50 protein-coding genes, 1 tRNA gene and 1 other RNA gene (2 of these 52 cut by a window edge) are annotated in these 56,504 nt (G+C 67.3%); 19 read left to right on the plus strand and 33 right to left on the minus strand.

Going from position 1 to position 56,504, the window contains the following annotated elements:
- The 14 genes from murG to sppA form a co-directional block, all read right to left on the minus strand.
- Positions 1-517 carry the beginning of an undecaprenyldiphospho-muramoylpentapeptide beta-N-acetylglucosaminyltransferase gene (murG, locus tag PFY01_RS13590; protein ID WP_271041680.1) on the minus strand. The gene continues 575 nt to the left of window position 1, outside the view, so the window shows 517 of its 1,092 coding nt (coding positions 1-517); the start codon lies at positions 515-517; its stop codon lies off the left edge, out of view.
- Between the two features lie 285 nt (positions 518-802).
- A complete protein-coding gene (locus PFY01_RS13595; RefSeq protein ID WP_055805836.1) occupies positions 803-1,978 on the minus strand; it encodes a peptidoglycan glycosyltransferase FtsW in 1,176 nt (391 codons plus the stop codon).
- Positions 1,975-3,363 carry a UDP-N-acetylmuramoyl-L-alanine--D-glutamate ligase gene (gene murD / locus PFY01_RS13600; protein WP_271041681.1) on the minus strand — a complete coding sequence of 463 codons (1,389 nt, stop codon included), beginning with the start codon at positions 3,361-3,363 and terminating at the stop codon, positions 1,975-1,977. Before murD ends, PFY01_RS13595 begins: the two co-directional genes overlap by 4 nt.
- Positions 3,364-3,367: 4 nt before the next feature.
- On the minus strand, positions 3,368-4,477 hold the full coding sequence (mraY, locus tag PFY01_RS13605; protein ID WP_017504532.1) for a phospho-N-acetylmuramoyl-pentapeptide-transferase: 1,110 nt from the start codon (positions 4,475-4,477) through the stop codon (positions 3,368-3,370).
- A 9-nt stretch (positions 4,478-4,486) separates the two neighbouring features.
- Positions 4,487-5,905, minus strand: coding sequence for a UDP-N-acetylmuramoyl-tripeptide--D-alanyl-D-alanine ligase (locus PFY01_RS13610; RefSeq protein ID WP_271041682.1), 1,419 nt, complete (start codon positions 5,903-5,905; stop codon positions 4,487-4,489).
- Positions 5,898-7,358, minus strand: a complete 1,461-nt coding sequence (locus tag PFY01_RS13615) for a UDP-N-acetylmuramoyl-L-alanyl-D-glutamate--2,6-diaminopimelate ligase (RefSeq protein ID WP_271041683.1) — start codon at positions 7,356-7,358, stop codon at positions 5,898-5,900. Before PFY01_RS13615 ends, PFY01_RS13610 begins: the two co-directional genes overlap by 8 nt.
- The gene (locus PFY01_RS13620) at positions 7,355-9,139 is read right to left on the minus strand and encodes a peptidoglycan D,D-transpeptidase FtsI family protein (protein WP_271041684.1); all 1,785 of its coding nucleotides are present in this window, start codon (positions 9,137-9,139) and stop codon (positions 7,355-7,357) included. The genes PFY01_RS13615 and PFY01_RS13620 overlap by 4 nt, the downstream gene beginning before the upstream one ends.
- Complete coding sequence (ftsL, locus tag PFY01_RS13625) at positions 9,136-9,585, minus strand: cell division protein FtsL (protein WP_271041685.1); 450 nt, start codon at positions 9,583-9,585, stop codon at positions 9,136-9,138. Before ftsL ends, PFY01_RS13620 begins: the two co-directional genes overlap by 4 nt.
- On the minus strand, positions 9,582-10,550 hold the full coding sequence (gene rsmH / locus PFY01_RS13630; RefSeq protein ID WP_271043069.1) for a 16S rRNA (cytosine(1402)-N(4))-methyltransferase RsmH: 969 nt from the start codon (positions 10,548-10,550) through the stop codon (positions 9,582-9,584). Before rsmH ends, ftsL begins: the two co-directional genes overlap by 4 nt.
- An 8-nt stretch (positions 10,551-10,558) precedes the next feature.
- Complete coding sequence (locus PFY01_RS13635) at positions 10,559-11,035, minus strand: division/cell wall cluster transcriptional repressor MraZ (protein WP_017504538.1); 477 nt, start codon at positions 11,033-11,035, stop codon at positions 10,559-10,561.
- 485 nt (positions 11,036-11,520) lie between these two features.
- Positions 11,521-11,909, minus strand: an RNA gene (gene rnpB, locus PFY01_RS13640) — RNase P RNA component class A.
- 32 nt (positions 11,910-11,941) lie between these two features.
- Positions 11,942-12,703, minus strand: coding sequence for an N-acetylmuramoyl-L-alanine amidase (locus tag PFY01_RS13645; protein ID WP_271041686.1), 762 nt, complete (start codon positions 12,701-12,703; stop codon positions 11,942-11,944).
- 13 nt (positions 12,704-12,716) lie between these two features.
- Positions 12,717-13,040, minus strand: coding sequence for a hypothetical protein (locus PFY01_RS13650; RefSeq protein WP_161639610.1), 324 nt, complete (start codon positions 13,038-13,040; stop codon positions 12,717-12,719).
- Between the two features lie 105 nt (positions 13,041-13,145).
- Complete coding sequence (gene sppA / locus PFY01_RS13655; RefSeq protein WP_271041687.1) at positions 13,146-14,924, minus strand: signal peptide peptidase SppA; 1,779 nt, start codon at positions 14,922-14,924, stop codon at positions 13,146-13,148.
- A 227-nt stretch (positions 14,925-15,151) separates the two neighbouring features.
- On the opposite strand from sppA, the gene panD reads away from it, so the two are divergent.
- Complete coding sequence (panD, locus tag PFY01_RS13660) at positions 15,152-15,508, plus strand: aspartate 1-decarboxylase (protein ID WP_017504542.1); 357 nt, start codon at positions 15,152-15,154, stop codon at positions 15,506-15,508.
- Between the two features lie 72 nt (positions 15,509-15,580).
- Here the strand turns inward: panD and PFY01_RS13665 are convergent, their stop codons facing one another.
- Complete coding sequence (locus PFY01_RS13665; RefSeq protein ID WP_271041688.1) at positions 15,581-16,372, minus strand: SIMPL domain-containing protein; 792 nt, start codon at positions 16,370-16,372, stop codon at positions 15,581-15,583.
- Between the two features lie 212 nt (positions 16,373-16,584).
- Here PFY01_RS13665 and PFY01_RS13670 point away from each other — a divergent pair.
- Positions 16,585-16,660: transfer RNA gene (locus PFY01_RS13670), tRNA-Ile, on the plus strand.
- Positions 16,661-16,725: 65 nt separating this feature from the next.
- On the opposite strand, the gene PFY01_RS13675 is transcribed toward PFY01_RS13670, so the two are convergent.
- Positions 16,726-17,001 (minus strand): NrsF family protein, encoded by a 276-nt coding sequence (locus PFY01_RS13675; protein ID WP_420197025.1) that lies wholly within the window; start codon positions 16,999-17,001, stop codon positions 16,726-16,728.
- A 71-nt stretch (positions 17,002-17,072) separates the two neighbouring features.
- On the opposite strand from PFY01_RS13675, the gene PFY01_RS13680 reads away from it, so the two are divergent.
- Positions 17,073-18,848, plus strand: coding sequence for an SLC13 family permease (locus tag PFY01_RS13680; RefSeq protein WP_271041690.1), 1,776 nt, complete (start codon positions 17,073-17,075; stop codon positions 18,846-18,848).
- Between the two features lie 86 nt (positions 18,849-18,934).
- Here PFY01_RS13680 and PFY01_RS13685 read toward each other — a convergent pair whose 3' ends face one another.
- Entirely contained in the window at positions 18,935-19,447 is a 513-nt protein-coding gene (locus PFY01_RS13685; protein WP_271041691.1) for a MarR family winged helix-turn-helix transcriptional regulator, read from the minus strand.
- A 65-nt stretch (positions 19,448-19,512) separates the two neighbouring features.
- On the opposite strand from PFY01_RS13685, the gene PFY01_RS13690 reads away from it, so the two are divergent.
- Genes PFY01_RS13690 through PFY01_RS13700 form a run of 3 tightly spaced genes read left to right on the plus strand, consistent with a single transcriptional unit; the run spans position 19,513 to position 24,182 of the window.
- Positions 19,513-21,288: an N-acetylglutaminylglutamine amidotransferase gene (locus tag PFY01_RS13690; protein ID WP_271041692.1), complete on the plus strand. Its 1,776-nt coding sequence runs from the start codon at positions 19,513-19,515 to the stop codon at positions 21,286-21,288.
- Positions 21,278-23,047 carry an N-acetylglutaminylglutamine synthetase gene (gene ngg, locus PFY01_RS13695; RefSeq protein WP_271041693.1) on the plus strand — a complete coding sequence of 590 codons (1,770 nt, stop codon included), beginning with the start codon at positions 21,278-21,280 and terminating at the stop codon, positions 23,045-23,047. Before PFY01_RS13690 ends, ngg begins: the two co-directional genes overlap by 11 nt.
- Before the next feature lie 10 nt (positions 23,048-23,057).
- The gene (locus PFY01_RS13700; protein ID WP_271041694.1) at positions 23,058-24,182 is read left to right on the plus strand and encodes an osmoprotectant NAGGN system M42 family peptidase; all 1,125 of its coding nucleotides are present in this window, start codon (positions 23,058-23,060) and stop codon (positions 24,180-24,182) included.
- Between the two features lie 230 nt (positions 24,183-24,412).
- Here PFY01_RS13700 and PFY01_RS13705 read toward each other — a convergent pair whose 3' ends face one another.
- From PFY01_RS13705 to PFY01_RS13725, 5 genes are all read right to left on the minus strand, one after another.
- Positions 24,413-27,577: an efflux RND transporter permease subunit gene (locus PFY01_RS13705; protein ID WP_271041695.1), complete on the minus strand. Its 3,165-nt coding sequence runs from the start codon at positions 27,575-27,577 to the stop codon at positions 24,413-24,415.
- A gap of 2 nt (positions 27,578-27,579) precedes the next feature.
- Complete coding sequence (locus PFY01_RS13710) at positions 27,580-28,731, minus strand: efflux RND transporter periplasmic adaptor subunit (RefSeq protein WP_271041696.1); 1,152 nt, start codon at positions 28,729-28,731, stop codon at positions 27,580-27,582.
- Between the two features lie 105 nt (positions 28,732-28,836).
- On the minus strand, positions 28,837-29,178 hold the full coding sequence (locus tag PFY01_RS13715) for a hypothetical protein (protein ID WP_271041697.1): 342 nt from the start codon (positions 29,176-29,178) through the stop codon (positions 28,837-28,839).
- A gap of 473 nt (positions 29,179-29,651) precedes the next feature.
- Positions 29,652-30,293, minus strand: a complete 642-nt coding sequence (locus tag PFY01_RS13720) for a DUF1109 domain-containing protein (protein WP_271041698.1) — start codon at positions 30,291-30,293, stop codon at positions 29,652-29,654.
- Positions 30,283-30,810 carry a sigma-70 family RNA polymerase sigma factor gene (locus tag PFY01_RS13725; RefSeq protein ID WP_373427513.1) on the minus strand — a complete coding sequence of 176 codons (528 nt, stop codon included), beginning with the start codon at positions 30,808-30,810 and terminating at the stop codon, positions 30,283-30,285. Before PFY01_RS13725 ends, PFY01_RS13720 begins: the two co-directional genes overlap by 11 nt.
- A 197-nt stretch (positions 30,811-31,007) precedes the next feature.
- Between PFY01_RS13725 and PFY01_RS13730 the strand changes: the two genes are divergently transcribed.
- Genes PFY01_RS13730 through PFY01_RS13745 form a run of 4 tightly spaced genes read left to right on the plus strand, consistent with a single transcriptional unit; the run spans position 31,008 to position 33,400 of the window.
- Complete coding sequence (locus PFY01_RS13730; RefSeq protein WP_066623386.1) at positions 31,008-31,298, plus strand: DUF2282 domain-containing protein; 291 nt, start codon at positions 31,008-31,010, stop codon at positions 31,296-31,298.
- 14 nt (positions 31,299-31,312) lie between these two features.
- Positions 31,313-32,176, plus strand: coding sequence for a DUF692 domain-containing protein (locus PFY01_RS13735; RefSeq protein WP_271041700.1), 864 nt, complete (start codon positions 31,313-31,315; stop codon positions 32,174-32,176).
- Positions 32,157-32,942, plus strand: coding sequence for a DNA-binding domain-containing protein (locus PFY01_RS13740; RefSeq protein WP_271041701.1), 786 nt, complete (start codon positions 32,157-32,159; stop codon positions 32,940-32,942). Before PFY01_RS13735 ends, PFY01_RS13740 begins: the two co-directional genes overlap by 20 nt.
- Positions 32,939-33,400, plus strand: coding sequence for a DoxX family protein (locus tag PFY01_RS13745; RefSeq protein ID WP_271041702.1), 462 nt, complete (start codon positions 32,939-32,941; stop codon positions 33,398-33,400). The genes PFY01_RS13740 and PFY01_RS13745 overlap by 4 nt, the downstream gene beginning before the upstream one ends.
- Positions 33,401-33,428: 28 nt before the next feature.
- Here the strand turns inward: PFY01_RS13745 and PFY01_RS13750 are convergent, their stop codons facing one another.
- The gene (locus PFY01_RS13750; RefSeq protein ID WP_271041703.1) at positions 33,429-33,926 is read right to left on the minus strand and encodes a hypothetical protein; all 498 of its coding nucleotides are present in this window, start codon (positions 33,924-33,926) and stop codon (positions 33,429-33,431) included.
- A gap of 143 nt (positions 33,927-34,069) precedes the next feature.
- On the opposite strand from PFY01_RS13750, the gene PFY01_RS13755 reads away from it, so the two are divergent.
- The 5 genes from PFY01_RS13755 to PFY01_RS13775 all read left to right on the plus strand — a co-directional run bounded on the left by PFY01_RS13755 (position 34,070) and on the right by PFY01_RS13775 (position 39,516).
- Positions 34,070-34,567 (plus strand): GAF domain-containing protein, encoded by a 498-nt coding sequence (locus PFY01_RS13755; protein WP_055753342.1) that lies wholly within the window; start codon positions 34,070-34,072, stop codon positions 34,565-34,567.
- Positions 34,568-34,626: 59 nt separating this feature from the next.
- The gene (locus PFY01_RS13760; RefSeq protein WP_271041704.1) at positions 34,627-35,304 is read left to right on the plus strand and encodes an SDR family NAD(P)-dependent oxidoreductase; all 678 of its coding nucleotides are present in this window, start codon (positions 34,627-34,629) and stop codon (positions 35,302-35,304) included.
- Positions 35,304-36,140 (plus strand): HpcH/HpaI aldolase/citrate lyase family protein, encoded by an 837-nt coding sequence (locus tag PFY01_RS13765; RefSeq protein ID WP_271041705.1) that lies wholly within the window; start codon positions 35,304-35,306, stop codon positions 36,138-36,140. Before PFY01_RS13760 ends, PFY01_RS13765 begins: the two co-directional genes overlap by 1 nt.
- Positions 36,141-36,192: 52 nt before the next feature.
- On the plus strand, positions 36,193-38,247 hold the full coding sequence (locus PFY01_RS13770; protein WP_271041706.1) for a capsular polysaccharide biosynthesis protein: 2,055 nt from the start codon (positions 36,193-36,195) through the stop codon (positions 38,245-38,247).
- A gap of 114 nt (positions 38,248-38,361) precedes the next feature.
- A complete protein-coding gene (locus PFY01_RS13775; protein ID WP_271041707.1) occupies positions 38,362-39,516 on the plus strand; it encodes a beta-ketoacyl-ACP synthase III in 1,155 nt (384 codons plus the stop codon).
- A gap of 4 nt (positions 39,517-39,520) precedes the next feature.
- Here the strand turns inward: PFY01_RS13775 and PFY01_RS13780 are convergent, their stop codons facing one another.
- On the minus strand, positions 39,521-39,982 hold the full coding sequence (locus PFY01_RS13780; RefSeq protein WP_271041708.1) for a DoxX family protein: 462 nt from the start codon (positions 39,980-39,982) through the stop codon (positions 39,521-39,523).
- A 40-nt stretch (positions 39,983-40,022) separates the two neighbouring features.
- Complete coding sequence (locus PFY01_RS13785; protein ID WP_271041709.1) at positions 40,023-41,228, minus strand: M48 family metallopeptidase; 1,206 nt, start codon at positions 41,226-41,228, stop codon at positions 40,023-40,025.
- A gap of 136 nt (positions 41,229-41,364) precedes the next feature.
- On the opposite strand from PFY01_RS13785, the gene PFY01_RS13790 reads away from it, so the two are divergent.
- Entirely contained in the window at positions 41,365-41,634 is a 270-nt protein-coding gene (locus PFY01_RS13790) for a hypothetical protein (RefSeq protein ID WP_017504786.1), read from the plus strand.
- Between the two features lie 72 nt (positions 41,635-41,706).
- On the opposite strand, the gene PFY01_RS13795 is transcribed toward PFY01_RS13790, so the two are convergent.
- The gene (locus PFY01_RS13795; RefSeq protein WP_017504785.1) at positions 41,707-42,234 is read right to left on the minus strand and encodes a porin family protein; all 528 of its coding nucleotides are present in this window, start codon (positions 42,232-42,234) and stop codon (positions 41,707-41,709) included.
- Positions 42,235-42,466: 232 nt separating this feature from the next.
- A complete protein-coding gene (gene ppdK, locus PFY01_RS13800; protein WP_420197075.1) occupies positions 42,467-45,163 on the minus strand; it encodes a pyruvate, phosphate dikinase in 2,697 nt (898 codons plus the stop codon).
- A 193-nt stretch (positions 45,164-45,356) separates the two neighbouring features.
- Between ppdK and PFY01_RS13805 the strand changes: the two genes are divergently transcribed.
- Positions 45,357-45,710, plus strand: a complete 354-nt coding sequence (locus PFY01_RS13805) for an endonuclease domain-containing protein (protein WP_271041711.1) — start codon at positions 45,357-45,359, stop codon at positions 45,708-45,710.
- Between the two features lie 157 nt (positions 45,711-45,867).
- Here PFY01_RS13805 and glyS read toward each other — a convergent pair whose 3' ends face one another.
- The 6 genes from glyS to PFY01_RS13835 all read right to left on the minus strand — a co-directional run bounded on the left by glyS (position 45,868) and on the right by PFY01_RS13835 (position 54,485).
- Complete coding sequence (gene glyS, locus PFY01_RS13810) at positions 45,868-47,928, minus strand: glycine--tRNA ligase subunit beta (RefSeq protein ID WP_271041712.1); 2,061 nt, start codon at positions 47,926-47,928, stop codon at positions 45,868-45,870.
- Positions 47,928-48,821, minus strand: a complete 894-nt coding sequence (locus PFY01_RS13815) for a glycine--tRNA ligase subunit alpha (RefSeq protein ID WP_055805924.1) — start codon at positions 48,819-48,821, stop codon at positions 47,928-47,930. Before PFY01_RS13815 ends, glyS begins: the two co-directional genes overlap by 1 nt.
- Positions 48,822-48,921: 100 nt before the next feature.
- Positions 48,922-49,818: a fasciclin domain-containing protein gene (locus tag PFY01_RS13820; protein ID WP_271041713.1), complete on the minus strand. Its 897-nt coding sequence runs from the start codon at positions 49,816-49,818 to the stop codon at positions 48,922-48,924.
- Between the two features lie 203 nt (positions 49,819-50,021).
- Entirely contained in the window at positions 50,022-50,900 is an 879-nt protein-coding gene (locus tag PFY01_RS13825) for a 4-(cytidine 5'-diphospho)-2-C-methyl-D-erythritol kinase (RefSeq protein ID WP_271041714.1), read from the minus strand.
- 3 nt (positions 50,901-50,903) lie between these two features.
- On the minus strand, positions 50,904-52,766 hold the full coding sequence (locus PFY01_RS13830) for a tetratricopeptide repeat protein (protein ID WP_271041715.1): 1,863 nt from the start codon (positions 52,764-52,766) through the stop codon (positions 50,904-50,906).
- Between the two features lie 63 nt (positions 52,767-52,829).
- Positions 52,830-54,485, minus strand: a complete 1,656-nt coding sequence (locus PFY01_RS13835; RefSeq protein ID WP_271043070.1) for an electron transfer flavoprotein-ubiquinone oxidoreductase — start codon at positions 54,483-54,485, stop codon at positions 52,830-52,832.
- 195 nt (positions 54,486-54,680) lie between these two features.
- Here PFY01_RS13835 and PFY01_RS13840 point away from each other — a divergent pair, with 195 nt between their 5' ends.
- Both PFY01_RS13840 and PFY01_RS13845 read left to right on the plus strand, forming a co-directional pair.
- The gene (locus PFY01_RS13840; RefSeq protein ID WP_271041716.1) at positions 54,681-55,493 is read left to right on the plus strand and encodes a uracil-DNA glycosylase; all 813 of its coding nucleotides are present in this window, start codon (positions 54,681-54,683) and stop codon (positions 55,491-55,493) included.
- Between the two features lie 84 nt (positions 55,494-55,577).
- Positions 55,578-56,504, plus strand: the 5' portion of a protein-coding gene (locus PFY01_RS13845; RefSeq protein ID WP_271041717.1) for a lytic transglycosylase domain-containing protein. 759 nt of this gene lie beyond the right edge of the window; 927 of the gene's 1,686 nt are visible here — the first part of the coding sequence; it begins with the start codon at positions 55,578-55,580; the stop codon falls past the right edge of the window.

Consider the following 56,504-nt stretch of genomic DNA (forward strand, 5'->3'; position numbering starts at 1 on the left):
GGTCAAACAGGGCGCGGATCTCAGCCCGCACCGGCGAGCCGACGACGAGCGAGCGGCCCTGGACCTTGGCCGGCGCGCGTTCGAGTGTCGGGAAGGATGAAGCGACCCGACCGACATAGGGGGCCAGGATGCGGTTGGTGCGGCCAAGGACCGCGTTCTGTTCATGGATCACCGTCGGTCGCTGGGACGTGACCGCGGCGACCAGGGCCGGGGCGGACGGATAGCCGCCGAAGCCGACGACGATGTCGGCGCCCAGCCGGTCGAAAGCCGTGCGCGCCTGGACCACCCCCTTGAAGATGGCGACGCCCGCCTTGATCAGGCCCAGCGGGCCGGAGCCGGTGGCGGCGTCCAGCGCCAGCCGCTCCTCGGCGGGAAAGGCGTGGGCGTATTGTTCGCCCCGGTGATCGGTCGCCAGGACGACGCGCCAGCCGCGCGCCGCCATCTCGCGCGCCAGCGCCTCGGCCGGGAACATATGGCCGCCGGTGCCGCCGGCGGCGACGACGCAGAGCTTGGTCATGGGCGAGGCTCCGAAAAAGAGGGTCTGAATAGTCTGAAGTTCAGACGGTGGGCAGGCAAAAACACCGTCTAATTCGTCTAATCTGTCTAATGTCGGCCAGGAACGGTGCGGTGAGGAATGGGGCGGCGACAGGATCGCACGGTTTTGCAGCGTGGGCAGGAGACGGTCGATCGCGAGCCGTAAGCGACGGGAATCGTCCGGATGTTTTCGTCAAAGAAGGCTGGCTAGCCGCTCTTTCGTCCTCCTGCGACTGGCGTAGCGAGATCGAGGGGCGACGAAAGAGAACTACAGCAACCGCCGGCCCATGGTCAGGCTGGCGCCGGGTTCGTAGGCGCCGGGGCGGCGTCGCGTCAGGGCTAGGGCAAAGCCCATGGTCAGGCCCATGGCCAGCATGGAGGAGCCGCCATAGCTGATGAAGGGCAGGGTCATGCCCTTGGTCGGGATCAGGTTCAGGTTCACCGCGACGTTGATGCAGGCCTGAAGCCCGATCAGCATGAACAGGCCCGCCGCCGCCGTCTGCTCGAACGGATCGGTCAGCTTCATGGCCCGGCGCATGCCCCGGATGACGATGAAGGCGTAGAGGCTGATCATGATCAGGCTGAGGATCAGGCCGAACTCCTCGGCGCCGACGGAATAGATGAAGTCGGTGTGCAGGTCGGGCACGCGGCGCTTCATTACGCCCTCGCCGATGCCTCGGCCCAGCAGGCCGCCGGCGCGGATAGCCTCGGACGCGCTGTCGATCTGGTGGGTGTCGGTGGTTTCGGGCGAGAAGAAGCGGCTGAGGCGGTCGCGCATGTGTCCGAAGACGAAATACAGTGACACCAGCCCCGCCATGCCGAGGCTGGCCAGAACCGCCATCCATTTAAACGGCACGCCCGCCATGAAGAAGACGGCCATGAAGGTGGTGGTGATCAGAAGCGTCTGGCCGATATCGGGCTGGATCAGCAGCAGCGAGACGGTCAGGGCGTAGAAACCAAACGCGATGGTGACGCCGGGCACCCCCTGCCCCTTTTGCGCCTCGGCGAACATCCAGGCGGCGAAGACGATCAGGCCGGGCTTGGCGAACTCGGACGGTTGCAGGCTGAAGGGGCCGAAGTTCACCCAGCGGGCGGCCCCTTTCACCGTATCGCCGATGAACGGCAAGGCCATCATCACGACGATGGCGCCGAACAGGGCCAGGACCGCGATCCGTCGCACGCCGCGCGGCGACATCAGCGAGGTCGTCAGCATGATGCTGAGCCCCACGCCCGAGAAGACCATCATCCGCCAGGAATAGTGGAAGGGGTCAGTGATCGATTCATCGGCCAGGATGGCGGCGGGGCTGGAGGCGAAGCTGAGCGCCACGCCCAGGGCCATCAGCGCGAGCGCCGCGCCCAGCAGGCCGCGATCCACGGTCCAGAACCACTGGGCCACATGGCTTTGGTCGTTACGGGAAAAGGCAGGGGTGTAGGGAGCGCTCATGACGCGGTTTCCGGGACGGCGCCGAGGGCCAGGACGGCGGCGCGGAAGGCCTCGCCGCGCGCCTCGAAGTCCTTGAACTGATCGAAGCTGGCGCAGGCGGGGGATAGAAGGACGATCTGGTCGCCGTCGGCAGACGCCGCATCGGCGGCGGCGGCGGCCACAGCGTCGTCGAGGGTGCGGGCGATGACGTGGGGCGCATCGCCCAAGGTTTCGGCGAAGGCCGGGGCCGCGTCGCCGATCAGATAGGCCTTGGCGATGCGGGGGAAGAGGTCGGTGAGATCCTTAATGCCGCCGGCCTTGGGCACGCCACCGGCGATCCAGAAGACGGACGGATAGGAGGCCAGGGCCTGACGCGCGGCGTCGGCGTTGGTGGCCTTGGAATCGTTGATGAAGCGCACGGAGCCGAGGCGGCCAACCGCCTCCATACGGTGGGCCAGGCCGGGGAAGGACAGCAGGCCGGCGACGGCGGCGTCGTGGGAGACGCCCAGCGCGCGGGCGGTCGCATAGGCGAATGCGGCGTTCTGGGCGTTGTGACGGCCCGGCAGCGAGCGGGCGGCGGTGAGGTCGGCGATCGGTTCGCCGCCGTTCAGAATAACGCCGGGCTGCGCGACATAGCCTTCTCCCCTCGGGGGAGAAGGGCGGGTGGAGATGGTGATGACGCGCTGGGCCAGATCGCGCGCGATCCCCTGCCCCCAGCTTTCGTCCACGCCGATTAGCGCGACCGCATCCGGCCCCTGGGCCTGGAATATCCGCGCCTTGGCCGCGACATAGCCGTCCATGCCGCCGTGACGGTCCAGGTGGTCGGGGCTGATGTTGGTCAGGATGGCGACATCGGGGGCGAAGGTCGTGGTCAGGTCCAGCTGATAGCTGGAGACCTCGATCACATAGACGGCTTCGGGCGTGGGTTCGGGCAAGGCCAGGACGCCGACGCCGATATTGCCGCCGACGTGGACCGTCAGGCCCGCCGACTTCAGCACCCAGCCGATCAGCGCGGTGGTGGTCGACTTGCCGTTGGTGCCGGTGATGGCGACGACGCGCGGCCGCTGATCCTTCGGCCGGTCGGCCAGGGCGCGGGCGAACAGTTCGATGTCGCCGAGGACGGGCACGCCGGCCGCGCGGGCCAGGTCCACGGTCCAGTGCGGCCTGGGATGGGTCAGGGGCGCGCCGGGCGACAGGACCAGGGCGGCGAAGTCGGACCAGTCGGCGGCAGCCAGGTCCTCGACCGTGAAGCCCTCGGCTTTGGCCTGCGCCCGGCCGGCCTCGCCGTCGTCCCACAGGATCGGGATCGCGCCCCCGGCCTGAAGGGCGCGCGCGGCCGTAATCCCCGACCGTCCCAGGCCGAAGACCGCGACCCGCCTGCCTTCAAAGCCGGAAACGGGGATCATCGGATCAGCGCAGCTTCAGCGTCGACAGGCCCAGCAGGGCCAGGGCGCCGGCGATGATCCAGAAGCGGATGACGACGGTGGATTCCGGCCAGCCCATCTTTTCGAAATGGTGGTGAACTGGCGCCATCAGGAAGATGCGCTTCTTCGTCAGCTTGTAATAGCCGACCTGGATCATGACCGAGGCGGCCTCCATGACGAACAGGCCGCCGACGATGCCCAGGACCAGTTCGTGCTTGGTGGTGACGGCGATGGCGCCGAGCGCCCCGCCCAGAGCCAGCGAACCCGTGTCGCCCATGAAGATCTTGGCCGGCGGGGCGTTGTACCACAGGAAGCCCGCGCCCCCGCCAATCATGGCCGCGCAGAAGATGGCCAGTTCACCCGCGCCAGGCACGTGGTGGACCTGAAGATACTGGGCGAAGACGAAGTTGCCGGCGAGGTAGCTGATCACGCCGAACGCGCCCGCCGCCATCATCACCGGCACGGTCGCCAGGCCGTCCAGACCGTCGGTCAGGTTCACCGCATTGGAGAAGCCGACGATGGTGAAGGCCGCGAACGCCACATAGAACCAGCCGATGTTCAGCAGCACGGCCTTGAAGAAGGGGAAGGCGATCGACGTCTCAAGCCCCGGCGAGGTCGGCGAGACGGTCATCCACAGCACGGTCAGGACGCCGGCGACGACGGCGACGACGGTCTGGGCCAGGAGCTTCTGTTTCGAGGTCAGGCCGGCCGAGGTCTGTTTGGTCACCTTGGCGTAGTCGTCGATGAAGCCCAGCACGCCGAAGGCCGCCGTCACGAAGCTGACGATCCAGATGTAGGGATTGGTCAGGTCGCCCCAGAGCAGCACCGCCACGCCGATGCCGGCCAGGATCATCAGACCGCCCATGGTCGGGGTGCCGACCTTGGACAGGTGGGACACCGGGCCGTCGTCGCGGATCGGCTGGCCCCGGCCCTGTTTGGCGCGGATCCAGTTGATGAAGCGGCTGCCCATGGCGACGGCGACGATCATGGCGGTGGCCATGGCGAGGGCCACGCGCACCGTCTGGTACTGAACCAGGTTCAGCAGCGGATACTGGTGCGCCACGTCGGCGTAGTAGAGATAGAGCAGATAGAACATTTTGGTCCTCTATCGCGTCGCGGGCGGCGTGTCGCGGCCTTGGAGGTCGGCGAGCGCCTTGGCCACCAGCGAGGCCTTGGAGCCGTTCGAGCCCTTGACCATGACGATGTCGCCGGGCGCGACCAGCAGGGCCGCCTCGGCCGCCAGTTCCGCCGCCGTCGCGCGCCAGACGCCGCGTCGCGAGACCGGCAGCGCGTCGTAGAGCCAGCGCATTTCGGGACCGGCGGCGTGGACCAGGTCGAGGCCGGCGGCATCGATGGGGCCGGCGAGACCTTCATGCAGGTCGCGGCTCTGCTCGCCCAGTTCCAGCATGTCGGTCAGCACCACCACGCGGCGGCCCGAGGTCGAGCGCGCGCCCAAAGTCTTGAACCCGGCGGCCATGGACAGCGGATTGGCGTTGTAGCTTTCGTCGATCAGGGTGAAGGCGCCGTCCGGCGTCGTGACCGTGCGCGTCTGGCCGCGTCCGGCCAGAGGCTGGAACCCCGCGAGGGCTTCGAGACCCGTTTCCAGCGCCACGTCCAGGGCGTCGAGCATCAAGAGGACGCAAAGGCTATTCAGGCCCCAATGGGCGCCGGACTGGGCCAGGCGATAGTCGATGCGCCGCCCGAACAGTTCGGCGGCGACCGCCGCGCCCTCGGCGTCCGGCCGGAAGTCCAGCAGACGGGCGTCATGGCCGGCGTCGGATCCAAAAGTCAGCAGGCGCGCGCCGACCGCCTTGGCCGCATCGCACAGCATAGCCGAGAAGGCGACGTCGCCGTTCGCCACCGCCGCACCGCCCGGCACCAGACCCTGGAAGATGGTCGCCTTTTCACGCGCGACGCCCGCTTCGCCGTCCGCGAAGGCCTCGATATGGACCGGACCGACCGTGGTGACGCAGGCGGCGTGGGGGGCGACGAAGCGCGACAGGGGCGCGATCTCGCCCGGCGCATTCATGCCGATCTCGAACACGGCGCGCTGGGTCTCGACCGGCATCCGGGCCAGAGTCAGGGGCACGCCGATGTGGTTGTTGTAGCTCTTGATCGAACCGTGGGCGGGACCGGCGAGGTCGAGGCCCGCCTTGATCGCCTGGGTGACGCTGGTCTTGCCGACGCTGCCGGTGACGGCGCCGCGCTTAATATGGGGCGCGCGCTCGCGGGCGGCGACGCCCAGGGCTTCGAGGCCGCGCAAGGTGTCAGGCACGACGACGCAAGGGCCACCCTCGACCGGGTGTTCGACCAGGGCGGCCGCGGCGCCCGATGCGAAGGCGCCGCCGGCGAACTGATGCCCGTCGCGTTCGCCCTTCAGCGCCAGAAACAGATCGCCGGGAGCGATCTCGCGGCTGTTGTAGGTCAGGCCCGTGATCGGGCGATCATCGCCCTTCAGCACGCCGCCCGTGGCGGCGGCGACTTCGGCGGCCGACCAAAGCGGGCGGGCGGAGTGTTCAGGCATAGAGAGACAGGGCCTCGGACGCGACAGTGGCGTCGTCGAAGGGGTGGGTCACGCCCGCGACGATCTGACCCTGTTCATGCCCTTTTCCGGCGATGACCACCACATCCCCGTCACGCATCATTTCGACGGCGGCCTCGATGGCGACGCGGCGGTCGCCGATCTCGATCCCGTCCGGGCAGCCGGCGCGGACCTGGGCGCGGATGGCGGCGGCGTCTTCGGATCGCGGATTGTCGTCGGTGACGATAGCGATGTCGGCCAGACGCCCGGCGATCTCGCCCATCAGGGGACGCTTGCCGCGATCGCGATCGCCGCCGGCGCCGAAGACGACGATCAGGCGGCCGGTCGCGTGGGGACGCAGCGCATTCAGAACCGTCTCGAGCCCGTCGGGCGTGTGGGCGTAGTCGACATAGACCTCGCCCCGGCCTTCCTGCCCGCCGTCGATGCGTTGCAGGCGGCCTTGCGCGCCGGTCAGGCCTTCCAGCGCGCCGATGACGGCGTCGGCCGGATCGCCGGCGGCGATGCACAGGCCGGCCGCCACCAGGGCGTTGGACGCCTGAAACGCGCCGGCCAGCGGCAGCAGGATTTCGCGGATGTCGCCGCGCACGTCGATGGTCAGACGCTGCCCTTCAGGCGTCGCGCGACGGCCGATCAGGGTCAGGTCGCGACCGCGCTCGCCCACGCCCATGACGCCCAGACCCGCCATGATCGAGGCGGAGGCGAAGACCGAATAGGCGTCGGAATCGGCGTTCAGCACGGCGGTGCGGCCGCGCGGCAGCAGGGTCTCGAACAGGCGCATCTTGGCGGCGCGATAGTCCGCCATGGTGCCGTGATAGTCGAGATGGTCCTGGGTCAGGTTGGTGAAGGCGGCGGCCTTCAAGGCGACCCCGTCCAGGCGGCGTTGGTCGATGCCGTGGGACGAGGCCTCCAGCGCGACGTGGGTCACGTCCTTGGCGGCCAGCTCGGCCATCAGGCGCGCGGCCTCGGCGGCGTCGGGGCTGGTCAGGCCGGGGCCGGTCAGGGCGTAGGTCCTGTCGCCCTTCTGGCCGATGACGCCCAGCGTGCCCATGCTGGCGGACTTGTGGCCGATCCCGGCCCAGATCTGCCGGCAGAAGGTGGCGACCGACGTCTTGCCGTTGGTGCCGGTGACGGCGACGCAGGTCTTGGGCTGGGCGCCGTAGAAGCCGCGCGCGGCGATGGCGTAGGCCCGGCGCACGTCGCCCGAGGTGACCAGAACGGGCGCCGCGCCATCCGGCGTGTCGGTCGGCGCCAGAACCGCAGCGGCCCCTTGCGCCAGGGCCTGAGGGATGAAGGCGCGGCCGTCGGCGGCCGTGCCCGGCAGGGCGACGAACAAGGCGCCGGGCGAGACCTTGCGGCTGTCGGCGGTGACGCCGGTGATGACGGGGTCCGAGGACACGTCGCGGCGCAGCAGGTCGGACAGGTGAAGCGCGCTCAAAGCCCGTCCCCCGCCACGTCCTGATACTGCGGGATCTTCTCGCCCGAGGCCGTGCGCCAGCGGTCGTCGCGGCGTTCAACGCCCAGGAAACCGGCGATGCGGTCGGCGATATTGTGCACGGCCGGCGCGGCGACATAGGCGCCGGTCTTGGGATAGGTCCCCGGCTCGTCCATCACGATCAGGATGGCGTAACGCTTGCCGTTCAGCGGGCCATCGACGGGGAAGACCGCCGCGAAGGAACCCAGGGCGTGGCTGGGATCATAGCGACCGCCGACCAGTTTGTTGGCCGAGCCGGTCTTGCCGCCGACCCGCAGGCCCGGCGCGTCGGCGAATCCGCCCGAACCCTTGACGACGTTGCGACGCAGCAGGTCGAGAATGGCGCGCGAGGTCTCTTCGGTGACGACCTGTTGCGGCTGGACGTTGCGGGCGCCGCCCTTGCGCAGCGACAGCGGGATCATCCGACCGCCATTGGTCAGGGCGCCCATGGCCTGAACCATCTGGGCCGGGGTGATCATGATGCCATAGCCGAAGGACAGCGACGCCAGGGTCGAGTTGTCCCAGCGACGCGGCACGACCGGCTTGGCCGATTCCTTCAGCTCGATCTTGGCGGCGTCCAGCAGGCCCAGGCGGCGGAAATAGTCGCGCATGGTGTTGGGGCCCATCTGCACCGCCAGTTGCGACGTGCCGATGTTGGAGGAGTGCAGATAGACCTCTTCCAGGGTCATCACCCGGTTCTGGGCGTGGAAGTCCTTGATCTTGCGATCGCCGATCTGGAAGGCCTGGGAGGCGTCGAACAGGGTGTTCATGTCGGCCCGGCCGGTGTCGAGGCCGGCGGCGACGGTGAATGTCTTGAACACCGAGCCCATTTCGTAATGGCCCGAGACGGCGCGGTTCAGGGTGGCGCCGTCGGGCGCCGCGCCGCGGTCGGCCGAGTTGAAGGTCGGCCAGGACGCCATGCCCAGCACCTCGCCGGTCTGGACGTCGGTGACGATGCCGACGGCGCCCTTGGCCTGGTTCTTGATCGCGGCGGCGGCCAGTTCGTTCTCCAGAACGCCCTGGACGCGCAGGTCGATGGACAGGGGGAAGGCCTCGCCGCGCTGACCCGCCGCGCGGATCTCGTCGTTGAAGGCCAGTTCGGCGCCCGAGACGCCCTGCCCGCCCGTGTCGGCGTCGCCGATCAGATGGACGGCCGAGGTCCCGAGCGGATAGGCGCGGCGGTCTTCGGGCTCGAAGGTGACGCCGCCCAGCGCCAGGTCGTGGACGGCGGCCTTTTCCTGGGGCGTCAGACCGGTCAGGGCGATCAGGCGACGGTCGCCGCCCAGCACCTTCTTCAGACGCTCGGCCGAGATGCGCGGCAGGGCGCGGCGGATCTGGCGATAGGCTAGGTCGCGATCCCAGATCTCGGCCGGGTCGATGTAGAGGCCGTAGTGAACAATGTTGGTGGCCAGCAGCTCGCCATTGCGGTCCGTCAGGTCGCCGCGCACCAGGGCGTTCGGATTGACGCCGCGTCCCAGGCCGTTGGCCGGGGCGAACAGGGCCTTGTACGACGCACCGATGGCCAGGCCGCCGAAGACGCAGGAGAAGGCGATCAGGATCAGGAAGATGCGGACGCGGGTGTCCTCTTCCGGGCGGGCGTCGGCGCGGGCGCGCTCGAAGCCGTGCTCCAGCCGCCAGACCAGTTCGGTCAGCCAGCGCCAGAACGGCGACAGGCGGCCTTGCAGACGTTCCTGGAAATCAGCGCCCGGCGCGGGGCGGTGATAGCGATGATCCTGAACGCTCATTGCGCCGGCTCCGGCGAAGGCGTGGGGACGGGCGCGTCATCGGCGACGGCGGCGGGCGCCGGCGCGGCTGAAGGCGCGGGCGCGGCGGGTTGAGCGGCGACGGGTTTCAGGGCGGTCAGCTGACCTTCCTTGGCCTGACGGGCGACCGCGACGGGGGCCATGCCGATCTGGCGCGACAGGCTTTCCAGACGGGCGGGCTGCTCCAGCCGGGCGACCTCGGCGCGCAGCAGGCGGACGCGCTGTCCGTTCTCGCGGATGTCCTGTTCGATCTGGGCGATGCGGCTGCTTTCACGCGCGGCGGCGGCCTTGGCGGCATAGACCGACACGATCATGATCGCGACCAGGGCCACGCCGATGATCTCGACCCAGCGCACGCCGCGCACCTTCCAGTCGAACAGGCGCTGAAGGGCGGTGCGGGAATAGGTGAAGAAGGGCGCCGTGGTCATGCCGCCGCTCTCCCATCGATCCGACCCCAGGCCGGGGCGTCGGTGCGCACGGCGGCGCGCAGCTTGGCCGAGCGGGCGCGGGGATTGGTGGAACGCTCTTCGTCGCCCGCCTCGCGCGCGCCTTTGAACTGGAGCGTGAAGCTGGGCTTGCGCGGATCGACGGCCATCGGCGCATGACGCGAACCGGCGGGGCTGTTGCCCGTGCGCTCAGTCAGGAAGGCCTTGACGATGCGGTCTTCCAGCGAATGGAAGGTGACGACGGCGAGACGTCCACCGGGGGCGAGCGTCGCCTCGGCCGCCTCCAGACCGCGTTCCAGCTCGCCCAGTTCGTCATTGACCGCGATGCGCAGGGCCTGGAACACGCGCGTCGCCGGATGGATGGGCGCGCCGCGACGGCCGCCCAGGGCCTTTTCGACCACCTCGGCGAGATCCAGGGTGCGGGTGAACGACTGTTCGGCGCGGCGACGCAGGATGGCGGTGGCGACGCGGCCCGACTGGCGCTCTTCGCCATACAGTTTGAAGATGTGCGCCAGGGGACCGTGGTCCCAGGTGTTGACGATGTCGGCGGCGGTCGTGCCCTCATCGGACATGCGCATGTCAAGCGGACCGTTGCGCATGAAGGAAAAGCCGCGCTCGGCCTGATCCAGCTGCATCGACGAGACGCCGATGTCGAAGACGGCGCCGTCCAGCTTCGCCTTGCCGCTGTCGGCGAACGCCTGGGTCAGACCCGAGAAGGGGGTGCGGATCAGCTGGAACTGGCCGGGGAAGTCGCTGGCGACGGCGTCGGCGTGCGGCTGGACCGTCGGGTCGCGATCCAGGGCGACGACCTGGGCGCCGGTCTGCAGGATGGCGCGGGTATAGCCGCCGGCGCCGAAGGTGGCGTCGATCACGACGTCGCCGGGCGCGGGCGCCAGGGCCTCGATCACCTCGGCCAGCAGGACGGGGGCGTGGGGAGCGCCGGGCAGAACGTCAGTCACGATCCGCCTCCCGCCAGCTTCATCTGGGCCGCCAGCTTCAGGGCGCCGATCTGGGCCATGCCGGCCTTGGCCAGGGCGCGCTGTTCGGCGCGGCGCGCCGCCCATTTCTCACGCGACCAGATCTGGAAACGGTCGTTCAGGCCGACGATGACGACGGTGTCGCCCAGACCCGCTTCGGCGCACAGCGCCTCGGGCAAGGTGATCCGACCGCCGGAATCATAGGCCAGACGCACCTGCTCGCCCATCACCTGCCACTCCAGCGCCGAACGCTCCTCGGAGCCGAACGGCAGGGCTTCGATCATTTCGGCATAGACGGCGAACAGGCGGTCGCCGCCCGCTTCCAGACAGTCGGCCTCGATCGAAGGGAAGATGAACACGCCGCCAGCGGCGCCGTTTTCGGTCGTGCGGAAATCGTTGGGGATGAGGAGACGGCGCTTGCCGTCCAGCTGCTTCTCATAGGTCGAGAGAAACACGCCCTGTCCAATCGAGCCCTTCGGCCCGTCCCTAGATGCCCTGACGAACGCCCGCCGCGCCCGCCTCTCAGCCCCAAATCATGAAGCTGGGATAGCATGGGATGAAATGGGCCTCAATGGGATCGAGGCCAAGATTTAACCATGTTTTGACGTGTGACGACTTAAGCACGCTCGAACAGCTGGAACATACACGGAACAAACAAAGTATTCACAGGCTGTGAGGCGTTCTAACCTTCCATTGCCAGACAATAGGTTAACGCCCGCAAAAGCGCGGGACCGCCGCCATAACACTGAAATGCGGGGATAATCCGAACTCGGATTAGGCGACGCGCTGAGGGAGGGCGCCAACGCCCAACCCTCCGGGCCTCAAGTAGGCCAAAGGCCGATAGGCCCGAAGAAAAAAGCCGGCCTCAAGCAGCGCGAAGCGCGGTAGGCCGAGAAAATCGGCCTCAAGCAGGCCGAAGGCCGATAGGCCTAAAGAAAAGTATGCCAGACGGCCTGTAAGCCGGGTTTTGTTCCGCTCCGAAGCCGAGGCCCGGATCGGCGACGATCATTCCTCTGGACCGACCATTGCTGATCGGTTCTCGCGACCTACCCGGACATCTGAGGCGGTGAGCCCCGCGAGCGAGCCCGCGCGATGTCCCTATTTGGTCTTGCTCCAGGCGGGGCTTGCCATGCCGTCCCTGTTGCCAGGTCCGCGGTGGGCTCTTACCCCACCCTTTCACCCTTACCGGCCTCGCAAGGCCGGAGGTTTGCTTTCTGTGGCGCTATCCCTCGGGTCACCCCGGGCGGAAGTTATCCGCCGCCTTTTCACCGTGGAGCCCGGACTTTCCTCGACGGACGCGAAGTCCGCCGCGACCGCCCAGCCGTCTGGCGCGCGCTAGATGCGCGTTAGCGGCGCGAACGTCAATTCAATACGCCCGTGACACTCTCGGCGCTGGCCAGCTGGAGCAGGCCGACCAGACGGGCGCGGGTTTCGCCGTCGGCGACGCCGTCGAGGCGGGCCGGGCGCCAATGACGCTGGAAGGCGCGGACGGCGGTTTCGACGGCGGCGTCGTAGTCGCCACTGGCCTTCAGGCCGTAGCCCAGCCGATGCAGGCCGGCGCTGAGCACCATCGGGCCGATGCCCTGATCGCCCTTCTGCAACAGGCCGCCCAAGGCCTGCACCCGTTCGGCCGCCGGTTCGAACCACAGGCCGTGCCCGGCCTCGGCCAGGCGTTTCCAGGGGAAGAGCTCGCCCGGATCTTCCTTGCGATCCGGCGCCAGGTCGGAATGGGCGATGATGCGGTTGTCGGCGATGGTCCAGCGGCTGCGAATATCGGAAATCAGCGCGATGACGGCCGCGATCTGGGCTTCGGGGAAGGCGCGATAGCCGAACTCATGGCCGGGATTGACGATCTCGATCCCGATGGAGGCGGCGTTGCAGTCGTCCTCGCCCTGCCACACGCCGCGGCCGGCGTGCCAGGCGCGGCGCTCCTCGGGCACCAATTGAAAGACGCGGCCGTCTTCCTCGACCAGATAGTGGGCCGAAACCTTGGCCTCGGGGTCGCGCAGGCGGGCCAGAGCGGCCTCGCCGGTCTGCATGCCGGTGTAGTGCAGCACCAGCATGTCCGGCGGCGCACGGCGCGCGTCGAAGTTGGGCGAAGGCGCGTCGATGTAGGACGTCATGGGCGGGTTCGGCTCAGCGGCCGTTGCGCTCCCAGCCATAGGCGACCCAGGCGCCGTCCACCTTGTGCGCCTCGATCAGGTCGGGATCGCTGTTGCGGCGACGCGGCGCGATATTGCGGCGGGTGCGCATGACCAGACCGACCAGGAAGACCAGAACGCCGGCGAACAGCGCGATCACCGCCACGGCCGCAGCGGTGAAAACGGCGAGGACGGCGCCGACCGCCATGGCGCAGACGGCGGCGATCATGCCGGCGACCCACATGACGGACGCCATCAGGCCGTTGGGACGGCGGCGGGCGGCATGGCCGATGGCGGCGAGACGTTCAGGCTGGAACATGGATCATCCTTTCAGGCGATCCGGGGAACGCCTGATACGCAATGTCGGTCCATCGGGGCCTGCGGTCAATGGACCGCGACGCACGGTCGCGTGCGCCGCGCCCCGTCAAAAGATCGGCTGATCGGCCAGAACCACCGCGCCCTGGCTGCGCATGCGGTCGCTGTCGATCCGGCGCATCACGGCCTGGGCCTGGGGATCGGCCATGACGCCGCCCAGCATGACCAGCGCCTTGGCGGCCTCGGTCTGGACGCCGAACATTTCCGACAGGGCCTCGAACGGCGACTGCTGCTTGGGGAAATGCTTGAAGCGGACGGGCTCGTTGTCGGGGATCTTGGCCAGTTGGCGGGCCTTGTTCACCGCCTCGGTCACTCCGCCCAGCTGGTCGACGAGGCCCAACGGCAGGGCCTGGGCGCCGGTCCAGACGCGCCCCTTGGCGATTTCGCGCACCCGGTCCGGCGACAGTTTGCGGCCCGTCGCCACACGGGTGATGAAGTCGTCGTAGATCCGGTCCATCGAACCGGCGAAGGCCGCGCGCTGCTGGGGGGTGAACTCTTGCGTCGGCGAGAAGGCGTCGGCGTATTCCCCGCCCACCGTCAGCTCACGCATGTCGACGCCGAACCGGCCCAGCGCATCGGCCAAGACGAACTTGCCGCCGAACACGCCGATCGAGCCGGTCAGGGTCGTGGGCTGGGCCACGATCCAGTCGGCCTCGGAACTAATCCAGTAGCCGCCCGACGCCGCATAGGCGCCCATGGACACCACCACCGGCTTGCCCGCCGCCCGCGCCGCGCGCACCGCGGCAAGGATCTGCTCGGACGCTTCGGGCGAACCACCGGGCGAAGAGACGCGGAAGACGATCGCCTTGACGCTCTTGTCCTCGATCGCGTCGTAGATGGCCTCGGCCGTGTCGTCGGAATGGATGGACGAGCCGCCGCCGAAGCTGGCGCCGCCGCCGCGCCCGGTGACGATGGCCCCCTCCCCGCCCACGATGGCGATGGCGTTCTTGCCCGAACCCGTGCGTTCGCCCTTCTGGCTGGCGTACTTGCCGAATTCGACGATCTCGGCGCCTTTACCGGCGCGGGTCTTGATGGCGATCTCGGCCTCTTCGACCTGGCCCACCTTGTCGATCAGCCGATTGCTGAGCGCCTGTTCCGCCGAATAGGGGCCGGCCTCGATCACCGTCTTCAGCGCCGGGGCCGTCGTCTTGCGATCCTTGGCCGCGTTGGCCAGGGCGGTGTCGTAGATCGACGTCATCCAAGCCGTCATCGCCTCGCGGTGCGGGCCGGTGTAGTCGCTCTGGGTGTATTCGTTGACAGCGTTCTTGTACTCGTAGCGCTGTTCGAACTCGGGTTTGACGCCGTATTTCTGGAAGGCGCGGCCCAAAAACAGGCTGTCGGCCGAGAAGCCCGTGGCCTGGAAGCCGGCGGTGTTCTGCATCCACAGCTCCGACGCCGAGGCCCCGACCATATAGGTAGACATCACCGCGCCCGACGGGGCGAAGCCCTGACTGTGGGCGATGACCGGCTTGCCTGCGTTGCGGAAACGATGGATCGCCTGGCGCAGTTCGTCGGCGGTGGCGGGCGTCATGCCGCTTTCCGGCAGGCGGATCAGCAGAGCCTTGACGCTGCTGTCGCCCTGGGCCTGATGCAGGCCATCGACCACGTCCGTCAGGGCCAGGCCCGAACTGCCGAAGGCCGCGAACGGATTGGACGACGGCTGGTCGCTGACGCCGCCGCGCAAGTCCAGCTCCAGCACGGTGGTCGCCGGCGTCGTCGGCCTGGACGACGAGGCGACGGCGACCGTCAGCAGCACCAAGGGAATGACGACGACGAACAGGATCAGCCCGGTGAAGACACCAAGGACCGTCAGGAAGAATTGCTTCATCGGAGGGAAAACGCGCGCTCGCAGGCCGGAAATGGCGTCGCCAGCATAGGGGGACGCAGGCCGTCGTCAAATGACGCGCGTGCAATCCGTCGGTTGACCTGGCGTTCGCAGCCGCACCCGATTGCTGCGACGCAGCGTGCGGATTGATGCGAGGCCCGGAAATCCCTATATGAGCCGCCTGTGAGCGAGGGCCTGCGCCCCGCGTTTTTCTTGCTGGAGACCGCACGATGCTGGTCACCCTGATGAAGTCCAAGCTGCACCGCGCCACGGTGACCCAGGCCGATCTCGATTACGAGGGATCGATCGCCATCGACATGGACCTGCTGGACGCCGCCGGCATCTATCCGCACGAGCAGGTCGATGTGCTCAACATCACCAATGGCGCGCGCTTCACCACCTATGCGATCGAGGCGCCGCGCGGCTCCAAGGTCATCGGCGTCAACGGCGCCGCCGCCCGCCTGGTGCAGAAGAACGACAAGGTGATCGTGGTCACCTATGGCCAGCTGCCGCAGGAAGAGGCGCGCCAGTGGAACCCGAACGTGGTCCTGCTGGACGACGCCAACGCGATCAAGAACGCTGGCTAAGGCGCTTCGCCTCTCAGAATGCAAAAAGGCCCGCCGGCGACGGCGGGCCTTTTCTTTATCCGGTTGATGCGATCAGCGGGCGATGTCGTAGACGCCCGTGATGTCGATCCGCACCGTCAGTTCGCCGGCGGAAACCGGGGTGCTCTCGGCCCGATCCATCGACACAGCGCGGGCGGCGAACATCGGCATCGGCGGCTGAGGCGCATAGCCGCCGCCCTCGGTCAGGTTGCGAATGCCCGACAGCTGGACGTTCAGCGATTGGGCGTACAGCTGGGCCTTGGCCTGCAGGTTGCGCACGGCCAGCTGGCGCGCCTGGTTTTCGGCGGCGGTCGGATCCTTCAGGCCGAAGCTGATGCCGTCGATCTGGTTGACGCCGGCGGCGACCACGGCGTCGGCCGTCGTACCGACCTTGCTCAGGTCGTTGATGACCACCGTCACGCGGTTGACCGCCTGATAGCCGCGCAGCTTGGGCGGTTCGTTCTGGACGTAGTCGTATTGCGCCGACAGGTTCAGACCGGAAGTTTGGATATCGCGTTCAGCAATGCCCGCGCGACGCAGGGCGGCGACGACGCGCGTCATTTGCGCAGCATTGTCGCGCATGGCGGCCTGGGCGGTCGTTGCCTCGGTCTGGACGCCGAAGGTGATGGTGGCCATGTCCGGCGCGGCCTTGACCTCGCCATAGGCCGACAGGTTCAGCGACGGCGCGGGTTGCATCATGTGCATGGCTCCCATGGGTTCGGCCGTCTGAGCCATGGCGCGCGGCGTGGCGGCGGCCAGAAAGGCGGCGGCGGCGACGGCGCCGCCCAGGGCGACGGTCTTCAACGACAGGGTCTTCAGGGGGGCGGCGGCCAGGGTGCGGGTCATGCAGTCTTCTCCGTAAGCGATCCGGGACCGGCGCGTTCGCCGATCCGTTGCAACGACCTTGGCCGTTCTCGCCTGAACCAACGCCCGTGCGCCTTGGCAGTTTCCGTTCATCTTCGTGAAATCGCCGAAAGATCGCCTTCTTGCCCGCCCCCGCTTGGCAAGCCGCGCCCGCGCCTGCTAGGCGAAACCCCTACCGCCGAGGCGCGCCTTGGGGGCCTGTAGCTCAATGGTTAGAGCCGACCGCTCATAACGGTCTGGTTGGGGGTTCGAGTCCCTCCGGGCCTACCACATCCTGTCGGGACCACCCGAAAACGGCTCAAGACCGCTTCACGGCAGTATCGCGGAAAACACACTCACCAGCGGAAGGTGAAACGACCCAGAGCAGCGCCCAAAACCGCGACGAGGCCGACGCCCAAGGTGTACCAGACCGCCACAAAGGCGGCCGTGTGCTCGGGGCAATGCAGGCCGTAGACGGTCGCGGCCAGTCCTGCGGTCAGAAGACCGGCGGCGGCGCCGGCGAAAGCGGGTTTCACAGGGGCGAATCGTCTCGCAGCGAAGAAGATGAACGGCGCCGCCAGAGCGCCGAGCGACAGGATGTTCGTCGGACAGACCTTGGCGGAGCGACCCATGACCCAGAGGGCTGGCTGCCTTCTAGCATTGAGCCTACGCTGCACGCTGATCATGCAAGGGCGCTAGGCGAGTGACGTTTCAACAGGGACTGGCCTTTGGCCTTGTCGGGCTGACAATCGGCGCCTTCATCTGGGGTCGGTTTCGTTACGACCTGGTCGCGGTCGTCGCGTTGGTTGCAGGATTGGCGATCGGCATCATCCCCGCCGAGGCTGCATTTGACGGTTTCAAAAACGACGTCACCGTCATCATCGCCTGCGCGCTGATCGTTTCGGCCGCCTTCGCCCGATCGGGGGTAATTGAGCTCGCGATGCGGCGGGTGATGCCGCTGCTAAAGACTGAGCGTTCTCAAGTCCCGGTTCTGACCGGCGCTGTGACGTTGCTTTCCATGGCGACGAAGAATGTCGGAGCCCTGGCGATCATGATGCCGGTGGCGCTTCAGGTGGCGCGCCAGACGAAGTCGTCTCCGTCCCGGCTCCTGATGCCAATGGCTTTCGGCGCCATGGCGGGCGGCATGGTCACCCTGGTCGGGACCGCTCCGAACATCATCGTCGCCGAAGTGCGCCAAGGCATCGTTGGCGAACCCTTCGCCATGTTTGACTACGCACCGGTGGGCTTAGCGCTCACGCTGATCGCCTTGGCGTTTTTGGCGTTCGGCTATCGCCTGTTGCCCCGCGATCGACAGGGCGCAACGTCCATGAGCGCGGCCTTGGCCGCCAACGCCTATGCCACGGAAGTCAGGGCGCCTGAAGGCTGGGCTCCGGGATCTATGACCGTGTCCGCTCTCGGCACCCTCGGCGACGGCGAGGTCAAGATCATGGCGCTGATCCGTTCAGGGAAACGGCGGCTGAGTCCCAGAGGCAATGTCGTCGTCAAAGCGGGTGACGCGCTGCTGATCGAGGGCGAGCAGCAGGCGCTGGAGGGCTTCGTCAGTCGGGCTCAGATGAATCTCATCCGCGATGATCGCCCGGTTCCCATAGCGACCGCATCCGAGGAGATTGCGATCGTAGAGGCGGTCATCGGCCGAAACTCCCCGCTTCAAGGGCAGTCTGTTCGAAGCTCGGATCTGTACGGCCAGCACGGGATCAATCTGTTGGGCGTGTCGCGAAGCGGCTTTCAACTCACCCAGCATCTGCGGACGGCAAAACTGGCGCCCGGCGATATCATCCTGCTTCAAGGCGCCGAACAGGCGCTGCCGGTCGCGCTGAGGGCGCTAGATTTACTCCCCCTGGCGGAGCGTCAGGTTCAACTCGGGAGCGTGCGCAGGCGCTTCATGCCGGCTGTTGTTCTTGCGTGCGCAATGACGCTGGTTGGCCTTGGCCTAGTTCCAGTCGCCGTCGCCTTCTTCGGCGCCGCCGTCGTGATCGTCGCATTGGGCGGCTTGAAGATGCGTGAGGCCTATGCCGCCCTCGATGGCCCCCTGCTCGTTCTGATCGCAGCCCTCATTCCCGTCTCAGACGCGATCCAATCCACAGGAGGGTCCGACCTGATCGCAGGACTGCTTCGCCACGTGTTCACAGGCTTGCCGGGCGTCGTCGCCATTACCGGCGTCATGCTCGCCTCAATGGCGGTTACGCCCTTCCTGAACAATGCGGCGACCGTTCTGATCGTCGCCCCGATCGGAGCGACGCTGGCCAAGCAGCTTGGCTACAATCCAGACCCGTTCCTGATGGCGGTCGCGGTCGGCGCCGCGTGCGACTTCCTGACGCCCATCGGTCACCAGTGCAACACGCTGGTTATGGGGCCTGGCGGCTATAAGTTTTCTGATTATCCCAGACTGGGCGCGCCTTTGAGCGCGCTCGTTCTGGTCACGGGGCCCTCGCTCATCTTGCTGTTTTGGCCTCTTTGATTGGCTCGAGGTCAGAAGATAGCGTTGGAACAGACAGGTCAGGATCACCGTTTCCGGCTGTTCGCCGGCTCGACATCCCGAGCCGCTTATGAGGGCCTGACAGCCTGGTAAGGCGGCTTCAAAGAGGCCTGAGAGTCGCGAGGCTGCATCAAAACTGCGAGGCGTTCGACAGCTTCAGCCATCGCCAGTCGTTCGCTGTGTGGAAGTTCAGCCAAGGCGGCGAGAAAGCCGTCGCCGAGCAGGCCCGGGGACGTCTGCAATGCCTGCCGCCCCGCGTCGGTCAAACGCACATGGACGACGCGGCGATCCACGGTGGAGCGATAGCGGGCGGCCATGCCCTTGGCTTCGAGCTTGTCCAGCACGGCGACGACGGTCGGCGCCGACATGGAAACGTCCCGCGATATCGCGCTGGTGCTGACTTCACCCAATGCGCGGATGGATTGCAGCACGAGGAGCTGCGGCAGCGTCAGCCCGGTCAGACGTGAAATTTCTCGAGACCGAACATCGATCGCCTGGGCGATGCGTCGGACTGACCGGACAAGGGATGCGGTGGCGTCAACCGCCGCGTCAGGGCTTGGCTCATGGGAAATATCGGCCATTCGGGTTGAACTCTTTCGTGCCCTAACCATTTGTACCCGCTGCTTCCACAATTCAAGGAGGACCCATGTGCGGTCTTAGCGGCGAGATCAATTTCGACGGACGACCGGCCGATGCCGGCGCCGTTCAACGCATGACCGATGCGCTCTCGCCCCGTGGACCGGATGGCTCCGGCATTGTTATGCGCGGCTCGGTGGGGCTGGGTCACCGCCGTTTGAAGATCATCGACCTGAGTGAGAAAGCTCAGCAGCCGATGGTGGACCCTGACCTGGGCGTGACCCTGGCGTTCAACGGCTGCATCTACAACTATCCCGAACTGCGCGAAGAGCTGCAGGGGATGGGGTTCCGCTTCTTCTCGCACGGCGACACCGAGGTCATCATCAAGGCCTGGAAGGCGTGGGGCGAAGCCTGCGTCGAGCGATTCAAGGGCATGTTCGCCTTCGTGCTTCATGAGCGCGACACCGGCCGCACCGTGATCGCTCGCGACCGTTTCGGCATCAAGCCGCTGTATCTGGCCGAACAGGGCAAGCGTCTGCGGTTCGCCTCGACCCTGCCGGCCCTGCTGGCGGCGGGCGACGTGGACAAGACTATCGATCCCGTCGGCCTGCACCACTACATGACCTTCCACGCGGTCGTGCCGCCGCCGCACACGATCCTGAAGGGCGTCAAGAAGTTCCCGCCGGCCACCATCCGCGTGATCGAGGCGGATGGGAGGGCCAAGGACCGCCCCTACTGGCAGCCCGACATGACCCGCCATGCTGAGGACGCGGCCCTGACGGCCGAAGATTGGCGCGATTGGGTCCTGGACAGTCTGCGCGAAGCCGTGAAGCGCCGCATGGTCGCCGACGTGCCGGTAGGCGTGCTGCTGTCGGGTGGAGTGGACTCCAGCCTGATCGTCGGTCTGCTGGCCGAACTGGGGCAGAAGGACCTGATGACCTTCTCCGTCGGTTTCGAAGAGGCCAATGGCGAGAAGGGCGACGAGTTCGTCTATTCCGACCTGATCGCCAAACATTACGGGACCAAGCATCACCAGATCTTCGTGCCGCACAAGCGGCTGATGGAAGCCCTGCCGGGCACCATCGGCGCCATGTCAGAGCCGATGGTCTCTTACGACAACGTCGGCTTCTACCTGCTGAGCCAGGAAGTCTCGAAACATATCAAGGTGGTGCAGTCCGGCCAGGGCGCCGACGAGGTGTTCGCCGGTTATCACTGGTATCCGCCGATGCTGGGCGCGACCGATCCGGTCGAAACCTACATCAAGGCCTTCTTCGACCGCAGCCATGCCACGCTGAAGACCCAGCTGAACGGCGCCTATATGGCCGACACCGACGTCAGCCGCGCCCTGGTCGAGGCTCATTTCGCGCAAGGCCGCGCAGCGACGCCGGTCGACCAAGCCCTGCGTCTGGACAGCCAGGTGATGCTGGTCGACGACCCGGTGAAGAGGGTCGACAACATGACCATGGCCTGGGGTCTGGAGGCGCGTGTGCCCTTCCTGGATCACGAACTGGTCGAACTGGCGGGCCGCATCCCGCCCGAGCACAAGCTGGCGCAAGGCGGCAAGGGCGTGCTGAAACAAGCGGCGCGTCTGGTGATCCCCTCCGAGGTCATTGATCGCAAGAAGGGCTATTTCCCCGTGCCCGCGCTGAAATACATCCAGGGTCCGTATCTGGAGATGGTGCGCGAGGCCCTGACCAATCAGGCGGCGCGCGATCGCGGCCTGTTCGACCGGGGCTATCTGGACACCCTGTTCGCCAATCCCACCGAGCACATCACACCCCTTCGCGGCTCCGAACTCTGGCAGGTCGCAGTGCTGGAAATGTGGATGCAGCAACATGGCGTCTGATATCCGCTCCGAGCGATCAAAGGCGCATCGGCTGAAACGTCTGCGGCACGAGGGCCTGAAGCCCCCGGTGCAGTCGGGCGACGGACCGACCCCGGACGCCGTGCTGGATTGTGGCTGGGGCCGACTGTTGTTCGCCCAGACCTTCGAGACGGCCGAGCCGTTGGTCGAGGCTCTGCGCGCCGAAGGGCCGGACCGGCGCGACATCGCCTTCTATGTTCGCAATCCGCACGTCCTGCTGGCCTCGGCGCCGCAGGAGTTGTTCCTGGATCCGTCGCACACCTATCGGCTGGAACTGGCGACCTATCGCAACAGCCGACGTCAGCCCCGAGGCTTCACCGTGCGCCGTCTGACGTCGGAAACGGATGCGCAGGCGGTCAACGACATCTACGCCAAGCGCAAGATGGTGCCGGTTCCGCCTGACTTCTTCTGGTCGCATCGGGACGACCGGACCCTGACCTATTTCGTCGCCGAGGACACCGTGACGGGGGCTGTGATCGGCACCGTGACGGGCGTCAACCACGCCCGCGCCTTTCAGGATCCGGAATGCGGCTCTTCGCTATGGTGCTTGGCGGTCGATCCCCAGGCGACCCAGCCGGGCGTCGGCGAGGCCCTGGTTCGGCGTCTGGCCGAACACTTCAAAACCCAAGGTCTGGCGCACATGGACCTGTCGGTCATGCACGACAACGACCAGGCCATCGCCCTGTACGAAAAGCTGGGTTTGCGTCGCGTCTCCTTCTTCGGGGTCAAACGTAAGAACCCGATCAACGAGGCCCTGTTCGTCGGCCCGACCGACGACCACGACCTGAACCCCTATGCCCGGATCATCGTCGACGAGGCGCGTCGGCGCGGCATCCATACCGAGATCATCGACGGTGAGGGCGGGCTGTTTCGCCTGAACTGGGGCGGCCGCTCGGTCCGGTGTCGCGAAAGTCTGTCGGAGTTGACCTCGGCCGTCGCGCTCAGCATCTGCGACGACAAGCGGATGACGCGACGCATCGTCGAGGCGGCCGGCGTGCGCGTTCCCGAGAGGATCGATCCCGAAAGCCCGTCGGCCATCGATGCAGCGCTGAGCAAGTTCGGCGCCCTGGTCGTCAAGCCGGCGCGCGGCGAGCAGGGGCAAGGCGTCGCGGTCGGCCTGACGACGATGAGCGAGGTCCAGACGGCTCTGGTCCGGGCGCGCCGCATCTGTTCCGAGGTTCTGGTCGAGGAACAGGTCCAGGGCGAGGACCTCCGGCTGGTGGTGATCGATTACAAGGTCGTCGCCTGCGCCCTGCGTCGTCCGCCGCGCGTCGTCGGCGACGGGCGCTCGACCTTGCGCGCCCTTGTCGAACACCAAAGCCGTCGTCGCGCCGCCGCCACCGGTGGGGAATCGACCATCCCCATCGACGCCGAGACCGAGCGTACCCTTGCCGAGGCCGGCTATCGTCTCGACGACGTGGCGGCGGAAGGGACCGAGATTTTGGTGCGCAAAGCGGCCAACCTGCACCTGGGCGGCACCATCCATGATGTGACGGATGAGGTGCATCCCGCGCTGATCCGCGCCGCCATCGCCGCCGCCCGCGCCATCGATATCCCGGTCACCGGCATCGATCTGATGGTGAAGTCGCCGCGCGAACCCGACTACGCCTTCATCGAAGCCAATGAGCGCCCGGGCCTGGCCAACCACGAACCCCAACCGACTGCCGAGCGTTTCGTGGATCTGCTCTTTCCACTATCCGCCCCGGCCGCTGCACGGACATTTCCGCGATCCGAAGCCTGAAGGAGGCCCCTTGGCCCGCCCCGCGTTAGACCTCGACTACCTGAAGGCCCGCCTGGCCGACCTGCTGAACACGCCCAGCCCGACCGGCTACACGGACGAGGCGGTCTGGCTCTTGTGCCGCGAACTGGAGCGGCTGGGCCTCGACTATGAGATGACTCGCCGCGGCGCCCTTCGCGCACGCTTGCCGGGCCGGACGCCAAAACCGGCGCGCGCCGTCGTCGCCCACGTCGACACCCTGGGCGCGCAGGTCAAACAGGTGAAGGCGAACGGCCGGCTGGAGTTGGTCGCGATCGGTCACTGGTCGTCGCGTTTCGCTGAGGGTGCGCGGGCGACGATCTTCTCCGAGGGCGGTGCCTATCGCGGCACCATCCTGCCGTTGAAGGCGTCGGGCCATACTTTCAACGAAGAGATCGACACCCAGCCGGTGAACTGGGCCCAGGTCGAACTGCGCATCGACGCCGTGACCCACGGCCGCGAAGACACCCTGGCCCTGGGCGTGGATGTAGGCGACATCGTCGCCATCGATCCGCAGCCCGAGTTCATCGACACCGGCTTCGTCGTCTCGCGCCATCTGGACGACAAGGCGGGCGTCGCCACCCTTTTGGCCGCGCTGGAATGCATGATCCGCGAAGATCGCACGCCGACGGTCGATACCTGGTGGCTGTTCACGATCGCCGAGGAGGTCGGGTTGGGCGCCTCGTCCGTGCTGATCCCAGATGTCGCCGCCATGGTGACGGTCGACAACGGCACGACCGCGCCCGGCCAGAACTCGTCGGAGTTCGGCGTCACCATCGCTATGGCGGACCAGACAGGTCCCTTCGACTGGCACCTGTCACGCAAACTGGTTCAACTGGCCCGCGACCACGACATCCCGCACCAGAAGGACGTCTTTCGATACTATCGCTCGGACTCGGCCTCGGCTCTGGAAGCCGGCGCCGACATCCGGACCGCCTTGGTCACCTTCGGCATCGACGCCAGCCACGGCTATGAACGCATTCACGAAAGCGCGCTGGAAGACCTGTCGCGCCTGCTGATCGCCTATGCCGAAAGCGACGTCGAAATCAGCCGTGACGCCAAGTCTTTGAGCGGAGCAAAAGGCTTTACCCACCAACCCGTGGGCGACGAGGGGGATTAGCGGTTCATCAGGCTGCTCGTCCGGTCACTCAAAAATTACGTAACGTATGTCGCAATGATAGAGCGGCCTGGATGTCGAATACTGGGACTTTTGAGACCTAGGCATAGGCAGCCACTCGTGGCTCATAGCTGACCTCTGAAGTTTCTCATCTTGCGTAACGCGCGCGTTGTCGCACGCGCGAATTTTCCAATCCAGTCTGCATAGCGCAAGCCTCGTTCGGCCGCTGTCGATCAGCCTTGAGCCTCCCCTCCTCTCCGCCATCCCGCCAGCACTGGCAGGACGATCAGGGTGAGGACTGTCGCGGTGGTCAGGCCGCCGATGACGACCGTGGCCAGGGGTTTTTGCACCTCGGCGCCTGCGCCTGAGGCGAACGCCATGGGCACGAAGCCGAGGACGGCGACCAGGGCCGTGGTCAGGACGGCGCGCAGGCGGCTGACGGCGCCGTAGAGCGCCGCCTTGGCCGGCGGGTCGCCCTCGGTCAGGCGTTGGCGGATGGCCTGCATCAGCACCAGGCCGTTCAGCGTCGCCACGCCCGAGACGGCGATGAAGCCGACGGCCGCGCTGATCGACAGCGGCATCCCTCGCAGCGCCAGCGCCAAGGCGCCGCCCACCAAGGCCAAGGGCACGCCTGCGAACACCAGGGCGGCGTCCTTCCATGATCGCAGCGCCAGCACGAGCAGCAGGCCGATGGTCAGGAAGACGATCGGCACGATCAGCGCCAGACGGGCCGAGGCGCGTTGCAGGTTCTCGAACTGACCGCCCCAGTCGATCCAGCCGGACGACGGCGGCTGGACCTGTTCGGCGACCTTGCCTTGCGCCTCCGCGACGAAGCCGCCCAGGTCGCGTCCACGGACATTGGCCTGAACGATCATGCGGCGCTTGCCGTCGGCGCGGCTGATCTGGTTCGGTCCCTCGCCGACGTCGAAACGTGCGACAGAAGACAGAGGCACGGTCGGCGCCCCGGACTGGGCGTTCTCGGGCATGACCGGCAACTGCTCCATGACCGCCGGATCGGCGCGCAGGGCGTCGTCCAGCCGCACGACCACATCGAAGCGCCGGTCGCCCTCGTTGACCTGACCGGCCGAACGGCCGGCGAAAGCGATGGCCAGGGCGTCCGCCGCGTCAGAGGCATGGATCCCCTGCGCCGCCGCCACCGTGCGATCCACGCTGGCGGTGATGGTCGGTTGGCCCGAAACCTGCTCGACCCGCACGTCCGCCGCGCCCTGGATGCCGTTCAGGACGCCCGCGACCTGCTGGGCCGTGCGCTCCATCGCGGCGAAATCGTCGCCATAGACCATGACCGCCACGTCCGAACGCACACCCGCGATCAGTTCGTTGAACCGCATCTCGATGGGCTGGGTGAACTCATAGGTGTTGCCCAGCAGGGTGGAAAGCCGCCTCTCCATCTCCGCGACCAGATCGGCTTTCGGCAGTCGTGGATCGGGCCAGTCTCGGCGGTCCTTCAGGATGACGAAGGTGTCCGAGATCGACGGCGGCATAGGGTCGGATGCGACCTCTGCGGTGCCGGTGCGGGTGAAGACACGATTGACCTGGGGCATGGCCTTCAGCGCGCGCTCGACCTGGAACTGCATCGCCTGGCTCTGTTCCAGCGAGGTCGAGGGCACACGCAGGGCCTGGACCAGCACATCGCCCTCGTCCAGTTGTGGCACGAACTCGCGCCCCAGGGTCAGGAAGGCGAGGACGCCGGCCAGCAAGGCGACGCCCGCGCCGACAAGGACGCGCCGTGGTCGGGCGATGGCGTGAGCGAGAAGCGGCTGGTAGCGCGCCTTGGCCGCGCGCGTCAGTCGCGTATCCTCATGATCCGCCCTGGGCTCGCGCACCAACAGGGCGGCCATGGCGGGCACGAAGGTGAAGCTGAGGACGAAGGCGGCGGCGAGCGCCAGCATGACGGTGGCGGCCATCGGGCCGAACATCTTGCCCTCGACCCCCTCGAACATCAGCAAGGGTGCATAGACCAGCAGGATAATCGCCTGGCCGAAGGCCGCGGGCCGGGCCATTTCGCGGGCCGATGCGGCGGCGACCGACAGCCGTTCGGCGGTCGTCAGCGGGCGACGCGTCTCCGTCCGCTTCAGGCCCAAACGGCGCAGGGTGTTCTCGATCACCACCACGGCGCCGTCGACGATCAGGCCGAAGTCCAGCGCGCCCAGGCTGAGCAGATTGGCGCTGATCCCGAACCGGTTCATCGCCGAGGCGGCGAACAGGAAGCTGAGCGGAATGACGAGGGCGGTGATGATCGCCGCTCGCACATTGCCCAGGGCGAAGAACAGTACGGCGACGACCAGCAGGGCGCCGAGCAACAGATTGTGCTCCACCGTGCGGATGGTCGCCTCGACCAGTTCGGTGCGGTCCAGTTCGGGCTTGAGGACCACGCCGGGCGGCAGGCTGGGCGCAATGGCCTTCAGCCGTTCGCCGACGCGGTGCGCCACCTCGCGCGAGTTCTCCCCCTGAAGCATCAGGGCCGTGCCGACCACCGTCTCGCGGCCGTCGGCGCTGGCGGATCCTAAACGAGGCGCGCGGCCGATCTCGACCGTGGCCACGTCGGACACTCGGATCACCTGGCCGCCCCGGTTCAGGATCGGCGTCTGGGCGAGGTCGTTCAGGCTCTTCAGCCGAGCGTCGGCGCGTACGATATAGGCCTCGCCTGCACGATTGACGTATCCGGCGCCGGCGATGCGGTTGGCGTGCTCCAACGCCTCGACCAGTTGCACCAGGCCGACGCCATAGGCGGCCAGTCGGCTGGGGTCGGGGTGGACCGCATATTCCTTCACATAGCCGCCCAGCACATCGACGCCGGCGACGCCGGGCACGGTCTTCAGCTGGGGCGCGACCAGCCAGTCCTGAACCGTGCGCAGATAGGTAGCCTTTTCCTGGTCGGTGACGAGGCGTTCGCCCTCGGGCGTGACATAGACCGCGCTCGTGCGCGCCGCAGGGCCGGTCAGTTCCAGCGTCCAGATGTAGACCTCGCCCAGGCCGGTCACGACCGGTCCCATCGAGGGCGAGAGCCCCTCTGGCAAATCCTCGCGCGCGGCCTGAAGCCGCTCGTTGACCAGATTGCGGGCGAAATAGATGTCGGTCGCATCAGTGAAGACGGCCGTGATCTGCGAGAAGCCATGGCGCGACAGGGAGCGGGTCTCGGTCAGGCCCGGCAGCCCCGCCAGCGCCGTCTCTAGCGGGAAGGTCACCTGGCGTTCGACCTCCTCGGGCCCCAGGGCCGGCGCCACCGTCGTGATCTGCACCTGGCGATTGGTGATGTCGGGCACGGCGTCGATGGGCAGATGCAACAGTTCGCGCCCCCCCAGGACGGCCAGGACGACGGCCAGTCCCACGACCAGCCAGCGGAAACGCACGGCGGCGTCGATGATCCGGTTCAGCATGATCAATGTCCGTGCTCGGCTTCGCCCTTGGCCAGTTCGGCCTTGAGCAGGAAGGCGCCGACGCCGGCGATGCGCTCGGTCCCGGTCAGGCCGGACACGATCTCGATCCGGCCGTCCGAGGTTCGTCCGGTCACCACCGGGCGCGCACGGAACCCGCCATCCTCCTGAACGAAGACGGACGGCGCGCCCTCTATGGTCTGCACCGCGTCCAACGGCACGACAGGCGTTCCTGAGCCCGCGCCGGCGGAAACGCGGGCGGAGACGACCGATCCCGCCGGGGGCGTCTCGCCAGCAGGACGGGCGCGAACCACGACGACCCCGTTCGCATTGGCCGGGGCGATGGCGACGACGACGCCGGACATGACGCGCGATCCGGCGACCGTGCTTTCCAGCCGGTCGCCGACCTTCAGGATCGCAGCGGCGGCGGGCGGCGCCTCGAACACCAGTTCGACACGGCCGGGATCGGCGACGGCGGCGACCTGCAAGGCCTCTTCGTGCAGCACCTGGCCCGGAGCCGCGCTCAGGCGGGTGACGACGCCTGCGATGGGGCTGCGCACCACCGTCAGCCCGTCCGCTCCGGGCGCGCCAAATGCGCCGACACGAGCGCGGGCGGCGCGGTGTTGCGCCTCCGCACGACGGGTCTCGGCGGCGGTGACGTCCAGGCGCGCCTGTGACACCCAGCCCTGTTCAAACAGGGTGCGATCGCGCCGTTCGGCGGCGCGCGCGGCCTGGACCGTCGCGCCCGCCGCATCGGCGTCCGCCCTTGAGGCGGCGCCGTCCGGACTGCGCACGGTGATCAGGGGCGAACCGGCCGCCACGCGATCGCCCAGGCCGACGTGGACGCGCACCACGGCGCCGCCCAACGGCGCATCCACGGCGGCCTCGGCGCCGGGCGCAAAGGCGACGCGGCCCGGCAGTTTCAGTTCGGCGCCGCCGCCGCGCTGCACGGCGACGACCGACACCCCGGCTCGCGCGGCCTCCTGCGGCGTCAGAGCGACGAAGGCCGCTTCGGCGGCTTCGTCTTCGGCGTGGCCTGCCTCGGCGTGTTCGGCTTCAATTGGCGGTTGGTCCAGAATGCGGGCGGCGCCAAAGCCCGCGCCTAATGCGATGACCACGGCGGCGCCGGTCATCAGCCAGTATGTCTTCAAGGTCATGATCGATCCTCGCCCGGCGCACGGCCGGGCCCAGAGTTCAGGACGCGCGACGTCTCCGACACGCGCAGGGCTCAGGAAGGGCCGGACGACAGGTCCAGCCGAGGATCAGGCTCTCGGTGGGCGCTCGGGACCGTCAGGCCGCCCGAGTGGGCAAGCGACGCTGTCGCTCCACGCCTGGGGCTGGCCGAAGACCGCGATGAAACGCGGCGTCGCCAGGTCGCTGGACATGGCGGAATGCGGCGCATGACAGCAGCCGTTGGCGCACGCCGGGCCGCAGTCTGGACATTGGCCATCAGCGCCGCCGACCAGCTCGACCACCTGGACGCCGCCTGAGGCTTCCGCCGCGCAGGCATGGCTTTCAAACGCAGGCATGGCGAAGGCGACCGTCAGCAGCAGGGTGCAAACGAAGGCAAATCGACGGACCATTTCCGACAGCGCTTTGAACATCCGAGGGCTTCCTAGCATTCCTGTCCAGAAAAGTCTGCGCTGCAGCTTTCGGTGCCGTCTTCGTTGGATGTTAGTGTGTAGCTTGGCTCAAAAAGAGCATCAGTGACCAAATCTCGGACAAGCGCGAGTTAACTTGTGAAGCTCATAGAGGCGTCCGCTTTTGTCACCAAGCTGCAATGGAGTTCGGACTAAATTTGAGTCGGCTGCGGCGCTATTGGTTTACCAGCTGATTTAAAAATCAGAAACTGATAGATTTCAAGTTAATCCACAAGGGACTTAGATGGCCTATACACACCTTTTTTGCAATGGTTCGTCCCATCCTTCACAGGATTGCGTTAGCTGAAGGGCCGTTCAGCCGCTCAATGTCTAGTTTCTCAATAGTAAATTTAGGCATCGGTTGGTGTACAGCGCTGCGAGTTTAGCAAAGACGAAGATGCGGTGATGCTTGATCGTGAGGAGTATCATTAACGCACTCACCAGCGGAAGGCGAAACGACCCAGAGCAGCGCCCAGGGCCGCGACGAGGCCCATGCCCAAGGTGTACCAGACCGCCACAAAGGCGGCCGTGTGCTCGGGGCAATGCAGGCCATAGACGGTCGCGGCCAGCCCTGCGGCCAGAAGACCGGCGGCGGCGCCGGCGGAAGCGGGCTTTACAGGGGCGAACCGTCTCGCGCCGAAGAATATGAAAGGCGCCGCCAGAGCGCCCAGCGACAGTATGTTCGTCGGACAGACCCTGGCGGAGCGCCCCATGACCATGTCCATCCGCGCGTCAGGCGCAGCGCCCAGCAACTCCACGACAGCCCATCCTGCAGCGATGGCCAAAATGGCGGCTAGCAGGATTGCGGGACGGCGCGGCGAAGCGCCCGGCCGCCCCAGTCGATCCAGAAGCCAGAAGCCCGCGACGCACAGGGCCGCCGTATAGGCCGCCTTGGCCCAGAAGGTCGGTCCGGCGACGGCCGACATCAGATCCGGTCGCAATCCCAGCCACCAAACGACACCAGCAAGCGCGACGCCCGCCGCCGGCAGCATGAACAGCAGCACACGACGGTCGACGTCGCTTCGGGACGTCGGCGGCAAGTCCAGCGCCAGGCTGGTGATCAGGTCGTCAGTCTTCATCGTTGGACCCTGCTGCTCCAGCCGCGAAGCGCGCGGTCAGAGCCTTGAAGCTGCGATGGATGCTGACCTTGGCGGCGGCGACGGAATAGCCGTGACGCTCGGCCGCCTCGGCCACGCTCAGCCCGGTGACTTTCACATCATGGATCAGGGCGCGCTGTCGCGCCGGGAGGATCGACAAGGCGCGGGTCAAATCGCGTCGCATGACCCCGTCCTCGACCGTGTGCTCGGCCAGCAGCACGCTTGCGTCATCCAGCGGCTCGGTGAGGCGTCGGCCTTGGCGGCGCAGGTGGTCGATCAGCTTGTGGCGGGCGATCGTGAAGGCCCAGGCCGTGAACGACTGGTTGCGATCCCATGTGGCGCGCTTGGCGTGAATGGCGATCAAGGTCTCTTGCACGAGGTCCTCCGCGTCGCTTTCTCCGTTGAAAAGACGGCGTTTGAAAAAGGGCCGCAGGTGCGCGGCCAGGTCCGACAGCAGCACGCGCCAAGCCTGCGCGTCACCGTCCAGGCCTTTGAGCATCAAGGCTTTGAGTTGTGATTCCCGGTCAAGCACGTGCGACTGCGACCTACGCTGCGGAGACCGCGACGGTTACATGGCGTCTCGCAAAATGATGCACGAAAAATAGTTGGCTCGAAAATGTAACGCGCGGCGGGTCCTCGGCGAAAGGCGGATTCAGCGGCCACGAACGGCCGTGCCTTTTGAGAAGGACCTCTTGCATGACCCGCACCAAGATCGCCGCCGCCACCCTAGTCGCCTTGACCGCCGGCGCCGGCATGGCGCACGCCCAATCGACCAGGAACGCCGAGGCCAAACCGGCCGCCATGGAAAAATGCTACGGCATCGCTCTGGCCGGCAAGAACGACTGCGCCGCCGGCCCCGGCACGACCTGCGCCGGCACCTCGGTGCGCGACTATCAGGGCAACGCCTGGAAGCACACGCCCGCCGGCACCTGCACCAGCATCCGCACACCGCGCGGCAACGGCTCGCTGACGCCCGTCTCGCGCTGATCGGAACTGGACTGATGAACCATGGATCGACCGCCACGACGCCTGTCCCCACTGTGGGACTGGGCCTCAAGGCCCGCCATTACGACGAGGCTCTGGCGTCTGCGGCGGCCGGTCTGTGGTTTGAGGTCCATCCTGAGAACTATATGGTCGATGGCGGCCCTCGCTTGAAATGGCTGGAGGCCATCCGTCGAGAAAAGCCTCTGTCGCTGCACGGTGTCGGCTTGTCGCTCGGCGGAGACGAGGCGCCGGACCCGGAGCATCTGGCGCGGCTCAAGACGCTCGCTGACCGGTTCGAGCCGTTTCTGATGTCCGAGCATCTGGCCTGGTCGCGGGGCGGCGGCGTCTATCATCCAGATCTGCTGCCGTTTCCGCGCACCCGACAGTTGTTGAAGCAGGTCAGCGACAACGTCGCGCGAGCGCAGGACGCGCTGGGCCGAGCCCTGCTGATCGAGAATCCGTCCCTGTACCTCGACCTGAAAGGCCACGAGATGGGGGAAGTCGATTTTCTGGTCGCACTGGCCGCCGCAACAGGCTGTGGCCTGCTGCTTGATCTCAACAATGTGCACGTCAGCGCCAACAATCTCGGCGCCGACCCGCGGGACTATCTGGCGGCCGTTCCGGCCGATCTCATCGGCGAAATCCATCTGGCCGGCTTTGCGCCCGATCCCGTCCACGCAGAGGCGCTGTTGATCGACACCCACGACGCGCCGGTCAGCGACGCCGTCTGGTCCCTCTATGCCGAGACACTTATGCGGATCGGGCCGCGTCCCACGCTGATCGAGCGCGACGACAACATTCCCGACTTCGCCGAGCTGATCGCCGAACGCGATCAAGCCGTCGCCATAATGGAGGCCTGCCATGTCCAGTGCGCCGCGTGACGATCAGATGCTGTCGTTTCATGCGAGCTTCTCCCTGGCCCTGCAGGGGCAGGGCTCCGTGCTCACACCGTGGCTGGCGGATCCAAATGCGCCCGGACTGGCGGTTTATCGAAACACGGTGGCCAAGGGGCGGGCCGACGCCCTGGCGGGTCTCTATCCGACTGTCGAACGGTTGGTCGGTCTGGACTGGTTTCGCGACGCCGCTCTGATCTACGCCAACAGCGCGCCTCCCTCATCCCCGGTTCTCGATGCCTATGGCGAGGGCTTCCCGGAGTGGCTGGCGACGTTTCCGCCCGCGTTTGAATTTCAGTTTCTGCCGCCTGTCGCCCGTCTTGATCGCGCATGGAGCCGCGCGCACCGCGCCGCTGACGCACCGACCCTGCCCCTTGGGACGGTCGCCGCCCTGTCACACGCTGCTCTCAACGCTGGCTACGCGGTCCTGCATCCGTCTGCGCAAGTCTTTTGGTTCGACTGGACCGCGCCATCAATCTGGCTGGCCAATCGCCTGGCTACGCCTCCGGACGACATGGTGTGGGACCAGTCCCCCGAGGGCGTGTTGATCGTGCGTCCGGAAATGGAGGTCCAGACCCATCGGTTGAACCGGCCCCAGTTCGCCTTCCTCGACGCCTGCCGACACGTCCACACCATCGGAGCGGCGGCGCTCGCCGCCCTCGCCGCCGATCCCGCAGCCAATCTGTCCGAGCTGTTCAGAGATCTGCTTCTGAGCGGCGCCTTCACCCGTATCGAAACCGGAGCGCCACAATGACCGAGCTGACCGCCGTATCGTCGCCGCGTCCCTCCTTGGCGGTCCTCCCACGCCTGGCCCAGGCTGCGATCCCCCTGTCGGTGCTCAGCCTGATCGCGCGTGTATCGATCGCGGCGGTCTTTTTCCTCTCCGGCCGGACAAAGGTGGAGGGCCTGCTGACCGTCACCGACAGCACCTATGCTCTGTTCGCCGAGGAATACCGACTGCCTTTGATCCCCAGCGATATCGCCGCCCACCTGGCGACCTATTCAGAACATCTGTTCCCGATCCTGCTGGTGCTCGGCCTCGGCGCCCGCTTCGCCGCGCTCGCGCTTCTGGGCATGACCATAGTGATCGAGGTTTTCGTCTACCCCCTCGGTTGGCCGACCCACCTGCTCTGGGCGACGGTGCTGCTCCACATCATCAGGTTCGGTGCCGGGCCGATCAGCCTTGATCATTGGCTGAGCCGGAGAAGCTAGACCTCGACGCGTTCTCAACACACGCCGCTCACTTTACACAGATGCGCGCGCGATCGTTGATCCAGCAGTCGCCGTCCAGGCGGACCGTTCCAAGGCGGTCGCCGGCCTTGTCGTCGTCGGGGTCGGCGTTCCAGGTGGCGTCGGCCGAGCCGTCGGCCATCAGGACGACGACGGCGAAATGCGAGTTCTTGGGCTTGCCCTCGGACCAGGCGTTCATCGTGTAGCCGCCGTCGCCGAACGGATAGACGAGGCACGGCTCGTCGAGCAGAACCTTGCCGTCGACCGAGAGATAGCAGGACTTGCGCGACGCCGCAGGCGTCGCGGATGCCGACGACGACGTGGCGGGGCTGGAGCCTGTCTTCGCCGGGTCCGCAGGCGGTGCTGTCGGCTCTGGTGCGGACGGCGCGGGGGTCTGCGTCGCGTCAGCTGGCCGAGGCGCGCCGGCGTCCTGACCACAGGCCGCCGCAGCGGCCGACAGCATCAGGGCGGCGATCAGGCTGAGCGATCGTGAAGGAGTTGATGTCACGCGAGCCTCCGTCGTTGTCTCCCAGCGCCAACACGGGGGCGCACGGAACCGTTCCCGGCGAGACGGCGGCGAATGACGGCGCCCCTCCCCTTCGGCCGGCCGCTCGCCTATATCGCCAGCCTGTCCCGCTCCGGAGTTTTCCCATGGCCTATGTCGCCCGCAACGATCGTCCCGCCGACAAGGCGGCGCGCTATCTGGAGGTCGAGGCGGAAGTCCTGGCCGTGCTGGACGGCGAGCCGAATGTGACGGCGCGAATGGCGACGGTGGCGTCGATGCTGGCCGATGCGTTCGAGCACTATTTCTGGACCGGCTTCTATGTCGTGGCGCCGGACAAGGCGGACGAACTGGTGGTCGGGCCTTACCAGGGGACGCTGGGGTGCCTGCGCATCGCGTTCGGGCGCGGGGTGTGCGGCGCGGCCGCAGCGACCGGCCAGACGCAGTTGGTCGAGGACGTGCACGCCTTCCCCGGCCATATCGCCTGCGACAGCCGTTCGGCCAGCGAGATCGTGGTGCCCGTGCGCGACGCATCCGGCGCTCTGATCGCGGTGTTCGACGTGGATGCGACGACGCCGGCCGCCTTCGATACGGACGATCAGGAGGCGCTGGAGCGGTTGATGGCGAAGGTGTTCGCCGACGCTTGATCGGGCCGGTTGATCCGGCCGCAGCCGGCTCTATGGTCCCCGGCGACATGGAGGAGCGGATGATGCAGCGGACAGTCGCAATCACGGGCGGACACGGCGTCCTGGGCCGGGCGGTGCTGGAGGCGGCGCTGAAAGCCGGTTGGCAGGTTGCGGTCATCGACCATGCCTCGGGCCATGCCGCGCCCGACGGCGTGCTGGAGGTCGGCGGGGTCGATCTGACGGACGCCGGCCAGGCGCAGAAGGCCGTCGATGCGGTGATCGCGCGGTTCGGGCGGCTGGACGCCCTGTTGAACATCGCCGGCGGCTTCGTCTGGCAGACGACCGACGATGCGGAACCGGCCTGGGACCGGATGCACGCGCTGAACGTCACCACCGCCGTGAACGCCAGCCGCGCGGCGCTGGATGCGCTGAAGGCCTCGCCCGAGGGTCGGATCGTCAATGTCGGCTCGGCCGCCGCGCTGAAGGCCGGGGCCGGCATGGGGGCCTATGGCGCAGCCAAGGCCGGGGTCCACGCCCTGACCCAGGCGCTGGCCGAGGAGCTGAAGACGACAAAGGTAACGGTCAACGCCGTCCTGCCGTCGATCATCGATACGCCAGCGAACCGCAAGGACATGCCCGACGCCGATCCGGCCACCTGGGTCGCGCCAGCCGATCTGGCGGCGGTGATCCTGTTCCTGGCCTCGCCCAACAGCCGCGCCATGACCGGCGCCCTGGTGCCCGTTACGGGCCGCGTCTGATGCGCAGCCACCGGGTCCGCAGCGTCCTTTATCTGCCGGCCTCGAATGCGCGGGCGATTGAGAAGGCGCGGACGCTGGATTGCGATGTCGCCGTGCTGGACCTGGAAGACGCCGTGGCGCCTGAGGCCAAGGCTGACGCCCGCGAAGCCGCCGTCGCGGCGGTTCGCAGCGGTGGATTCGGGCCGCGCCTGGGCGTGCGGATCAACGGTCTGGACACCGACTGGGGGCTGGACGATCTGGCGGCGATGAAGGCGGCGGGGGCCACGCTGGTCGTCGCGCCCAAGGTGGAGAGGCCCGAGGCCGTGCACGCCCTGTCCGCCGGCTTGGCCAAGGGCTGCGCCCTGTGGGCCATGATCGAGACGCCGCGCGCGCTGATGGCCCTGGCCGACATCGCCACGTCGGATGGGGCGCTGGACGGGCTGATGCTGGGGGTCAACGACCTCGCCAAGGCGTTGGGGACGGGGGCGTCGCCGGATCGCGAACCGTTCAAACCGTGGCTGGCCATGCTGGTCGCCGCCGCGCGGGCCAACGGACTGCTGGCCATCGACGGCGTGTTCAACCGGATCGACGATGCTGAAGGCCTGGCGGCCGAGGCATTGCAGGGGCGACTGTACGGGTTCGACGGCAAGAGCCTGATCCACCCGTCGCAGATCGCGGCCGCCAACGCCGCCTTCTCGCCGTCCGAAGCCGAGATCGCCGATGCGCGAGCGATCGTCGCCGCCTTCGACGCACCAGACGCCGAGGGGCGGGGGGCGATCCGCGTGAACGGGGCGATGGTCGAACGACTGCATCTGGAGCAGGCGAAGGCCTTGCTGGCGCGGGCGGATCGGGCCTAGTCGCGTCGACGCAACCGCCGTAAAGCTCGCCTCGAACCTCAGCGGACCCGCCTTGCCCCTACCCTCCGACACGCCTTCGAAAATCCCGGCCTGGGTCTGCGCGCCCGGCGTGCTGAAGGTCCCGTTCCTCGACGTGTTTCTGGCCGACTACGACCTGCGTCGGTTGCCGAGCGACGATGTGCAGGCGGTGCTGGGCTGGGGGATGAAGCCGACGGCGGCGGCGGGGCGACGGTGGGCCGAGAAGAACGGGCGGCCCTATGGGGCGCTGGAGGATGGGTTTTTGCGTTCGGTCGGCATCGGCGAGGCGGGCGCGACGAGCCTCAGCCTGATCGTCGATGACCTGGGCGTCTATTATGATGCGACGCGGGCCAGCCGGCTGGAGCATCTGATCCAGACGGCGGACGACTGGTGCGACGCGGCCATGATCGGGCGGGCGCGCGGGCTGATCGACCGGATCGTGGCTTCGGGCGTGTCCAAGACCAATATGGGCGGGCCGCTGGATCCGGGCCTGCTGAAGCCCGGCCGCCGCGTGCTGATCGTGGACCAGACGTTCGGCGACGCCTCAATCGCCTATGGCCTCGCGACGGCCCGGAGCTTTGACGAGATGATCGCGGCCGCCCGCCGCGACGAGCCGGACGCCCAGTTGATCGTGAAACGCCACCCAGCCGTGGCGGCAGGCCGGAAGCGCGGATGTGTGACGGACCTGACGGGCGTCACCCTGGTGGACGCAGATGTGCGGCCAGCCGACCTGCTGGCGGCGGTGGATGCGGTCTATTGCGTCACCTCGGCGCTGGGGTTCGAGGCCCTGTTGCGAGGGCTGCCGGTGCGGTGCTTCGGTGCGCCCTTCTATTCCGGCTGGGGTCTGACGACCGATGCAGTCCAGACGGGGCGGCGCGGCGTCGCGCGGTCGATCGAACAGGTCGCCGCCGCCGCCCTGATCGCCTACAGCCGCTATGTCGATCCAGTGACGGGCGAGCGATGCGAGGCCGAACAGGCGCTGGAGCGATTGATCGCGCTGCGCGACCGGGCCGACCGGCTGGCGGGCTCGTGGTCGGCGGTGGGGTTTGCGCCCGCCAAGCGTCCGCCGGTGCGCCGCCTGCTGAACTCGCCCAAGGCGTCGATGCGCTATTTCATGTCGCCGTCGCGCGCCGCCGCCCATGCCAAGGCGACCGATGGGCGGCTGATCTGGTGGGCGGGCAAGGAGAGCGAGGCGACGCGCCAGGCTGCGGCCGCGTTCAGCGGCCCGACGGTGCGGATGGAGGACGGCTTCATCCGTTCGCGGGGCCTGGGGTCCGACTTCGTCGGCGCCCTGTCGGTCGCCCTTGACGATCAGGGCGTCTATTACGATCCGTCGCGGCCCTCGCGGCTGGAGACCCTGATCGAGACCTCGGACCTGTCGCCGGTGCAGCTGGCGCGGGCCGCCGCCTTGCGGACGCGCGTGGTCGATGCCGGCCTGTCGAAATACAATCTGAGGGGTCAGGCGCCGACGGATTGGCCTGTTGATCGCGACATCCTGCTGGTCGTCGGTCAGGTCGAGAACGACAAGTCGATCCTGCTGGGCTGTGCACCGGATCTGAACACCAATTCGGCGCTGGTGGAGGCGGCGCGGCGCGACCATCCGGACGCCTTTCTGGTCTATCGCAATCACCCCGACGTGCTGGCGGGCAACCGGCCGGGGCGGCTGGACGCCGGGGCCATGGCCTCGGTCGACGCCGTGGGCGACGGGCTGGATATCGTCGACTGTCTGAACGCCTGTCGGCGGGTGGCGACCCTGACCTCCCTGACCGGGTACGAGGCCCTGATGCGGGGCAAGGCGGTGTCTGTCTATGGCCGGCCTTTCTATGCCGGATGGGGACTGACCGACGATCGGCTGACCTTCGAGCGCCGCAGCCGCCGCGCCGGCGTCGATCACCTGGTCCACGCCGCCCTGATCGCCTATCCCCTCTATGTCACGCCCGAGGGCTGGCCCTGCGAGGCCGAGGATCTGGTGGACCGGCTGATCGCCGCGCGCAACCAGCCGACGCCCAAGGCGCCGCGCGGCCAGGTGCAGCGCTGGGCCGCCGGTATCATCGCCAGTCTCGACCGCAAGCCGCCGCCGTCCTATTGACGCGTTCTGATAGGAAACGGACTGTCCTCAAGCAGCTAGGTCCCGCGGGCCGAGCGATAGGAACACACTCCTCAAGCAGCGAGACGCCGCGCGTTGAGCGATAGGAACAAAAAAGTGTCGAATGCAGTGATCGCCGCCACCGGCCTCTTCACCCCCGAACAGTCGGTCTCGAACGCCGAACTGGTCGAGAGCTACAACACCTGGGCCGACGGCTGGAACGCACGCCACGCCGCCCAGATCGAGGCCGGCGAGTTGGAGGCCAAGTCGCACTCCTCGCCCGAGTTCATCGAGAAGGCGTCGGGCATCAAGAGCCGGTTCGTGCTGGACAAGGCCGGGATCATCGATCCCGAGCGGATGGCGCCGAACCTGGCCGAACGCTCCAATGACGAAATCTCGATCCTGGCCGAGATGGCGGTCAAGGCGGCGCGTCAGGCGATCGAGGCGTGGGGCAAGCCGGTTTCGGAAATCGGCGCCGTCCTGTGCGCCGCGTCGAACATGCAGCGCGCCTATCCGGCCATGGCCATCGAAGTGCAGCAGGCGCTGGGCATCGAGGGCTTCGCCTTCGACATGAATGTGGCGTGCAGCTCGGCGACCTTCGGCATCAAGACGGCGGCGGACTTCATCGCCGGCGGCTCGGTCAAGGCGGTGCTGATGGTCAACCCGGAGGTCTGTTCGGCGCACCTGAACTTCACCGATCGCGACAGCCATTTCATCTTCGGCGACGTGGCCACCGCGGTGATCGTGGAGTCGTCGGATACGGCGGGACCGGGCGGCTGGGACGTGCTGGGCACGCGGCTGAAGACGACCTTCTCCAACAATATCCGCAACAACTTCGGCTTCCTGAACCGCAATGCGCGCGACACCGCGCATCTGGACAGCCCGGCGGCCGACGACAGCGTCCAGAACGACAAGCTGTTCATCCAGCAGGGCCGCAAGGTCTTCCGCGACGTTGTGCCGATGGTGTCGGACATGATCGTGGATCACGCCGGCGAACTGGGCCTGGATCCGCACGATCTGAAGCGGCTGTGGCTGCACCAGGCCAACATCAATATGAACACGATGATCGGCAAGAAGGTGCTGGGTCGCGAGCCCTCGGCCGATGAGAACGTCATCATCCTGGACGAATACGCCAACACCTCTTCGGCCGGGTCGATCATCGCCTTCCACCTGCACAACGACGGGTTCGAGGCGGGCGATACGGGCCTGATCTGCAGCTTTGGCGCCGGCTATTCGGCCGGGACGGTGTTCGTCAGGAAGCGCGCCGCCTGAAGCCCTAAAGCCGGGGCAGGAACAGGACGAAGTCCAGGCTCCACAGCCCCGGTCCATTGGCGATCAGCCAGATCAGGATGACCATCAGCAAGGTCTCCGGCAGGTCGAAATAGCTGGAGAGGCGATAGCCGAGGCTGGTCCCCTCCACCGAGTTTGACGCCACGGTCACCAGGGCGACCAGGCTGATGATCAGCAGCACCAGGGCCGCCAGGCTGGTGAACAGGCCCATGATCAGCAGGGCGCCGAAGGCGAACTCGCACATCGAGACGAACTTGGCGGTCTGGCGCGGCGCCGCGATGCCGGCCTCGACCATCGTCTTGCTCATCTTCTCGGCCTGGGCCGGGGTGAACAGTTTGTAGAAGCCGGACAGGAAGAACATTCCCCCGACCACGACCCGCGCGATCAGGGGCGCGATGTCCATCAGGGCCGGAACGCCCAGGCCGAGGCCGCGATAGAGGTCGATCATGGGCGAAGGCTCCGCTTGGAATGGCGAAGCCTTCAATGCCCTAGCGACGCGTCGGTTGCTCTGCCGAGGCTTGGGCGGGATGCGTCGCCTTCCATTCCATGGCGCGGCGGATGCGGTTCTCCACGCTGGGGTGATCGTAGAACAGGAACTCCTCGATCGCCGATGGCGACGGGGCGCGGTATTCGGCGGTCTTGATCAGGGCTTTGGACAGACCGTCCGGCGCATTGGCGTGAACCAGCGAAAAGTGGTCGGCGTCCTCCTCCATCGTGCGGGTCATGGTGGCGAAGACCGGGGTGCCAAGCACGCCCAGGAAAGCCAGCACCAAGGCCACGACCGGCAGGCCCGCAGGGTCGGAGATGTCGCCCACGCGATCCGCCCTCAGCAGACGATGCGCCACCGGATACAGCCGGTCGGTCAGCCAGAAGGCCAGCACCGACAGGAGGACCAGGATGCCGACGGTCCACAGAATGTGCGCCCGGACATAGTGGCCCATCTCGTGGCCGACCACGCCACGCACCTCGGCCAGATCCGCGCCCTGTTTGAACATGGTGTCGCTCATCGCGACCCGCGCCGTACCGAACAGGCCCGAGACATTGGCGGTGTAGCGGTCGGACTGTTTGGAGCCGTTGTAGATGAAGATTTTGTCCGACGGCGTGCCGGTCTGTTTGGCCAGGGTCACGACGGCGTCGCGCACCGGCCCGTTCGGCGCGGGCGCATAGGTGTTGAAAATTGGTTCGATCACCAAAGGCGCGAGCACCAGGCCGATGACGATGAAGGCCGCCGTCACGCCGGCCGCCCAGGCCCACCAGAACCGACGCGCACGTCGGATCAGGGCATAGATCGCCGCCAGCAGCAGTGACGTCGCCACGACCGAGATGGCTGCGCCGATCACGGCCTCGCCCAGCCAGCCGCCCAGGGCCTGGCTGGTCAGTCCATACTGTTTCTCTCGCCACCAGCCCTGATAGATCGCCCACGGCAGGGTCAGCGCCCAACTAATGGCCGAATAGACCAGGGCGACGACGAAACTGGCCAGGATCGGACGACGGCGGCGACGTTCGATCCGGCTGCGGATCACGACCAGCAGGCCGGTGCGCACGATGATCCAGGCGACTAGGGCCGAAACCAGGAAGCTCCACAGGATCAGCCAATGCGAACCGTGGGTATAGGCGATCGCGCGGGCCGTTTCTTGGGGCGACAAGGTCGCCAGCCATTGGGCCGTCGCGGCCGCCGGATCGAAATTCGTCATGGTTTTCTCCCTTGAGAGAACCAAACCGCGCGACCCGCGTTATGTCAGGTTAATTCGCATCCATGATGATTCTCGCCCGGCCACGCTTGAATCTTTCACGACTTTTTGTCACGCATTCTCCTGTCGAGAACAGGGGATGTCCCAGATGGCTCACAAGACGCCCAAGCAGGTCCTGGAAAGCTTGGCTCATGATATCGCCACCGTGTTGAAGAGCATGGGTGGCTCGGCGCATCAGAACATGGTGGTCGATTGCGTGGCGGCGATGAAGCGCCAGCGCGGCGAGGCGGTCAACCCGCCCGATCTTCGACAAAAGATCATCGAGACCTTTGAATACTATCGCGACTGGTTCGTTCGCCCGTTCGGCGAAGGCTCGCAGCGTTGGGCCCTGGCTGGCGACTTCGGCTGATTTCGCTGTCCTGAACGAAAAAGGCGCGCTCCCTGCGGAGCGCGCCTTCGTCGTTAGGACTGATCGATCAGATCAGAAGCGACGGATGTAGCTGACCGAATAGGCGTCGGCTTCACCACCGTTGTCGCGGTAGTCGCGACGGGTCCAGTCGGCGCGCACGCCGTTGACGCCGTCGAGGTAGTAGTTGGCGCCGGCGCCGTAGTTCCAGCTGTCGCCGCCCACGTCGGTGTTGGCGCCCGGGAACTCCTGCTTCAGCTCGGTGTGGCCGTAGCCGCCGCGTGCGAACAGTTCCAGCTTGTCAGAGACCGGCACCTTGCCGACCACGTAACCGGCGGCGTCCCACTCGTGTTTGATCTCGCCATCCACGCCCGCGACAGTGAAGTCGTCATGCTTCACGCCGACCGAGGCTTCGGTTTCCACAGCGATGTAACGGTTGAGGTTGACGCCAAGACGACCGGTGACGGCGCCCGTCGTTGCATTGTCGCCTTCAAGATGAGTGTAGCCTAGCGAGCCGTAACCACGCGGTTCAGGATTGGTTTGAGCAAAGGCCGGAGCGGCGATTGCGGAAACGGCGACAGCAGCGAGAAGAATGTTACGCATTGTTTCTTATTAACTCCTAGATGTGATGACCGAGCCGATCATCAGCCCCATCCAGCGAGTGCTTAAATAGGTCACGGCGTCATCTGTTCCAGGGGCGCAAAAACACGACGAATGCCTGTGGACGCAGGGACACATACAACGTTCCGTCAAGATCGGCGACTTTATGGCGCCGCAGCAAAAAGGGCGGCCTCGATCGAGACCGCCCTTCTTGGGTTCTTCCTGCTGAGGAGGCCTAGCGGTCCTTCTCGCGCTCCACGTTTAGCGCGGCTTGGGCCGCCGCCAGACGGGCGATCGGCACGCGGTAGGGCGAGCAGGAGACGTAATCCAGCCCGGCCTGTTCGCAGAAGGCGATCGACGACGGGTCGCCGCCATGTTCGCCGCAGATGCCCAGCTTGACCTCGGGCCGCACCTTGCGCCCACGCTCGGCGGCGATCTCGATCAGGCCGCCCACGCCGTCCTGGTCCAGCCGCACGAAGGGATCGGTCTCGAAGATGCCCTTGTCCAGATAGGCCTGCAGGAACCGGCCGGAATCGTCACGCGAAATGCCGAACGTCGTCTGGGTCAGGTCATTGGTGCCGAAGCTGAAGAACTGGGCGTATTTGGCCAGGTCCCCGGCGCGGATGGCGGCGCGCGGCAGTTCGATCATCGTGCCGACCAGATAGTCGATGCTCTGGCCCGTCTCCTCGAACACGGCCTTGGCCGTGCGGTCGGTCAGCTCGCGCAGATATTTCATCTCCAGGCCCAGGGCGACCAGCGGGTGCATGATCTCCGGCAGGGGCGCGGCGCCCGACTTCTGCTTGACCTCCAGCGCCGCCTCGATGATGGCGCGGACCTGCATCTCGTAGATTTCGGGATAGGCGACGCCCAGCCGGCAGCCGCGGTGGCCCAGCATCGGGTTGGTCTCGTGCAGTTCCTTGGCGCGGCGCTTGAGCTTCTCGGCGTCGATGCCGGACGAACCGGCCAGGGCGTCGATGTCTTCCTCGGTGTGGGGGATGAACTCGTGAAGAGGCGGGTCCAGCAGGCGCACCGTCACCGGCAGGCCGGCCATGATCTCGAACAGTTCGACGAAGTCCGACTTCTGGAACGGCGCGATCTTGGCCAGCGCCGCGCGACGGCCCTTCTCGTCGTCGGCCAGGATCATCTCGCGCACGGCGGCGATCCGGGTGTCGTCGAAGAACATGTGCTCGGTGCGGCACAGGCCGATGCCCTCGGCGCCGAAGCCGCGCGCGGTCTTGGCGTCCAGCGGGGTCTCGGCGTTGGCGCGGACCTTCAGGCGGCGCACCTTGTCGGCCCAGCCCATCAGGGTCTGGAAATCGCCGGTCAGTTCGGGCTCGATCATCGGCACGGCGCCGTCCAGCACTTCGCCCTTGGAGCCGTCGATGGTGATGACCTCGCCGGCCTTGAAGGTGCGGCCGCGCGCGGTGAACGTGCCCTTGGCCTCGTCGATATGGATCTCGCCAGCCCCGGAGACGCAGGCCCGGCCCATGCCGCGCGCGACGACAGCGGCGTGGCTGGTCATGCCGCCGCGGGCGGTGACGATGCCGCGCGCCGCATGCATGCCGTGGATGTCTTCGGGGCTTGTCTCTTCGCGCACCAGGATGACCGCCTCGCCCAGACCCGACATGCGCTCGGCCTCGTCGGCGTCGAAGACGATCTTGCCCGTCGCGGCGCCGGGCGAGGCCGGCAGGCCGGCGGCGACCACGGTGCGCGCCGCATTGGGGTCCAGCGTCGGGTGCAGCAGCTGGTCCAACGCCGACGGCTCGACCCGGCTGATGGCCTCTTCCTGAGAGATAACGCCCTCGGCGGCGAGGTCCACGGCGACCTTCAGCGCCGACTTGGCGGTGCGCTTGCCGTTGCGGGTCTGCAGCATCCATAGACGGCCCTGTTCGACCGTGAACTCGATGTCCTGCATGTCGCGGTAGTGGCTTTCCAGCTTGCCGACGACATCGACGAACTGGGCGAACACCTCGGGCATGGCCTCTTCCATCGAGGGGGCGGTCTCGCCCATCTCCTCGCGGCCGATCTTGGTCAGGGACTGCGGCGTGCGGATGCCGGCGACCACGTCTTCGCCCTGGGCGTTGATCAGGAACTCGCCGTACAGGCGCGCCTCGCCGGTCGAGGGGTTGCGGGTGAAGGCCACGCCGGTCGCCGACGTCTCGCCCATATTGCCGAACACCATCGACTGGACGTTGACGGCCGTGCCCCAGCTTTCGGGGATGTCGTGCATGCGGCGATAGAATTTCGCCCGGTCGTTCATCCAGCTTTCGAACACGGCGCCCACGGCGCCCCACAGCTGGTCCTTGGGATCCTGCGGGAAGGCGTGACCCAGTTCGCGCTCGACCACGGCCTTGTAGTCGGCGACCACCTTCTCCCAATCGGCGGCGGTCAGGTCGGTATCGACCGTGACGCCCAGGCGATCCTTGTGCTGGTCCAGCACCTCTTCGAAGTCGTCGTGGCTGAGGCCCAGCACGACGTTGGAATACATGGTGATGAAGCGGCGATAGCTGTCGAAGGCGAAGCGACGGTCGCCCGACAGCTTGGCCAAGCCTTCGACCGTCTGGTCGTTCAGGCCCAGGTTCAGCACCGTGTCCATCATGCCTGGCATGGACGCGCGCGCGCCGGACCGCACCGAGACCAGCAGCGGGTTTTCGACATCGCCGAACGTCTTGCCGACCACGCCCTCGACCTTGGCCAGGGCGGCCTGGACCTGGGCGTCCAGATCGGCCGGATAGGTCTCGTTGTTGGCGTAATAGTGGGTGCAGACCTCGGTGGTGACGGTGAAGCCCGGGGGAACCGGCAGACCCAGCGACGACATTTCCGCCAGATTGGCGCCCTTGCCGCCGAGAAGGTTCTTCATCGACGCGTCGCCGTCGGCGGAGCCTCCGCCGAAGCCGTACACCCACTGAGTCATCATGCAGTCCCTGAGCATTTCGGATCGTCCGGCGGGTTGGCCCCGCTCGCACATGCAACATGATCTAGCGCGTGAGAGCGGCCTTGACCATTGCGGATGTAACAATGCGTGAGGGGGTGGGCGGTTTCCTAGCGACGCGCGCGCACAACCTTGACGTCATCGTCTCCTCCCCATGAAATGGGAGGGGGACCGCGAAGCGGTGGAGGGGTTCTTGACGCACGAAGGCTCCGTCTCCCGCGCCCGCATCCTGCGCCGCGCCCTGACCCCGCCCGAAGCGCGACTGTGGGTTCACTTGCGCCGCCGCACGCTGGACGGTCTGAAATTCCGTCGCCAGCATCCGGCGGGCGTCTATGTGCTCGACTTTTATTGCGCCGAGGCGATGCTGGCGGTCGAGGTCGATGGCGAAAGCCACGAAGGCCGAGGCGAACACGACGCTCGACGCACGCGCTGGCTTGCGACCCAGGGCATTGCCGTCATCCGCGTCTCGGCCGAACAAATGCGGTTGGACCTGGGCGACGTGCTCGATTTCATCGCCGACAGGGCGAGAGACCGAATCCGAAGCTGAAACACCCCGTCTCCTCCCCATGAAATGGGGAGGTGGCGCGGCGCGCTTGCGCCGGGACGGAGGGGTTCTTCACCGCATCGCAGCCGTGGGACGTCAAGAGCCCCTCCACCACTTCGTGGTCCCCCTCCCCACAAGTGGGGAGGAGACAATGCGGCCCCTACCCCGCGATCTGGCCGAAGTCGGCGACCTGACCCATGACGTCGCGGACCTGGCCCAGGAGCTTCAGGCGGTTTTCGCGTTCTTCGGGGACGTCGGAGTTGACCAGAACGTCGTCGAAGAAGCGGTCCACGGGCGCGCGCAGGCGCGCCAGGGCCGTCATGGCGGCGGCGAAGTCCTCGGTCCCCAGCGCGGCCTCGACGAAGGTGCGGGCGGCGCCGACGGCGAAGGCCAGGGTGGTCTCGGCCTCGGGCTGGTTCGGCAAGCCGGTCTGAACCATGCCGGTGGGCACGGGCCCCTTCTTCTCCTCGGCGCGCAGGATGTTGGAGGCGCGCTTGTAGCCGGCCAGCAGATTGGCCCCGTCGTCCGTGGCGAGGAAGGCGGCCAGCGCCTCCACCCGACGCACGATGCGGACAAGGTCATCGTCGCCCAGAGCGAAGACGGCGGCGACGAGGTCGTGGCGTTGGCCTTGGTCGCGCAGGAGCACGGTCAGGCGGTCAACAAAAAACGCTAGGAGATCGGCTGAATAACTGGTGTCTGCGCCTAGCTTACGGCCGGTGATTATCATCGTGCCGGCCGGCTTCATTATACCCGCCAACGATCCACGCACCTCATTCTCCAGCACCAGCCGGATCACGCCCAGCGCCGCTCTCCGAAGCGCGAACGGATCCTTCGATCCTGTGGGCTTCTCGTCGATGGCGAAGAAGCCGACCAGGGTGTCCAGCTTGTCGGCCAGGGCGACGGCGACCGTGACGGGCGCGGTCGGGACCGTGTCGGCGGGGCCTTGGGGTTTGTAGTGGTCGCGGACGGCGTCGGCGACGGCGTCGGAATGGCCGGCGAGACGGGCGTAGTAGCCGCCCATGATCCCCTGCAGTTCCGGGAATTCGCTGACCATGCCCGACAGCAGATCGGCCTTGGACAGGCGGGCGGCGGTTTCGGCCTCGTCGGCGTCGGCGCCGACCAGCGGGGCGATCTCGCGGGCCAGGGCGGCGATGCGCTCGACGCGCTCGGCCAGGGTGCCCAGTTTGGCGTGGAAGGTGACGCCGGACAGTTTGGCGTTCCAGGCGTCGAAGCCGACCTTCTGATCCTCGTCCCAGAAGAAGCGGGCGTCGTTCAGGCGGGCGGACAGGACGCGGCTGTTGCCGGCGGCCAGGGCCTTGCCGCCGTCGGTCGCCTCGACATTGGCGACGACGAGGAAATTGGGCGCCAGGCCATCCTTGGACGGATCGCGAACGGCGAAATACTTCTGGTGCACCTTCATCGACAGGCGCACGACCTCGGGCGGCAGGGCCAGGAACTGCGGGTCCATGTCGCCCAGGATCGGGGTCGGCCATTCCGCCAGACCCGCCACCTCGTCCAGCAGGCCGTCGTCATCGACCAGGGCGAGGCCGCGCGCGGTGCAGGCGGCCTTGGCCTGTTCCAGAATGCGCAGCTTGCGATCGGCGACGTCCAGCAGGACGAAGTTCTTTTCCAGTTGGGTGCGGTAATCGACGAAGTCGCTGACGCGCAGCAGCTCGCCGGAACCCAGGAAGCGGTGGCCCTCGGTGATCGCGTCGCTCTGAATCCCGTCGATCTCGAACGGGACCACCTTGCCATCGAACAGGCACAGGATGCGCTTGATCGGACGCACCCAGCGCAGCGTGCCGGACCCCCAGCGCATCGACTTGGGCCAGGGGAAGGTGCGGACGACCTGATCCACCGTTTCGGCGACCAGGTCCGTCGTGGCCCGGCCCTTGGACGACAGGACGGCGAACAGGACGCCGTCGCGCTCGGTCAGTTGATCGCGCGTCAGGCCGGTCTTGCGCAGGAAGCCTTCCAGCGCCTGTTCCGGGGCCGAGGCGCGCGGGCCCTTGACCTCTTCCTCGCGGTCCGGCGTGGCCGTGGGCAAGCCGTCGATGACCAGCGTCAGGCGGCGCGGACCGGCATAGGTCGTCAGCGCGTCCCACGTCAGGCCGGCAGCCTTCAGCCGGTCGGACACCATGCGGTCGAGGTCGCGCGCGGCGCCCTGCTGCATCCGGGCGGGGATTTCTTCAGAGAAGATTTCGAGAAGAAGTTGGGGCATCAGGCGGTTTTCCGCTCTTGTTCGACATAGGCGAGGGCGCAGGCTTTGCAGAGTTCGCGGATGCGGCCGATGTAGCTCTGGCGTTCGGCGACGGCGATGGCGCCGCGGGCGTCCATCAGGTTGAACAGGTGACTGGCCTTCAGAACCTGGTCGTAGGCGGGCAGGACCAGCGGCTGATCCTGCGGGCCGCGCATGTCGAGCAGGCGCTGGACCTCGCCCACCATATCCTCGAACCGGCGCTTCAGCCCGTCGACGTCATAGCCGTGGAAGTTGGCTTCCGACTGTTGCCGCTCGTTCTCCAGGAAGACCTCGCCATAGGTCAGGCCCTCCTTGGTGAACTTCAGATCATAGACGTTGTCCACGCCCTGCACATACATGGCCAGACGCTCCAGCCCGTAGGTCAGCTCGCCCGACACCACATCGACCTCGATGCCGCCGACGCCCTGGAAATAGGTGAACTGCGTCACCTCCATCCCGTCGCACCAGACCTCCCAGCCCAGACCCCAGGCGCCGACGGTGGGGTTCTCCCAGTCGTCCTCGACGAAGCGAATGTCGTGCAGTTTCGGATCGATGCCGATGGCCGCCAGCGACCCCAGATACAGCTCCTGAAGGTTGTCCGGGTTCGGCTTCAGGATGACCTGGTATTGGTAATAGTGTTGGAGGCGATTGGGGTTTTCGCCATAGCGGCCGTCGCCGGGACGGCGGCTGGGCTGGACATAGGCGGCCTTCCACGGCTTGGAGCCGAGCGCGCGCAGGACGGTGGCGGGATGCAGCGTGCCGGCCCCGACCTCGATGTCATAGGGTTGCAGAATGGCGCAGCCCTGCTCGCCCCAATAGCGGTGGAGAGTCAGGATCAGGTCCTGAAACGCGAGCGGCTCGGTCGAGGTGGTCAAATCGGGCTCTTGGGGAGGGGCTGCAAAAAAGACGGCGGACCATAGGGCCCGCCGCCTTCCGCTTCAACACGCTACCGAGCGAGCGCGTGGATGACCCTGATCAGTTCGGGGTCGGCTTGGCTTCGGCCGCGCCGTCGGCGGCGGGATCAGCCGCATCAACCGGCGGCGTGGCCGGGGTGTCGACCTGACCGTCAGTCGGATTGACGACCGGCGACGAGGACGTGGTGGTCGTCATCGCGGCGGGCTGGCCGTTCGGCGCGGTCGGGGCCGGCGTCGCTTCAGCATCCGGCGTCGCCTCAGCGGCCGGAGCGGCGGCTTCGGCGGGCGCGGCGGCCTCTTCATCGCCCATGGCGGCCATGGAATTCGCCGGGTTCAGGACCTTGTCGATCGGGAAAATGGCGCCGTTCGAGGCGTCCAATTCTGCGCTGACCACGGTCGCGCCGTCAGCCTTGATGGCCGAACCGGTGCCGTCCAGCAGGACCTGGCTCTCGGCGGCCGTCTCTACGCCGCCCTTCTTGCCCATGATCTGGTCGGGCGTCACGTCGGCGACGATGACGTGATACAGCAGCAGCTGGCGCAGTTCGGCGGCGTTTGCCGGGTCCATCAGACGGGTACGCTCGGCCTCGGGCACGGCGGCGAAGGCGGCGTCGGTCGGGGCGAAGATCGAGATGGCCGGGCGGCTGGCCAGGGTGTCGGTCAGCTGGGCGGCGTCCAGCGCGGCCAGCAAGGTGGTGAACTGACCGCTGGCCTTCAGCTTGTCGACGACGGTTTCGCCGGCGACGGGCGTGGTCGCCTCTGCAGTCGTGGTCGTGGTCGCGGCGGCCTCAGCCGTCGGAGCCGGCGTCTGCGGCGTGGCTGGCATGGCCGGATCGGTTTGCGGCATGGTCGCCGGGGCGGGCGTGGTCGTGGTCGCCGGGGCGGTCATGTCCTGAGCGAATGCTGGGGCGGCCATCAGGCTGACGACGGCGGTAGCGGCAAGCAGTTTTGCACGAAGCATGGCGATTTCCTTTTTCCTGTTTGAGGATCGCCACGGGGGAGACGGCGACCCGTTCCAGACATCGGAACTGCCGACTCAAATCAGAACGCCGTGATCTGGTTCCGAGATTTCGAAACAATGCGTAACGTTTGTGATGATCTGGGCGAGACCTGGGCGAAATCGCCGGTTTTGCAGTCTGATGGCCGGTATTCGGCCACAAAGCTTTAGCGTTGCTGTACGGACAGCTGCGTTGCTTTGACCCAGGCCTTGGGATGTGCGGCGGACAATGCGCGCGAAGCAGATTGGGCCGCGTCGTCGCTGGGATACAAACCGAACACCGTCGCGCCTGAGCCGGACATTCGCGTCAGGGCGATCTGGTCCGTCACCGCCACCGCCGACAGGGCCGCGTCGATCGCCGGCGTCAGGGACAGTGCAGGCGCTTCAAGATCGTTGCGCTGGGCCGACAGCCATTTGATGACAGCGGCGATTGACCAGTCCTGGGGCGGCGTGGGTCTGTCGGCGGCCTGCACCCGCCCTTGATCATAGGCGCGATAGACGGCGCCGGTCGGCGATGGGACGCCGGGATTGAACAGCACGGTCGGCAGCGGCGGCAGTCGGGGTTCGTCGGTCAGCACGTCTCCCCTCCCCTCGGCCCAGGCCGTGCGCATCCGCAGACACATCGGCCCGTCCGCGCCGACGACGCCCGCAACCGCCTCAAGCGCGTGGTCGTCGAGATCGAGCGCAAGGACGTCGCGCGCCAGCTTCAGCGCCGCGCCCGCATCGGACGATCCGCCACCCAGCCCCGCCGCGATGGGCAGGCGCTTGTCCAGCGTGACCTTCAGTTTCGGCTCTCCGATGCCGCAGGCCTCGCCCAGCTGACGCAGCGCGCGCAGGATCAGATTGTCGTCCGTCGCGCCCAGCCCGCCGCCGAAGGGCCCGTCGACCGTCAGCGACAGGCGATCCGCCGGCTCGACCGACACGCGATCCCCGACATCGGCGAAGGCGACCAGGCTGGACAGCGGATGATAGCCGTCAGCGTCCACCGCGCCGACGTGTAGGAACAGATTGATCTTGGCCGGCGCCAAGGCGGTCAGGGCAGGCATGACCTATTGCGCGACGCCCTGAGCGCTCGGCGCGCCGTCCAGCCCATTGGCGATCTTGCGTTCGACCTCGGCCCGACGTTCGGGTTCAGGCTCCAGCACCAGGACGCGATTCCACAGCCAGACGGCTTCGCGTTGACGGCCGACCTTCCAATAGGCGTCGCCGAGGTGATCATTGATCTCGGCGTTGGACGGTTCCTTGTCGACAGCCTCTTCCAGCGTATTGACGGCGGTTTCGTACTGGCCCTGTTTGAACTGCGCCCAGCCCAGCGAATCCTGGATGTTGCCGTTGTCGGGCTCCAGCGCATGAGCGCGGGCGATCATTTCGGCGCCTTCCTGGACGCGCAGCCCCTTATCGACCCAGAGATAGCCGAGGTAGTTCAGCATATCGGCGTCGTTCGGCGCGGTCTGAAGCGCGGCCCACAGTTCGGCCTCGGCCTCGGGAACACGACCCAGCGCCTCATAGGCGGCGCCGCGCAGGAAGTGGACGCTGGCGCCCTGATCAGCGGTGTTCAGAAGCGGCCCGTCCAGCAGGGTCAGCGCCTCGTCATGCTGTTTTAGCTGCATCAGCTGACCGGCCAAGACCAAGGCGATCTGCCGATCGTCGGGGTTGGCCGCGGCGGCGCGGCGCAGTTCGGTGAGCGCGTCCTGCGACTGGCCGTCTTCCTCCAGCGCCACGGCCAGCTGAGCGCGGGCGGCGGCGTAGAGCTGCGGATCGGCGGTCCCGACCCGCGACAGGGCGTTGCGGGCGGCGGATTTCAGCCCGGCGCGGGAAAGCACCTGGGCCAGCTGATATTCCGTCTCGTCATCGTCGTGCAGGTTCTGGGCGAGGCGCAGATAGACGGCGGCGAACTCGTTGCCGCGCTCGGCCGAAGCCTGGGCGGCGGCGGTGATCAGGCCTTGGGCGGCGCCTTCGCGGAAGTCGGGCAGGGCGGGCGGGCGGGCGCCGTCCTTCAGCCGTTGCAACGCGCGGGCCACGCCCGGATCGAAGGGCTGGACCGCCATGGCGGCTTCATACAGGGCGACGGCGTCGTCGCGGCGTCCGCGCCGTTCCAGAAACTCGCCATAAGGGCGTTTGAAGAGGGCGCCGACGCCGGCGACTTCGGAAGCGGTCTTCAACTCGACCTCGGCCCCGGCATAGTCACGTCGCTTCTCCAGCAGGGCGGCGCGATTGATGCGGGCGAAGGCCAGGGTCAGGGGATCGCCGGCGGTCGGGACCGGCTGAAGCGCCCGAGTCCAGTCGCCGGCTGCGGCGGCGATCCACGGCGCAACCAGCAGACCGGCGCGCGCGTGCGGGGCGCCGATGGGCTGACGGCCCAGTTCGGCGTTCGGCGTCCTGGCGTCGCCGCGCACGAAGTCCTGAACCAGACGCACCAGCCGCCCGCCCTCAACGAACGCCGGAGACGCGGTCGCATCGGTCGGGGCCAGGGCGGCCGCCACATCCAGATCGCCGGTCAGCAGGGCGGAGGTGAAGGCCTGTTCGCGCACGCGCGGCTGTTCCGGCGTCAGTCGTTCCGCCTGGGCCAGGTAGTCCGAGCCCGTCGCCCCCTCGCCCTGCATCAGGGCCAGCTTGCCCGCCAGATACAGACCATAGGCGCTGCGGCCCTCGGCGTTCGTCGGGATCGGCGCCCAGACGGCCGGGATCGCCGGCGTCGCGGGCGTGTCGGTGATGATGATGTGAGGATCGGGCGCGGCCTCGGTCGGCGCCTGAGCCGGCGCCGTCTGGCCCGGCTCCGGGATGACGGCCGGCGGATGGGTGTCCGGCGTCGGGGCGGGCGGGGTCGTTTGCTGCGCCGAGGCATGGCCGGCAAGCGCCACGGCGAGGACGGTCAGGGAGGCGGCGAACACGCGAGAACGGAAGGCGATCATGCCCGGACCCTTCACGCTTTTGCGGCGGCGGGCAAGGGCGGAACGCCGCCCTGCCCCGTTCCGTCACATGTTCGGATAGTTCGGACCGCCGCCGCCCTCGGGCGTGGTCCAGACGATGTTCTGCGACGGATCCTTGATGTCGCAGGTTTTGCAGTGGACGCAGTTCTGGGCGTTGATGACGAAGCGCGGATCAGCCTTGGCCGCCTCGTCGCCATAGACGACCTCGTACACGCCGGCCGGGCAGTAAAGCCGCGCCGGCTCGCCGTACTTGGGCAGGTTGACGCGGATCGGGATCGACGGATCCAGCAGCTTCAGGTGGGCCGGCTGGTCCTCGGCATGGTTGGTGTTGGAGATGAACACCGAAGACAGCTTGTCGAACGACAGCTTGCCGTCCGGCTTCGGATAGGCGATCGCCTTGTGGTCGGCGGCCAGGCCGGTCGAGGCGGCGTCGGTCTTTTCGTGCTTCAGCGTCGGGATCGGCGACAGGCCGCCGAACAGGGTGCGGCACCACATGTCGAACATGCCCAGCGCCCCGCCCAGCGTCGTGCCGAACTTGGACAGCAGGGGCTTGGCGTTGCGGACGACCGACAGCTCCTTATAAACCCAGCTCTTTTCGAAGGCGGTCTGGTATTCGACCAGTTCGTCGCCCGCGCGCCCGGCCTGAACCGCCTCGTAAGCGGCGTCGGCGGCCAGCATGCCGGTCTTCATGGCATTGTGGCTGCCCTTGATGCGGGGCACGTTCACGAAGCCGGCCGAACAGCCGATCAGCACGCCGCCGGGGAAGCTCAGCTTCGGGATCGACTGCAGGCCGCCTTCGGTGATGGCGCGCGCGCCGTAGGAGATGCGTGTTCCGCCCTCCAGGTGCTGAGCGATCTCGGGGTGGTGCTTGAAGCGCTGGAACTCGTCGAACGGCGACAGGAACGGGTTCTTGTAGTTCAGGTGAACCACGTAGCCGACGGCCACGTAGCGATCGCCGAAGTGATACAGGAAGCTGCCGCCGCCGGTGTGTTCGTCCAGCGGCCAGCCGGTGGTGTGCTGGGCCAGGCCGGGCTGGTGCTTGTCGGCCGGCACCTGCCACAACTCCTTCAGGCCGATCCCGTATTTCTGGGGCGACTTGCCGTTCTGAAGCTTGTGCTTGGCGATGATGGTCTTGGCCAGGGAGCCGCGCACGCCCTCGGCGATGAAGACGTATTTGCCGTGCAGTTCGATGCCGGGCTGGAAGTCGCCGGTCGGCTTGCCCTCGCGGTCGATGCCGAAGACGCCGGCGACGACGCCCTTCACCTGACCCGTCTCTTCTTCCCAGACGACGTGGCTGGCGGCCATGCCGGGATAGACCTCGACGCCCAGGGCCTCGGCCTGCTCGCCCAGCCAGCGCGTGACGTTGCCCAACGAGGCGATGTAGCAGCCGTGATTGTGCATGAAGGGCGGCATCAGCGGCATCGGCAGCGACGCCGACCCCTGCGGGCCCAGCAGCAGGAACTTGTCCTTCGTGACCGGCGTCTCCAGCGGCGCGCCGCGTTCCTTCCAGTCGGGGAACAGCTCGTTCAGCGCCTTGGGATCGATGACCGCGCCCGACAGGATGTGGCCGCCGACCTCGGCCGCCTTTTCCAGAACGGCGACGGTGATCTCCTTGCCGTCCTTTTCCGCGCGCTGCTTCAGGCGGATGGCCGCCGACAGGCCGGCCGGGCCGCCGCCGACGATCACGACATCATATTCCATGATCTCGCGCTCGACGCCGTTCAGCGCCTCCAGCGGCGGCAGATTGTCGATGATGGCGTCCTGACGGGCGTTTTCCGCACCGCCTTCGATGGCGTCTTCAGCCATGGTTTCCCCTGAATCCCGGTTATCTGTGTGGTTATGCCGCTTATCGGAAGGTGACGCGAGGGCGGTCAAGGCTTATCGGTGGTCCGACACATGAACGCGCAACCCCATGACATCGCTGCAGTCGAAAGCCTGCTCGCCTTCTGGCGGGATGCGGGGGTCGACGCCTGCTATGGCGATGCGCCCGTCGATCACACCCATGTCGCCCCGCCGCCGGCCGTAAAGGCGGTGCAGAGGGCGACGGCCTCGGTCGTCATGCCCCTGGCCGGCGTCAACGCCGATGACGCCCTCGCCGAGGCGCGGCGGCTGGCCGCAGGCGCCGCGACGCTTCAGGATCTGGCGGCGGCGGTCGCGGCGTTTGAGGGCTGTCCGCTGCGCGGCATGGGCGCAACGCAATCGGTGTTCGGACGCGGCAACCCCAACGCCTCGGTTCTGATCGTCGGCGAAGGTCCCGGCGGCGATGAGGATCGGGCGGGGCAACCCTTCGTGGGCAAGGCCGGGCAGTTGCTGGACCGGATGCTGGCGGCGGCGGGCCTGACTGACAAGGTGTTCATCACCAACACGGTCTTCTGGCGTCCGCCCGGCAACCGCACCCCCAGCCCGCAGGAACAGGCGGTGTGCGCGCCCTTCGTCGAGCGCGCCTTCGCCCTGCTGAAGCCCAAGGCCGTGCTGCTTCTGGGCGCAGCCTCGGCCAAGTCGGTGCTCGGCGCCGAGGAAGGCATCATGAAGCTGCGCGGCAACTGGAAGGAATGGCGCCTGCTGGAAGGGGCGGTGTCGGCGCCCGTTATGCCGACCCTGCATCCCGCCTTTCTGCTCCGTCAGCCACAAGCGAAACGACAGGTGTGGAGCGACCTGCTTTCGCTGGCCGTTCGCCTTGAAACGGACTCGGTTGAAGAACAAGGCTAATCGCGGCATGTTCGCATGCTGACGACCGATCGCCATACACGCGCCCGTAGCTTACGCGCGTCGCCAACGAGGGGGCCGCCGCTTATGTTTCTGTTCCGCCGCGCGATACTCGCGTCGACGCTTGTCCTTGCGTTCTGCGCCGCCACGACGGCGGCGACCGCCGAGACGCCCTACGGGTCAACCGCCGAGGCCAGTGCCGGTTCCGGACGTCCCACCGCGCTGAGCTCGGCCGACAGAATCTCCTACACCACCGCCTTTGACGCCCTGCGCCGCGGCGATATCGAGACGGCCCGAATGGCGGCCCGTCAGGCGCAGGACCGCGTGTTGCTGGGTCAGGTCGAGTTCGAGAGCCTGTTTCATCCCGACCATGTCGCCACCTATGAAGAGCTGACGGCCTGGCTTGAGACCTATTCGGATCTGCCGTGCGCAGACCGAGTCTATACGCTGGCGCTGCGTCGTCGCCCCGACGGCGCGCCCGAGCCGGTGCGTCCTGGCGGCGTGCTGGGCCGCACTTGGAACAGTCTGGTCAGCGCCGTGTCCGGCGACGGCGGCGTGACCGATCCGGCCAAGGCGGCGCGCGTCGCCTACAACAATGACGACCTGACCGGCGCCTCGGCCCTGGGGCGCCAGATCGGCGACTGGTGGACGGTCGGCCTGGCGGAATGGCGCCTGGGCCAGTTCCACGAATCCTTCGCCGCCTTCGAACGCGTCGCCAACGATCCAACCGAGGACGCCTGGGTCCGCGCCGGCGCCGCCTTCTGGACCGCGCGCGCCGCCGCCCAGTCCGGTCGCCAGGATCGCGTCACAGACTATCTGCGCCTGTCGGCCCAGTGGCCCGCCACCTTCTATGGCCAGATCGCCCTGCGTCAGCTCGGAGAAGAGCCGACGATCGAGAACATGGGCCCCCGCCCCTACGAAGCCGAGCCACGCCTGCGCCGCGCCGCCTATGTGCCCCAGAGCGCCGCCGTCGAACCGACCGCCCTGGAAGCCTTCGTCCAGGCCGACGCCCGC

It is taken from the genome of Brevundimonas vesicularis, from assembly GCF_027886425.1.
In the GTDB taxonomy this organism is placed as follows: domain Bacteria; phylum Pseudomonadota; class Alphaproteobacteria; order Caulobacterales; family Caulobacteraceae; genus Brevundimonas; species Brevundimonas vesicularis_C.

Coding starts and splice junctions, on each gene's coding strand:
- PFY01_RS13595 (WP_055805836.1), bottom strand. CDS start 1,978: ATGAGCGCTCCCTACACCCCTGCCTTTTCCCGTAACGACCAAAGCCAT.
- murD (WP_271041681.1), bottom strand. CDS start 3,363: ATGATCCCCGTTTCCGGCTTTGAAGGCAGGCGGGTCGCGGTCTTCGGC.
- mraY (WP_017504532.1), bottom strand. CDS start 4,477: ATGTTCTATCTGCTCTATCTCTACTACGCCGACGTGGCGCACCAGTAT.
- PFY01_RS13610 (WP_271041682.1), bottom strand. CDS start 5,905: ATGCCTGAACACTCCGCCCGCCCGCTTTGGTCGGCCGCCGAAGTCGCC.
- PFY01_RS13620 (WP_271041684.1), bottom strand. CDS start 9,139: ATGAGCGTTCAGGATCATCGCTATCACCGCCCCGCGCCGGGCGCTGAT.
- ftsL (WP_271041685.1), bottom strand. CDS start 9,585: ATGACCACGGCGCCCTTCTTCACCTATTCCCGCACCGCCCTTCAGCGC.
- PFY01_RS13645 (WP_271041686.1), bottom strand. CDS start 12,703: ATGACGTCCTACATCGACGCGCCTTCGCCCAACTTCGACGCGCGCCGT.
- PFY01_RS13650 (WP_161639610.1), bottom strand. CDS start 13,040: ATGTTCCAGCCTGAACGTCTCGCCGCCATCGGCCATGCCGCCCGCCGC.
- sppA (WP_271041687.1), bottom strand. CDS start 14,924: ATGAAGCAATTCTTCCTGACGGTCCTTGGTGTCTTCACCGGGCTGATC.
- panD (WP_017504542.1), top strand. CDS start 15,152: ATGCTGGTCACCCTGATGAAGTCCAAGCTGCACCGCGCCACGGTGACC.
- PFY01_RS13665 (WP_271041688.1), bottom strand. CDS start 16,372: ATGACCCGCACCCTGGCCGCCGCCCCCCTGAAGACCCTGTCGTTGAAG.
- PFY01_RS13675 (WP_420197025.1), bottom strand. CDS start 17,001: ATGGGTCGCTCCGCCAAGGTCTGTCCGACGAACATCCTGTCGCTCGGC.
- PFY01_RS13685 (WP_271041691.1), bottom strand. CDS start 19,447: ATGGCCGATATTTCCCATGAGCCAAGCCCTGACGCGGCGGTTGACGCC.
- PFY01_RS13690 (WP_271041692.1), top strand. CDS start 19,513: ATGTGCGGTCTTAGCGGCGAGATCAATTTCGACGGACGACCGGCCGAT.
- ngg (WP_271041693.1), top strand. CDS start 21,278: ATGGCGTCTGATATCCGCTCCGAGCGATCAAAGGCGCATCGGCTGAAA.
- PFY01_RS13705 (WP_271041695.1), bottom strand. CDS start 27,577: ATGCTGAACCGGATCATCGACGCCGCCGTGCGTTTCCGCTGGCTGGTC.
- PFY01_RS13710 (WP_271041696.1), bottom strand. CDS start 28,731: ATGACCTTGAAGACATACTGGCTGATGACCGGCGCCGCCGTGGTCATC.
- PFY01_RS13715 (WP_271041697.1), bottom strand. CDS start 29,178: ATGTTCAAAGCGCTGTCGGAAATGGTCCGTCGATTTGCCTTCGTTTGC.
- PFY01_RS13720 (WP_271041698.1), bottom strand. CDS start 30,293: ATGAAGACTGACGACCTGATCACCAGCCTGGCGCTGGACTTGCCGCCG.
- PFY01_RS13725 (WP_373427513.1), bottom strand. CDS start 30,810: ATGCTCAAAGGCCTGGACGGTGACGCGCAGGCTTGGCGCGTGCTGCTG.
- PFY01_RS13730 (WP_066623386.1), top strand. CDS start 31,008: ATGACCCGCACCAAGATCGCCGCCGCCACCCTAGTCGCCTTGACCGCC.
- PFY01_RS13735 (WP_271041700.1), top strand. CDS start 31,313: ATGAACCATGGATCGACCGCCACGACGCCTGTCCCCACTGTGGGACTG.
- PFY01_RS13740 (WP_271041701.1), top strand. CDS start 32,157: ATGTCCAGTGCGCCGCGTGACGATCAGATGCTGTCGTTTCATGCGAGC.
- PFY01_RS13745 (WP_271041702.1), top strand. CDS start 32,939: ATGACCGAGCTGACCGCCGTATCGTCGCCGCGTCCCTCCTTGGCGGTC.
- PFY01_RS13755 (WP_055753342.1), top strand. CDS start 34,070: ATGGCCTATGTCGCCCGCAACGATCGTCCCGCCGACAAGGCGGCGCGC.
- PFY01_RS13760 (WP_271041704.1), top strand. CDS start 34,627: ATGATGCAGCGGACAGTCGCAATCACGGGCGGACACGGCGTCCTGGGC.
- PFY01_RS13765 (WP_271041705.1), top strand. CDS start 35,304: ATGCGCAGCCACCGGGTCCGCAGCGTCCTTTATCTGCCGGCCTCGAAT.
- PFY01_RS13780 (WP_271041708.1), bottom strand. CDS start 39,982: ATGATCGACCTCTATCGCGGCCTCGGCCTGGGCGTTCCGGCCCTGATG.
- PFY01_RS13785 (WP_271041709.1), bottom strand. CDS start 41,228: ATGACGAATTTCGATCCGGCGGCCGCGACGGCCCAATGGCTGGCGACC.
- PFY01_RS13790 (WP_017504786.1), top strand. CDS start 41,365: ATGTCCCAGATGGCTCACAAGACGCCCAAGCAGGTCCTGGAAAGCTTG.
- PFY01_RS13795 (WP_017504785.1), bottom strand. CDS start 42,234: ATGCGTAACATTCTTCTCGCTGCTGTCGCCGTTTCCGCAATCGCCGCT.
- ppdK (WP_420197075.1), bottom strand. CDS start 45,163: ATGCTCAGGGACTGCATGATGACTCAGTGGGTGTACGGCTTCGGCGGA.
- glyS (WP_271041712.1), bottom strand. CDS start 47,928: ATGCCCCAACTTCTTCTCGAAATCTTCTCTGAAGAAATCCCCGCCCGG.
- PFY01_RS13820 (WP_271041713.1), bottom strand. CDS start 49,818: ATGCTTCGTGCAAAACTGCTTGCCGCTACCGCCGTCGTCAGCCTGATG.
- PFY01_RS13825 (WP_271041714.1), bottom strand. CDS start 50,900: ATGCCTGCCCTGACCGCCTTGGCGCCGGCCAAGATCAATCTGTTCCTA.
- PFY01_RS13830 (WP_271041715.1), bottom strand. CDS start 52,766: ATGATCGCCTTCCGTTCTCGCGTGTTCGCCGCCTCCCTGACCGTCCTC.
- PFY01_RS13835 (WP_271043070.1), bottom strand. CDS start 54,485: ATGGAATATGATGTCGTGATCGTCGGCGGCGGCCCGGCCGGCCTGTCG.
- PFY01_RS13840 (WP_271041716.1), top strand. CDS start 54,681: ATGAACGCGCAACCCCATGACATCGCTGCAGTCGAAAGCCTGCTCGCC.